The 57,671-nt window shown below is 54.0% G+C and carries 55 protein-coding genes, 1 tRNA gene and 2 pseudogenes (2 of these 58 cut by a window edge); 24 read left to right on the top strand and 34 right to left on the bottom strand.

All coding sequences use genetic code 11. The features are described from left to right. Positions 1–446: the 5' portion of a GTP cyclohydrolase I FolE gene (gene folE / locus LDB27_RS07575; RefSeq protein ID WP_001139611.1), read on the bottom strand. The gene continues 223 nt to the left of window position 1, outside the view; 446 of the gene's 669 nt are visible here — the first part of the coding sequence; it begins with the start codon at positions 444–446; the stop codon falls past the left edge of the window. A 329-nt stretch (positions 447–775) separates the two neighbouring features. Between folE and fghA the strand changes: the two genes are divergently transcribed. Then, positions 776–1,633 carry an S-formylglutathione hydrolase gene (fghA, locus tag LDB27_RS07570; RefSeq protein WP_023231107.1) on the top strand — a complete coding sequence of 286 codons (858 nt, stop codon included), beginning with the start codon at positions 776–778 and terminating at the stop codon, positions 1,631–1,633. On the opposite strand, the gene LDB27_RS07565 is transcribed toward fghA, so the two are convergent. Both LDB27_RS07565 and LDB27_RS07560 read right to left on the bottom strand, forming a co-directional pair. Next, a complete protein-coding gene (locus LDB27_RS07565) occupies positions 1,622–2,011 on the bottom strand; it encodes a helix-turn-helix domain-containing protein (RefSeq protein WP_000876817.1) in 390 nt (129 codons plus the stop codon). The genes fghA and LDB27_RS07565 overlap by 12 nt on opposite strands. A gap of 4 nt (positions 2,012–2,015) precedes the next feature. After that, the gene (locus LDB27_RS07560) at positions 2,016–3,383 is read right to left on the bottom strand and encodes an L-serine ammonia-lyase (RefSeq protein ID WP_000443207.1); all 1,368 of its coding nucleotides are present in this window, start codon (positions 3,381–3,383) and stop codon (positions 2,016–2,018) included. A gap of 216 nt (positions 3,384–3,599) precedes the next feature. On the opposite strand from LDB27_RS07560, the gene serB reads away from it, so the two are divergent. Together serB and LDB27_RS07550 are read left to right on the top strand one after the other, a co-directional pair. Beyond that, positions 3,600–4,487: a phosphoserine phosphatase SerB gene (serB, locus tag LDB27_RS07555; protein ID WP_000022917.1), complete on the top strand. Its 888-nt coding sequence runs from the start codon at positions 3,600–3,602 to the stop codon at positions 4,485–4,487. A gap of 32 nt (positions 4,488–4,519) precedes the next feature. Then, complete coding sequence (locus LDB27_RS07550; RefSeq protein WP_000023812.1) at positions 4,520–5,842, top strand: MFS transporter; 1,323 nt, start codon at positions 4,520–4,522, stop codon at positions 5,840–5,842. A gap of 43 nt (positions 5,843–5,885) precedes the next feature. Here LDB27_RS07550 and cirA read toward each other — a convergent pair. From cirA to yieE, 3 genes and pseudogenes are all read right to left on the bottom strand, one after another. Next, positions 5,886–7,842 (bottom strand): annotated as a pseudogene (gene cirA, locus LDB27_RS07545) (catecholate siderophore receptor CirA). 344 nt (positions 7,843–8,186) lie between these two features. Then, positions 8,187–9,656 carry a lysine-specific permease gene (gene lysP, locus LDB27_RS07540; protein WP_000534999.1) on the bottom strand — a complete coding sequence of 490 codons (1,470 nt, stop codon included), beginning with the start codon at positions 9,654–9,656 and terminating at the stop codon, positions 8,187–8,189. A gap of 189 nt (positions 9,657–9,845) precedes the next feature. Further along, positions 9,846–10,709: a DNA-binding transcriptional regulator YeiE gene (gene yieE / locus LDB27_RS07535; protein ID WP_000548316.1), complete on the bottom strand. Its 864-nt coding sequence runs from the start codon at positions 10,707–10,709 to the stop codon at positions 9,846–9,848. 120 nt (positions 10,710–10,829) lie between these two features. Between yieE and LDB27_RS07530 the strand changes: the two genes are divergently transcribed. Both LDB27_RS07530 and nfo read left to right on the top strand, forming a co-directional pair. Further along, complete coding sequence (locus tag LDB27_RS07530) at positions 10,830–11,879, top strand: YeiH family protein (RefSeq protein WP_000137966.1); 1,050 nt, start codon at positions 10,830–10,832, stop codon at positions 11,877–11,879. A gap of 78 nt (positions 11,880–11,957) precedes the next feature. Then, positions 11,958–12,815, top strand: coding sequence for a deoxyribonuclease IV (nfo, locus tag LDB27_RS07525; protein ID WP_000873912.1), 858 nt, complete (start codon positions 11,958–11,960; stop codon positions 12,813–12,815). A gap of 64 nt (positions 12,816–12,879) precedes the next feature. On the opposite strand, the gene fruA is transcribed toward nfo, so the two are convergent. From fruA to fruB, 3 genes are read right to left on the bottom strand one after another with little or no spacing between them, the layout of a single operon-like run. After that, positions 12,880–14,568, bottom strand: a complete 1,689-nt coding sequence (gene fruA / locus LDB27_RS07520) for a PTS fructose transporter subunit IIBC (RefSeq protein WP_000854488.1) — start codon at positions 14,566–14,568, stop codon at positions 12,880–12,882. Positions 14,569–14,584: 16 nt separating this feature from the next. After that, on the bottom strand, positions 14,585–15,523 hold the full coding sequence (gene fruK / locus LDB27_RS07515) for a 1-phosphofructokinase (RefSeq protein WP_000091249.1): 939 nt from the start codon (positions 15,521–15,523) through the stop codon (positions 14,585–14,587). Continuing rightward, entirely contained in the window at positions 15,523–16,653 is a 1,131-nt protein-coding gene (gene fruB / locus LDB27_RS07510; protein ID WP_225519935.1) for a fused PTS fructose transporter subunit IIA/HPr protein, read from the bottom strand. Before fruB ends, fruK begins: the two co-directional genes overlap by 1 nt. 369 nt (positions 16,654–17,022) lie before the next feature. Here fruB and setB point away from each other — a divergent pair, with 369 nt between their 5' ends. Further along, a complete protein-coding gene (gene setB / locus LDB27_RS07505; protein WP_000551934.1) occupies positions 17,023–18,204 on the top strand; it encodes a sugar efflux transporter SetB in 1,182 nt (393 codons plus the stop codon). A gap of 64 nt (positions 18,205–18,268) precedes the next feature. Here setB and LDB27_RS07500 read toward each other — a convergent pair whose 3' ends face one another. The 3 genes from LDB27_RS07500 to LDB27_RS07490 all read right to left on the bottom strand — a co-directional run bounded on the left by LDB27_RS07500 (position 18,269) and on the right by LDB27_RS07490 (position 19,700). After that, a complete protein-coding gene (locus tag LDB27_RS07500; protein ID WP_023231108.1) occupies positions 18,269–18,934 on the bottom strand; it encodes a GNVR domain-containing protein in 666 nt (221 codons plus the stop codon). Between the two features lies 1 nt (position 18,935). Further along, positions 18,936–19,058 (bottom strand): membrane protein, encoded by a 123-nt coding sequence (locus tag LDB27_RS07495; protein ID WP_001519564.1) that lies wholly within the window; start codon positions 19,056–19,058, stop codon positions 18,936–18,938. Positions 19,059–19,445: 387 nt separating this feature from the next. After that, positions 19,446–19,700 (bottom strand): YkgJ family cysteine cluster protein, encoded by a 255-nt coding sequence (locus LDB27_RS07490; protein WP_001523448.1) that lies wholly within the window; start codon positions 19,698–19,700, stop codon positions 19,446–19,448. Between the two features lie 323 nt (positions 19,701–20,023). On the opposite strand from LDB27_RS07490, the gene yeiP reads away from it, so the two are divergent. The 9 genes from yeiP (at position 20,024) to yejF (ending at position 31,043) form a co-directional block, all read left to right on the top strand. After that, positions 20,024–20,596 carry an elongation factor P-like protein YeiP gene (gene yeiP / locus LDB27_RS07485; RefSeq protein WP_001136822.1) on the top strand — a complete coding sequence of 191 codons (573 nt, stop codon included), beginning with the start codon at positions 20,024–20,026 and terminating at the stop codon, positions 20,594–20,596. Positions 20,597–20,807: 211 nt separating this feature from the next. Further along, the gene (locus LDB27_RS07480) at positions 20,808–21,794 is read left to right on the top strand and encodes a CobW family GTP-binding protein (RefSeq protein ID WP_000169350.1); all 987 of its coding nucleotides are present in this window, start codon (positions 20,808–20,810) and stop codon (positions 21,792–21,794) included. 29 nt (positions 21,795–21,823) lie between these two features. After that, a complete protein-coding gene (locus LDB27_RS07475) occupies positions 21,824–22,543 on the top strand; it encodes a phosphatase PAP2 family protein (protein ID WP_000178095.1) in 720 nt (239 codons plus the stop codon). A 413-nt stretch (positions 22,544–22,956) separates the two neighbouring features. After that, positions 22,957–23,529, top strand: a complete 573-nt coding sequence (gene mepS, locus LDB27_RS07470) for a bifunctional murein DD-endopeptidase/murein LD-carboxypeptidase (protein ID WP_000241015.1) — start codon at positions 22,957–22,959, stop codon at positions 23,527–23,529. 325 nt (positions 23,530–23,854) lie between these two features. Beyond that, positions 23,855–25,411, top strand: a complete 1,557-nt coding sequence (locus LDB27_RS07465) for a cyclic di-GMP phosphodiesterase (protein WP_000957765.1) — start codon at positions 23,855–23,857, stop codon at positions 25,409–25,411. A 106-nt stretch (positions 25,412–25,517) separates the two neighbouring features. Then, positions 25,518–27,323 carry an extracellular solute-binding protein gene (locus tag LDB27_RS07460; protein WP_023231109.1) on the top strand — a complete coding sequence of 602 codons (1,806 nt, stop codon included), beginning with the start codon at positions 25,518–25,520 and terminating at the stop codon, positions 27,321–27,323. Between the two features lie 9 nt (positions 27,324–27,332). Then, on the top strand, positions 27,333–28,427 hold the full coding sequence (locus LDB27_RS07455) for a microcin C ABC transporter permease YejB (protein WP_023231110.1): 1,095 nt from the start codon (positions 27,333–27,335) through the stop codon (positions 28,425–28,427). Then, positions 28,427–29,452, top strand: a complete 1,026-nt coding sequence (locus LDB27_RS07450; protein WP_001137748.1) for an ABC transporter permease — start codon at positions 28,427–28,429, stop codon at positions 29,450–29,452. Before LDB27_RS07455 ends, LDB27_RS07450 begins: the two co-directional genes overlap by 1 nt. Before the next feature lies 1 nt (position 29,453). After that, entirely contained in the window at positions 29,454–31,043 is a 1,590-nt protein-coding gene (yejF, locus tag LDB27_RS07445) for a microcin C ABC transporter ATP-binding protein YejF (RefSeq protein ID WP_000203619.1), read from the top strand. Between the two features lie 3 nt (positions 31,044–31,046). Here yejF and LDB27_RS07440 read toward each other — a convergent pair whose 3' ends face one another. From LDB27_RS07440 to rsuA, 3 genes are all read right to left on the bottom strand, one after another. Beyond that, positions 31,047–31,391, bottom strand: a complete 345-nt coding sequence (locus LDB27_RS07440; protein ID WP_001094639.1) for a YejG family protein — start codon at positions 31,389–31,391, stop codon at positions 31,047–31,049. Between the two features lie 390 nt (positions 31,392–31,781). Beyond that, a complete protein-coding gene (locus tag LDB27_RS07435) occupies positions 31,782–32,972 on the bottom strand; it encodes a Bcr/CflA family multidrug efflux MFS transporter (RefSeq protein ID WP_000213349.1) in 1,191 nt (396 codons plus the stop codon). A gap of 27 nt (positions 32,973–32,999) precedes the next feature. Next, positions 33,000–33,695, bottom strand: coding sequence for a 16S rRNA pseudouridine(516) synthase RsuA (rsuA, locus tag LDB27_RS07430; protein WP_001234844.1), 696 nt, complete (start codon positions 33,693–33,695; stop codon positions 33,000–33,002). A 152-nt stretch (positions 33,696–33,847) separates the two neighbouring features. On the opposite strand from rsuA, the gene LDB27_RS07425 reads away from it, so the two are divergent. Beyond that, complete coding sequence (locus LDB27_RS07425; RefSeq protein ID WP_023231111.1) at positions 33,848–35,608, top strand: DEAD/DEAH box helicase; 1,761 nt, start codon at positions 33,848–33,850, stop codon at positions 35,606–35,608. Positions 35,609–35,732: 124 nt separating this feature from the next. Continuing rightward, entirely contained in the window at positions 35,733–36,017 is a 285-nt protein-coding gene (gene rplY, locus LDB27_RS07420) for a 50S ribosomal protein L25 (protein ID WP_000494192.1), read from the top strand. A 120-nt stretch (positions 36,018–36,137) separates the two neighbouring features. Here rplY and yejK read toward each other — a convergent pair whose 3' ends face one another. Then, the gene (gene yejK, locus LDB27_RS07415; RefSeq protein ID WP_000050806.1) at positions 36,138–37,145 is read right to left on the bottom strand and encodes a nucleoid-associated protein YejK; all 1,008 of its coding nucleotides are present in this window, start codon (positions 37,143–37,145) and stop codon (positions 36,138–36,140) included. 179 nt (positions 37,146–37,324) lie between these two features. Here yejK and LDB27_RS07410 point away from each other — a divergent pair, with 179 nt between their 5' ends. From LDB27_RS07410 to LDB27_RS07390, 5 genes and pseudogenes are all read left to right on the top strand, one after another. After that, positions 37,325–37,552, top strand: coding sequence for a YejL family protein (locus LDB27_RS07410; protein ID WP_001135904.1), 228 nt, complete (start codon positions 37,325–37,327; stop codon positions 37,550–37,552). A 31-nt stretch (positions 37,553–37,583) separates the two neighbouring features. After that, positions 37,584–39,344: an LPS biosynthesis-modulating metalloenzyme YejM gene (yejM, locus tag LDB27_RS07405; RefSeq protein ID WP_001645270.1), complete on the top strand. Its 1,761-nt coding sequence runs from the start codon at positions 37,584–37,586 to the stop codon at positions 39,342–39,344. A gap of 73 nt (positions 39,345–39,417) precedes the next feature. After that, positions 39,418–39,494 (top strand) — tRNA-Pro (locus LDB27_RS07400). Next, a pseudogene (locus LDB27_RS07395) lies at positions 39,450–39,542 on the top strand (hypothetical protein); the annotation flags it as partial. The gene LDB27_RS07400 and the pseudogene LDB27_RS07395, both read left to right, overlap by 45 nt. Next, positions 39,536–39,739 (top strand): MsgA-like virulence protein, encoded by a 204-nt coding sequence (locus LDB27_RS07390; protein WP_023213884.1) that lies wholly within the window; start codon positions 39,536–39,538, stop codon positions 39,737–39,739. The pseudogene LDB27_RS07395 and the gene LDB27_RS07390, both read left to right, overlap by 7 nt. 192 nt (positions 39,740–39,931) lie before the next feature. Here the strand turns inward: LDB27_RS07390 and pagL are convergent, their stop codons facing one another. Continuing rightward, positions 39,932–40,495, bottom strand: a complete 564-nt coding sequence (gene pagL, locus LDB27_RS07385; protein ID WP_000281869.1) for a lipid A 3-O-deacylase PagL — start codon at positions 40,493–40,495, stop codon at positions 39,932–39,934. 818 nt (positions 40,496–41,313) lie between these two features. On the opposite strand from pagL, the gene narP reads away from it, so the two are divergent. Continuing rightward, positions 41,314–41,961 carry a nitrate/nitrite response regulator protein NarP gene (narP, locus tag LDB27_RS07380; protein WP_001115500.1) on the top strand — a complete coding sequence of 216 codons (648 nt, stop codon included), beginning with the start codon at positions 41,314–41,316 and terminating at the stop codon, positions 41,959–41,961. Positions 41,962–42,004: 43 nt separating this feature from the next. Here the strand turns inward: narP and LDB27_RS07375 are convergent, their stop codons facing one another. From LDB27_RS07375 to napF, 15 genes are all read right to left on the bottom strand, one after another. Next, the gene (locus LDB27_RS07375; RefSeq protein WP_023972132.1) at positions 42,005–43,048 is read right to left on the bottom strand and encodes a cytochrome c-type biogenesis protein CcmH; all 1,044 of its coding nucleotides are present in this window, start codon (positions 43,046–43,048) and stop codon (positions 42,005–42,007) included. Next, complete coding sequence (gene dsbE, locus LDB27_RS07370) at positions 43,045–43,602, bottom strand: thiol:disulfide interchange protein DsbE (protein ID WP_000828299.1); 558 nt, start codon at positions 43,600–43,602, stop codon at positions 43,045–43,047. Before dsbE ends, LDB27_RS07375 begins: the two co-directional genes overlap by 4 nt. Continuing rightward, on the bottom strand, positions 43,599–45,530 hold the full coding sequence (locus tag LDB27_RS07365; protein WP_225519901.1) for a heme lyase CcmF/NrfE family subunit: 1,932 nt from the start codon (positions 45,528–45,530) through the stop codon (positions 43,599–43,601). The genes dsbE and LDB27_RS07365 overlap by 4 nt, the downstream gene beginning before the upstream one ends. After that, positions 45,527–46,006 (bottom strand): cytochrome c maturation protein CcmE, encoded by a 480-nt coding sequence (gene ccmE / locus LDB27_RS07360; protein WP_001053615.1) that lies wholly within the window; start codon positions 46,004–46,006, stop codon positions 45,527–45,529. Before ccmE ends, LDB27_RS07365 begins: the two co-directional genes overlap by 4 nt. Continuing rightward, positions 46,003–46,215 (bottom strand): heme exporter protein CcmD, encoded by a 213-nt coding sequence (gene ccmD / locus LDB27_RS07355; protein WP_000074110.1) that lies wholly within the window; start codon positions 46,213–46,215, stop codon positions 46,003–46,005. Before ccmD ends, ccmE begins: the two co-directional genes overlap by 4 nt. Continuing rightward, on the bottom strand, positions 46,212–46,949 hold the full coding sequence (locus LDB27_RS07350; RefSeq protein WP_225519900.1) for a heme ABC transporter permease: 738 nt from the start codon (positions 46,947–46,949) through the stop codon (positions 46,212–46,214). Before LDB27_RS07350 ends, ccmD begins: the two co-directional genes overlap by 4 nt. A 51-nt stretch (positions 46,950–47,000) precedes the next feature. Next, positions 47,001–47,660 (bottom strand): heme exporter protein CcmB, encoded by a 660-nt coding sequence (ccmB, locus tag LDB27_RS07345; protein ID WP_000990028.1) that lies wholly within the window; start codon positions 47,658–47,660, stop codon positions 47,001–47,003. Then, positions 47,657–48,274, bottom strand: coding sequence for a cytochrome c biogenesis heme-transporting ATPase CcmA (gene ccmA, locus LDB27_RS07340; RefSeq protein ID WP_000888549.1), 618 nt, complete (start codon positions 48,272–48,274; stop codon positions 47,657–47,659). The genes ccmB and ccmA overlap by 4 nt, the downstream gene beginning before the upstream one ends. A gap of 20 nt (positions 48,275–48,294) precedes the next feature. Beyond that, entirely contained in the window at positions 48,295–48,897 is a 603-nt protein-coding gene (gene napC / locus LDB27_RS07335; RefSeq protein ID WP_000431778.1) for a cytochrome c-type protein NapC, read from the bottom strand. A 9-nt stretch (positions 48,898–48,906) separates the two neighbouring features. Then, positions 48,907–49,356: a nitrate reductase cytochrome c-type subunit gene (napB, locus tag LDB27_RS07330; RefSeq protein ID WP_000835182.1), complete on the bottom strand. Its 450-nt coding sequence runs from the start codon at positions 49,354–49,356 to the stop codon at positions 48,907–48,909. Between the two features lie 115 nt (positions 49,357–49,471). Next, on the bottom strand, positions 49,472–50,341 hold the full coding sequence (gene napH / locus LDB27_RS07325) for a quinol dehydrogenase ferredoxin subunit NapH (protein ID WP_000013536.1): 870 nt from the start codon (positions 50,339–50,341) through the stop codon (positions 49,472–49,474). Then, entirely contained in the window at positions 50,328–51,023 is a 696-nt protein-coding gene (gene napG / locus LDB27_RS07320) for a ferredoxin-type protein NapG (RefSeq protein ID WP_000091679.1), read from the bottom strand. Before napG ends, napH begins: the two co-directional genes overlap by 14 nt. A 6-nt stretch (positions 51,024–51,029) precedes the next feature. After that, positions 51,030–53,516 carry a nitrate reductase catalytic subunit NapA gene (gene napA, locus LDB27_RS07315; RefSeq protein WP_023213595.1) on the bottom strand — a complete coding sequence of 829 codons (2,487 nt, stop codon included), beginning with the start codon at positions 53,514–53,516 and terminating at the stop codon, positions 51,030–51,032. Next, positions 53,513–53,776, bottom strand: a complete 264-nt coding sequence (gene napD, locus LDB27_RS07310) for a chaperone NapD (protein WP_001260058.1) — start codon at positions 53,774–53,776, stop codon at positions 53,513–53,515. The genes napA and napD overlap by 4 nt, the downstream gene beginning before the upstream one ends. Beyond that, positions 53,766–54,257 carry a ferredoxin-type protein NapF gene (gene napF, locus LDB27_RS07305; protein WP_000228070.1) on the bottom strand — a complete coding sequence of 164 codons (492 nt, stop codon included), beginning with the start codon at positions 54,255–54,257 and terminating at the stop codon, positions 53,766–53,768. Before napF ends, napD begins: the two co-directional genes overlap by 11 nt. A gap of 413 nt (positions 54,258–54,670) precedes the next feature. On the opposite strand from napF, the gene eco reads away from it, so the two are divergent. Then, positions 54,671–55,165, top strand: a complete 495-nt coding sequence (gene eco / locus LDB27_RS07300; RefSeq protein ID WP_001550295.1) for a serine protease inhibitor ecotin — start codon at positions 54,671–54,673, stop codon at positions 55,163–55,165. Positions 55,166–55,356: 191 nt separating this feature from the next. On the opposite strand, the gene LDB27_RS07295 is transcribed toward eco, so the two are convergent. Further along, complete coding sequence (locus tag LDB27_RS07295) at positions 55,357–57,000, bottom strand: multidrug ABC transporter permease/ATP-binding protein (RefSeq protein WP_000421589.1); 1,644 nt, start codon at positions 56,998–57,000, stop codon at positions 55,357–55,359. A gap of 75 nt (positions 57,001–57,075) precedes the next feature. After that, on the bottom strand, positions 57,076–57,671 hold the 3' portion of the coding sequence (alkB, locus tag LDB27_RS07290; protein ID WP_000884989.1) for a DNA oxidative demethylase AlkB. The gene runs 55 nt beyond the window's last position; only the last 596 of its 651 coding nucleotides appear in the window; its start codon lies beyond the right edge, outside the window; its stop codon occupies positions 57,076–57,078.

Below are 57,671 nucleotides of genomic sequence, written 5' to 3'. Positions count from 1 at the left end.
GGACGCTGGGCGAAGAATTGCACGATACGGTTAATTTTCGACAGGCCGATCACGGAATCTTTGGGGATATACGCGACAGTCGCTTTGCCATCAATGGTCACGAAGTGATGTTCACAGGTGCTGGTCAGCGTGATATCGCGGACGGTGACCATTTCATCCACCTTCATTTTATTTTCAATGAGGGTAATTTTCGGGAAATTGGCGTAGTCGAGGCCGGCGAAAATCTCGTCAACGTACATCTTAGCGATACGATGCGGCGTTTCCATCAGACTGTCATCGCTCAAATCGAGATTCAGCAACTGCATAATCTCAGTCATATGCCCTGCGATAAGGCTTTTTCGCGTTTCATTATCCAGTTCATCCATAGGCGGGCGCAGCGGCGTTTCCAGCCCCCGGGCAACCAGCGCGTCATGAACCAGGGCCGCTTCTTTACTGAGTGATGGCATTAATCGTGTTCTCCTGCAGGTGTGGCGCCTCTGCCCTGCATGGGGCAAAGTTTGTCAATATTGTGACAGTGTGATTATTGTGCGTGAGGTAGCGCACATAATCCAGTATTCACGCCCATAATTGTTGAAATTGTCGCTGCCTTTCATGACATCTTTTCCGGTGCGGGAATGATGGCAGGACAAAGGGCATATTTGTTAACGCAACGTTATTTAAATGATGAAGCATGTTTATGTATTACGGAAGTGAAAGTTACTCACAACGCGGTGAATAATCTGTATTATGAAGAATCTGCATACCTTATCAGGTTCACTATAAAAGGAGCCCCCGCATGGAAATGCTCGAAGAGCACCGATGTTTTGGCGGCTGGCAGCAGCGCTGGCGTCATCATGCCGCCACGCTAAACTGCGCCATGACATTCAGCATTTTTCTTCCGCCGACTCAGGATAATGAACCGCCTCCGGTACTGTACTGGTTGTCCGGGTTGACCTGCAATGATGAGAACTTTACCACCAAAGCAGGCGCGCAGCGTATCGCAGCAGAACTGGGCATTGTATTGGTGATGCCGGATACCAGTCCACGCGGTGAACAGGTCGCCAACGATAGCGGATACGATTTAGGCCACGGCGCCGGGTTTTATCTCAATGCCACACAGCCGCCCTGGGCCAGCCATTATCGCATGTACGATTACCTGCGCGATGAGCTTCCGGCGCTCATCCAGACACAGTTTAACGTCAGCGACCGTTGCGCCATCAGCGGGCACTCGATGGGCGGCCACGGCGCATTAATCATGGCGCTGAAAAATCCGGGCAAATATACCAGCGTCTCTGCTTTTGCGCCCATCGTCAACCCCAGCCGCGTGCCGTGGGGAATCAAAGCGCTTACCGCTTATCTCGGCGAAGATGAATCAGCCTGGACTGAGTGGGATAGCTGCGAATTAATGCTGGCCAGCCAGCCGCAGGACGCCATTCCTGTGCTCATCGATCAGGGCGACAGCGATCAGTTCCTCGCCGATCAGCTTCAGCCCGCCGTACTGGCGGAAGCCGCGCGGCAAACCGCCTGGCCGATGACGCTACGAATCCAGCCCGGTTACGATCATAGCTATTATTTTATTGCGTCCTTCATCGAGGACCATCTGCGCTTTCATGCCCGGTATTTACGGGACGAGCGTGAGACGTCACCAGCATAATGAATTTTCCAGCGCCGCGCTGTAGTTCACCTCCTCCGACTGCGGCGCGGAAGATTTATTATTTAAATCCGCGGCCTGCTGGCGTACCTGAAGGCGGCCGCTGCCCTCTCCGCCTTCATAACTTTCGTGAAAATTACGCAGCTCGGATTCAAACAGCACCGCATCAAGATTATGCAACTTATCCAGCGCCCGCAGGAGAGAAATTAACGTATCAAGATTGAGCCCTCCCCCCTTCTCGATACGCTTGATGGTGGCGATGCCAACGTGCGCGCGATCGGCAAGCTGCTGCTGGGTCATCGAAAGAGACAGACGCGTCTCCTTTAAGCGGGCGCACAACGACAGAATAATCTCGTCGTTATTCATCGTATTGTATTTCACGCTGTTACCCTCTCTTGCGCGGCTGAATTTTCCCCAGCGAACCATGATACGTTTCACGGTATTTAGCGCTCATGTCTTTACCGGTCTCGTACATCGCAGCAATGATCTCATCGAGCGAAATACAGGGTTCGCTTACGCGACTCATCGCCATCGTCGCCGCGTTTATCGCTTTCACGGCAGAGATGGCATTTCTCTCTATGCAGGGAATTTGTACCTGCCCGCCCAGCGGATCGCAGGTCAATCCCAGATGATGTTCCATGGCAATTTCAGCGGCGCTCAGCGTTTGCTCCACGGATGCGCCCATCAGTTCAGCCAGGCCCGCCGCCGCCATTGAGCACGCCACGCCGATTTCCCCCTGACAGCCAACTTCAGATCCCAGAATAGAGGCGTTTTGTTTAAACAACATCGCGATAGCGGCGGCGGTCAGGAAGAAACGGGTCAGAGCACCGGGTTCCAGCGGCGTGACAAATTTATCATACCAGCAGAGCGCTGCCGGAATGATGCCGCACGCGCCATTGGTTGGTGCGGTAACAATCTGTCCGCCGCTGGCATTTTCTTCGCTTACCGCAATCGCGAAGGCATTGACCCAGTTCAGCGCGGTTAAAAAATCGCTGGCGGAGCGGTTAGCCTGTAACGTCTTATGTAACGCACAGGCGCGCCGCGGTACCTGATAGGGACCGGGTAATACCCCCTCAGTATGCAGGCCGCGATAAACCGCCTGCTGCATCACGTTCCATATTTGCGCCAGATAATTCTGCAACGTCTGTGGCGAGTGGCGGCACAGCTCATTTTTCATCATCAGCGCCGCCACGGACAGGCCGTTACGCCGACACAGCGCCAGCAACTGCGCGGCATGACTAAATTCAAAGGGCGACACTGTACGCAAAGGAAGCGATGGCGTCAGCGGCTCGCCATGTTTGCGGACCTGCCCGGCGCCGGTCGAAAACCAGGTCTCTTCATACACCGTGAAATAATCATCTCTGGCGCGAAACGTCATGGCATAAGGATGGCCTGGATGCGCCTGGTGATTGGCGATAATCTTGACTTTTATCGTGATTCCGCCCGCGTCGGAGAGCGGGAGTTCGATTTTGTTTTCATTTTCCGCACGCTTAATCACCGCCATATGCGAACGGAGATCGACATTCTCCGGCTGGCAACCCAGCAGCCCAAGATAAAGGGCGGTATCCACATTGTGGCACTTGCGGCTTAACGATAACGCGCCATACAGCTCGATTTCTATTTCCCGAATTAGCGGCAACGTCTCTTGTTCTCTGAGCAATGAAATAAAGTGACAGGCGGCGCGCATCGGCCCTACGGTACGTGAGCTGGATGGACCTATTACTATTTTGAATATATCAAGGCAACTCTCCATCGTTATATCAATCCTTTCAGTCTCATTCGCGTTCAGTAATAAATAACATCCTCGCACAGTTGGCATATCAAAAGTGATACCTTTTGTGTCTGAACTTTACCTGGTATCAAAAACAACGCTTTTTTAGCCCTTTTCTGGCTGTGATATCTGTGATAGCACGAGATTCCACGCCGCAAAAGAGCCATTATAATACCCGTAAATTAAGGGAGTTATCATATGAGCATTATTTATTTTATTACTACACAGGATATCGATACGTTTCAGAAAAAATTACAGGAAACGTTATTTAATGCCGTCACCATGCCGTTTCCGCTATTATTTGATAAACGTTATGCCGCGCTTATCAATACCGTTTATTTAAAGCTTACGCTGCCAGCGGAATGTCTGACGCCTGAATTTTATCGCTATTTACGCGAACTCTCATTGCAATGGCAGTTTGATTTTTTTATTAAGCCGCAGCCACTGCCTGCTAACGGTATTATCGTGTTTGATATGGACTCGACATTTATTGCGGAAGAAGGCGTGGATGAAATTGCCCGCGAGCTTGGCATGTCGACGCAAATCACCGCCATTACCCAACAGGCGATGGAGGGCAAGCTTGATTTTAACGCCAGTTTTACCCGACGTATCGGAATGTTGAAAGGCACACCGAAAGCAGTGCTGAACGCCGTATGCGATCGCATGACCCTTTCGCCAGGCCTGTTAACTATTCTACCAGTCATCAAGGCCAAAGGATTTAAAACCGCGATTATCTCCGGGGGACTGGATATATTCACCCAGCGTCTAAAAGCGCGATATCAACTGGATTATGCCTTTTCGAATACAGTTGAAATACGCGATAACGTTCTGACGGATAACATTACCTTACCGATTATGAACGCCGCAAACAAAAAACAGACGCTGGTTGACCTGGCTGCCCGGTTAAATATTGCCACAGAGAACATTATTGCCTGCGGTGATGGCGCCAACGATCTGCCGATGTTAGAACATGCCGGCACCGGTATTGCCTGGAAAGCGAAGCCGGTTGTACGGGAAAAAATCCACCATCAGATTAATTATCACGGTTTCGAATTGCTTCTTTTTCTTATTGAAGATGAATTATAACGCGACTCACCTCGCCGGAAGGGAATTTTAAAATGAGTATAAAAACATTTATTTTCAGCCAGCCCGATAAGCCGATTGTAAAAGAGAAAAAAGAGATAGACCAGACCTATAAAAAATTTCGTTTTGAGATTATCGCCTCGGTCTTTATCTCTTATGCCGTCTTTTATCTTACCCGTAAAAACTTCTCCGCCGCGATGCCGGCCATGCTGACGCAAACGTCGCTGACCGCAGAAGACTTCGCCATTATGTCTTCTATTTTTTACATTCTTTATGGCGCGATGAAGTTTGTCGGCGGGATGCTGGTCGATAAAATTAACCCGAAAGCCATGACCGGCCCGGTGCTGATTGGCGTGGGGATTGTAAATATTCTGTTCGGCTTTTCCGATAGCGTGGCGGCATTCTACGTACTGTACAGCCTCAACGCGATATTACAGGGCACCAGCTTTCCGCCGATGGCGAAAATTATGGCCTCGTGGTTTTCGAAAAACGAACGGGGACGCTGGTGGGCTATCGTTGAAGCGGCGCACAATATCGGCGGCAGCCTCGCGCCGCTGCTGACCAGTTTTGCTATCGCCTTTAGCGGTAGCTGGAAAATGGGGTTTTATGTTCCCGGCGCCATTTCGCTGCTGATGGGGATAGTGGCGCTATTTACCATTAAAGATCGTCCCGGTACGTTAGGTTTGCCCAACGTGGGGCAGTGGCGTAACGACCCGACGGAACTGGCCCAGGTCAAGGCCAGCCCGGTCAACCTGAGCTTCTGGCAGATTTTTGTGAAATATATCCTGACCAATCCACTGGTATGGATCATTATTATCGGTGATATGTCGGTTTATATTGCGCGCACCATCCTTAACGACTGGCCGCAGATTTACTATTCGCAGGTTCACGGCTGGAGCCTGATAAAAGCGAACTCGATTATTTCCTGGTTTGAGGCGGGCGGACTGGCAGGTGGGTTGCTGGCAGGCTACTTGTCTGACTTTATGTTCAAAAGTAACCGCTGGATGACAGGGTTAATCTTCGCGTTAGCGCTGTGCATATGCATCGTGCTGGTGCCGCTGGTTCAGGATACCTCTTACACCCTCACCGCGATTCTGTTCACCATCATGGGCTTCGCCTTATACGGACCGCATATGCTTTTTGCCGTCGGCTGTCTGGATGTGACCCATAAGGATGCGGCGGGATCGATTACCGGCTTTCGGGGATTGTTCAGCTATGTCGGCGCGGCAATGGCCGGTGTGCCGGTAATTATGGTGAAAAATAGCTGGGCGTGGTCGGGCGTTTATATCTATGCGTTAATCGCCATTCTGTTAACGACTCTGTCGCTGGCGCTGCTCTCCAGGCTGCATCGGTTATAACATTCTGGCGACAGCGGCAAAACGCGGCTGTCGCCAGTCTCTGTCAGAAACGGTAATCCACCGCCATAAAGTAACGACGTCCGTCTTCGGTGTAACCGTAGTCGTCGCGTTTGAGATCTTTATCGCCCACGTTCAGAACGCCCGCACGCAGTTTAACATTTTTCGTCGCCTGCCATGCCGCGCCGGTATCCCAGACCACGTACCCACCCGGCGTTTTCGCCGTTGCGCTGTCGGCCCGCTTACGCCCGGTATAATTCCCTGATACGTAGAATGACCAGTCTTCGAGCTGCACCGGTTTCCAGTCCAGCGTACCGTTCGCGGTGTGGAACGGCAGATCGGAAAGCGGCTTGTTCCCGCCATTACTGACGTCGCGTCCGTCGTTATAGGTGTAATTCAACGACAGTTTCCACGCCCTGAATACGCGCTTTATTCACGTTGTAATAACGGAAGACCGGAACGCGCTGTCCCCGACTATTGGTTTCGAAACCGACAAAGTTGGAATAGCCGGGCGCGGCGTTAACGTCAGCGGTACGGCTAATGCTGATGCGATTGTCCACATCGTTACGGAACGTGGTAACGCTCGCTTCCACGCCCTCCAGTATGCCTTCTTCGCCACGGTAGTAAAGGCCGAGCTCCCAGCTTTCACTGGTTTCAGGTTTCAGATCCGGGCTACCGATAATGCGGCATCCTCCACGGCAGGAGTTGGTCGCCCAGTCCGGACTTAATTGCAATAGCGACGGCGCTTTAAAGGCCGTGGCCCACCCACCTTTCACCGTCAGGGTATCCGTTGCGTTATAGACCAGATAAGCACGCGGGCTCCAGTGATCGCCATAGGTTTCATGGTCATCCATACGAATACCGGTGGTCAGCGCCAGCGGTTCGAAGATGCGCCACTCATCTTCAAGGAACAGAGCATACTGGCTGGCGGAGGTTTTAGTACTGGAACCGCCGGTCAGGTTGACCGCATCGCTCAGTTTATCGTGACGCCATTCGCCGCCGAAGGTGAGGAACTGGTTGACAGACGCTAACGGCAGAACGTATTTCCCGTCAATCGAATTGCTTTCTGACGTGATAGGGCTACTGTTGCCGGGGTTTTTGTTTTCCACTTTTTCGCCGTAGAACTTGAGCTCGCTGTTACCGAGATCCCAACGTCCGTTATGGCTCAACGCGTAGTTTTGCCGTTCCAGACGGTTTTTATCCAGCGAGTCGGAGTCCCGGTCCTGGCGATCAAAACCGTAGCCTGCGGTAACGTCATGATTTTCGTTTGGTGTCCAGGCAAACTCGACGTTTCCATCCCGGCTGGTAAATCCTTCAATGCGCGGCGTTTCACCCGTAGCGGTGGTGGCGGAACTCTGCTGCTCGTCTTTTCCGCGTTTCGCCAGGCTACCGTAGGCTTTCATTCCCAGCACGCCGTCGATCAGCGGACCGCTGGTAAAGAACTGGCCGTTATAGGTATCGCCACGGTCGCGATGTTCCTGAATAGTGGAGTCAACCGTGACGCTACCGTGCCATTTCTGACCAATTTTTTTGGTAATAATGTTGACCACGCCGCCCAGCGCATCGGAGCCATACAGCGAGGACATGGGGCCACGCACCACTTCAATGCGTTCGATAGCGTCAACCGGTATCCAGTTCAGATCAAAATCATTATGGCGGAAGACCGCGTTACGGGAGTTAACGCGCTTACCGTCGATCAGGATCAGCGTATAACTGCTGTCCAGACCACGAATACTCACGCCTTTACGGTTATCCCCTTCGTTAGTGAGCTGTACGCCCGGCACCTCTTTCAGGACATCTTTCAGGTTTTGCACGGGCCTGCGCTGTAAATCTTGCTGGGTAATGACGCTGATACTTGCTGGCGCATCTTTCAGATTTTGTTCAATAGCGGACGCGGTAACGACCATGGTTTCACCATCATCCGTTGCCGCGGCAACCGGCCAGGCCAACGTAACTGCGGACATACAAAGCCCTACCCGAACGAAAGGGTTAAACCTAAACATTCCATTTCTCCATGAGGTAAATACGACAAAAAAATCGGTTATCGCTCACAACGCATTACGTTTCGCCTGCGATAACAGTTATCACGGCGAACTCTTTTTATGCAGGCGAGTCGGGCTCATGAGTGACGGTCGCGCCCGAATCTTCATCCTTTCTGATTTCGAGCGTAACGATAAAGCAAACGATAATAATTATCAATTTAATTGTTAATAATTATGTCATTTGAACCAATCATGAAGAAAAAACAAAAAACCCTCTCGAATGAGAGGGTTAGAAGGGTCAGGTTCAGGCAGTCAGTGCCGGATAGCGGTATAAAGCCTTATCCGGCCATGACGAGAATACCGCGTTACTTTTTAACGCGTTCCGGGAAGTGCATTTCGCTATAGCGCACGAAATGCGTGCCTTTTATCAGCTTGTAGCCGAACCAGATAAGCAGGAACAGCGGAATACCGATATAGGTCGCCGCGACGCCGCCCCAGTCGATGGTATCTTTCAGGAACGCTTCATAGTTCTGCCCCAACGTAATAATCAGGCACAGTACAAAGGCGAAAATCGGCCCCAGCGGGAAGAACCCGGAACGGTACGGCAAATCATTCACATCATACCCTTGTATCACGTAACCGCGACGGAAGCGATAATGGCTAATGGCAATCCCCAGCCAGGCGATGAAGCCCGTCATACCGGAGGTGTTCAACAGCCACAGATAGACCGTCTGGTTGCCGAACATTGAGGTCAAAAAGCAAAGACCGGCAATCACGGTGGTGGCATAAAGCGCATTGCGCGGTACGCCGCCGCGGGACAATTTCGCAAAAATACGCGGGGCCTTACCGTCACAGGCCAGGGTGTAGAGCATACGGGTCGAGGCATACATTCCGGAGTTGCCCGCAGACAGTACCGCCGTCAGGATAACCGCATTCATTATCGCCGCCGCAGACAACAAGCCCGCATGCTGGAACACTAAGGTAAACGGACTGACGCTAATGTCTTTGACGTCGTTACGCAGCAGGTTTGGATCGGTATAAGGAATGATCAGGCTGATAATCAAAATCGCGAAAACATAAAACAGCAGAATACGCCAGAACACCTGACGCACCGCGCGCGGAATATTCTTCTCCGGGTTTTCAGATTCCCCGGCGGCAATACCAATCAGCTCAGTTCCCTGGAAAGAGAAGCCCACGATCATCGCGACGCCAATCATTGCCGCAAAACCGCCAGCAAAAGGCGCATCGCCCGTCGTCCAGTTGCTCCAGCCGACCGGCTCGACACCTTTAAAGATGCCGATAATCATCGCTACGCCAACGATGATGAAGATAATAACGGTCGCGACTTTAATTAACGAGAACCAGTACTCCGCCTCGCCAAAACCGCGTACGGAAATGTAGTTCAGCAAGAAAATGACGCAGAGGAATAGCGCGCTCCAGATCCAGCCCGGCGTATCCGGGAACCACCAGCCCATCACCAATTGTGCGGCAACTAGGTCAACAGCGATAGTCACCGCCCAGTTGTACCAGTAGTTCCAGCCCAGCGCGAAACCAAAGCCTTCTTCCACATAGTTCTGACCATATGTCGCAAACGAGCCAGATACCGGCATATAGGCCGCCAGCTCGCCAAGACTGGTCATCAGGAAGTAGACCATCAAACCAATCAGAATATAAGAAAACAGCGCGCCGCCTGGCCCCGCCTGAGAAATTGTCGCACCAGATGCAACGAAAAGACCTGTCCCGATGGAGCCGCCAATGGCAATCATCGTCAGGTGACGCGCCTTTAATTCGCGACGTAGCGCGGGCGCTTCTGTGGTTTTAGTTTTGGAACCCATGTGAAAATGCTATCCATCCAAAAAATGAGGCGCGATTGTAACAGACGAAATACTATCCTTCCGACACAAATGCGCGGTTATAAGAGACCTTCATGACCGGCCACGGATTATAAGTAAAGCAGAGAATAACGTATACGTAAGCGGATACTAAAAATGGCGATGCCGCCCGGGCAGCCCTCCTCTTCACCTTTATTCACAGTAACTCAAAAAACGCTGCAACGCGTTAGAAAGATGTTTCTGCCGATGATGAACACGCCACAACGTGCGCACCAGGCGCGGTAACGGCACCGCGACTTCGCCCAGGGTTCCCGCCTGGAGTTGTTCAGCAATCACCCGGCGCGATAAACAGCTTATCCCCAGTCCGTGACGCACCGCATGTTTGATCGCTTCTGAATTCCCCAACTCCATCGCCATATGAAAGCGCGGCAAGTGCGACAACAGTAAATAATCGACAATTTCCCGCGTACCGGAACCGCGCTCGCGTAAAATCCATGGGGATGCCGCAAGCTGTTCCAGCGTCACCGGCCCCTGCGTCAGCGGCGAGGACGGCGCGGCAAAGACCACCAGCTCATCTTCCAGCCACGGCTCAGAGATAATCTCTGTACTGTGACATGGTCCTTCAATCAGGCCGATATCAACCCGAAAATCCAGCACCGCGTTAATCACGTCCTGGCTGTTTCCCACGCTGAGTTCCAGCGGCAAGGCCGGATAATGCTGGCGATAGCGGGCAATCATGGCGGGTAAAATGTAATTGCCGATGGTGCTACTGGCATAAACCCGTATCGCGCCGTTATCTTCACGAAATAGCTGCTCAATTTCTACCGCTTGCTCCAGCAATGCCAGAGCGCGCGGGTATAACAAGCGCCCATGTTCGTTGACCACCAGCCGTTTCCCCACCCGATCAAACAACTGTACGCCGAGCTGACCTTCCAGATCGGTGAGCGCGGCGCTAACGGCGGACTGCGATAATGACAGCATGACCGACGCCTGGGTTGTTGAACCGCTTTTCAGTACTTCAGCAAACACTTCAAGTTGTCGTAGCGTAATATGCATAGTCGTATCCCACCGATAGCGTTTCACTTACCACTTATAAAGATTAATTATAAATATATAATCAATTTTATTTTTAAACCAGATCACCGTAACCTTATTGTCCATATACAGGAGAAGGTTATGACAGAACTCACCTTGCAGAATCATCGTCGTACAATGTGGCATTTTATACCGGGGCTCGCTCTGAGCGCCGTCATTACAGGAGTCGCCCTGTGGGGCGGCGCTATCCCTGCCGTTGCAGGCGCGGGGTTCAGCGCCCTGACCCTGGCTATCCTGCTGGGTATGGTTATCGGGAATACCGTCTATCCACAAATATGGAAACAATGCGACGGCGGCGTGCTGTTTGCAAAACAACATCTGCTGCGTTTAGGGATTATCCTTTACGGCTTCCGCCTTACCTTTTCACAAATCGCCGATGTGGGCATTAGCGGTATTGTGATTGACGTATTAACGCTTTCCAGCACGTTCATGCTGGCCTGCTTCTTAGGCCAAAAAGTCTTTGGTCTGGACAGGCACACCAGTTGGCTGATTGGCGCCGGTAGCAGTATCTGCGGCGCGGCGGCGGTACTGGCGACAGAACCGGTGGTAAAAGCGGAAGCCAGTAAGGTTACTGTAGCCGTCGCGACTGTCGTTATTTTCGGCACCATCGCTATTTTCCTTTACCCGGCAATGTATCCGCTGCTGGCGCACTGGTTCAGCCCGGAAACTTACGGCATCTATATCGGCTCAACCATGCATGAAGTCGCGCAAGTGGTCGCAGCGGGTCACGCCGTTAGCCCGGATGCGGAAAATGCGGCAGTTATCGCTAAGATGCTGCGTGTCATGATGCTGGCGCCGTTCCTGATCATTCTGGCAGCACGCGTTAAACAGCTTTCCCCGGCGACCGGCGCGGAAAAAAGCAAAATTACCATTCCGTGGTTTGCTATTTTCTTCATCGTAGTGGCGATCTTCAACTCTTTCCACCTGCTGCCGAAAGCCGTGGTGGATATGCTGGTGACGCTGGACACGGTACTGCTGGCGATGGCGATGGCGGCGTTGGGTCTGACCACTCACGTTAGCGCATTGAAAAAAGCGGGGGCGAAACCGCTGCTGATGGCGCTGGCATTATTCGCCTGGCTGATTATTGGCGGTGGCGCCATTAACGTCCTAATCCATAGCCTTATCGCATAAATTATTACGTTTCACGCCTGTTAACCCGTTATCATAGCGTTCGTAATGAACCGTTAGCGGGTTTAACAGGAGTCTTTTATGAAATACATCGGAGCGCACGTCAGCGCTGCTGGCGGTCTGGCTAACGCCCCTGCCCGCGCGGCTGAAATTGGCGCAACGGCCTTTGCGCTTTTCACAAAAAACCAGCGTCAGTGGCGTGCCGCCCCCCTTACTCCCCAGGTCATTGATGACTTTAAAATCGCCTGTGAAAAGTATCATTTCTCGGCGGCGCAAATTCTTCCCCACGATAGTTACCTGATTAATCTGGGCCATCCGGTCAGTGAAGCACTGGAAAAATCACGTGATGCCTTTCTCGATGAAATGCAACGCTGTGAACAACTCGGCTTAACCTTGCTTAATTTTCATCCCGGTAGCCATTTGATGCAGATTGCACAGGAGGATTGCCTGGCGCGGATCGCGGAATCCATCAATATTGCCCTCGCGCAGACCGAGGGCGTTACGGCGGTTATCGAAAATACAGCCGGTCAGGGCAGTAATCTGGGGTTTGAGTTTGAACAGTTAGCCGCCATCATCGACGGCGTGGAAGATAAGTCGCGCGTTGGCGTCTGTATCGATACCTGCCATGCCTTTGCCGCCGGATATGATCTGCGTACGCCAGAGGCGTGCGAAAAAACGTTCGCCGGATTCGGGAAAATTGTCGGATTTCAGTATTTGCGCGGAATGCACCTGAACGACGCCAAAAGCGCCTTCGGTAGCCGCGTTGACCGCCATCACAGTCTGGGTGAAGGCAATATCGGCCACGATGCGTTTCGTTGGATTATGCAGGATGCGCGTTTTGACGGTATTCCGCTGATACTGGAGACCATCAATCCTGATATCTGGGCGGAAGAGATTGCGTGGTTAAAAGCCCAGCAAATTGCCGAAGCGGTGGCCTGACGCGCAATGTTCTTCAGGCAATAAAAAAGGCAGAGCGCGCTCTGCCTTTTTTAGCGTGTTTCTCTTACGCCGCTTTTGCCGCGACTTCCGTCTCCGGACGTTTCAGGACGGCATAAGCCAGCCCTGCCACCAGCGTACCGGCCACAATTGCCAGCAGGTATCCCAATACCGGCGTAATTGCGCCTGGGATAAGCAGAACAAACAGACCGCCATGCGGCGCCATCAATTTTGCGCCTACCGCCATAGAAATAGCCCCGGTCAACGCGCCGCCAACGATACAGCACGGCAGTACACGCATCGGGTCGCGCGCCGCAAACGGAATAGCGCCTTCAGTGATAAAGCACAGCCCCAGCACCAACGCCGCTTTACCGCCTTCCTGCTGCGCTTTGTCGAACTTACGACGCGCCACCATCGTCGCCAGACCCAGCGCTAACGGCGGTACCATACCTGCGGCCATGATCGCCGCCATCGGCGCGTAAGTTTGCGTACTCAGCAGACCAACGCCAAACGCATACGCCGCTTTGTTCACCGGGCCGCCCATGTCGGTACACATCATCCCGCCGAGAATCGCGCCCAGCAGCACCGCATTTGCCGTCCCCATGGTTTGCAGCCAGTGGGTGAGCCCTTCCAGAATCCCGGCAACCGGTTTACCGATCAGGTAAATCATCGCCAGCCCCACCACCAGACTGGAAATTAACGGGATGATCAGGATTGGCTTCAGCGCTTCCATACTTTGCGGAAGTTTCAGTTTGGTACTGATAAGCTTCGCCATATACCCGGCAAGGAAGCCGGCAATGATCCCGCCGATAAAACCGGAACCGGTGCTAACCGCCAGCATACCGCCAATCAGACCTGGCGTAAGGCCTGGGCGATCCGCGATGGAGAAAGCGATATAACCCGCCAGTACCGGCACCATCAGCGCAAACGCCGAACCGCCGCCAATCTGCATCAGCGCCGCCGCCAGCGTGTCCGGCACCTTAAAGGCTTCAATACCAAAGGCGAAGGAAAGCGCGATACACAGTCCCCCGGCAACCACCATAGGCAGCATGTAAGAAACGCCCGTCAACAGATGCCGGTATGCGCCAGCGCTCTCTTTCTTCCCTTCGGTCGCCGCTTGCGATGCCTTACCCGCCGGTTGATACGGCGTTGCTTCCGCTACGGCTTTATCCAGCTCCTGCGCCGTCTTTTTCAGCGCCAGGCCGGTCGACGTGCGGTACATCGGGAGACCGGCAAACTTCGCCAGATCCACTTCGATATCCGCCGCCACAATCACTAAATCCGCTTCCGCCACCTCTTCCGGGGTGATGGCATTGCCGGCCCCCACGGAGCCGCGCGTTTCGACTTTTACCCACCAGCCGCGTTTTTTCGCTTCGGTTTCAATGGCTTCAGCCGCCATAAAAGTATGGGCGACGCCGGTCGGGCAGGCCGTTACCGCGACCACGCGTTTCGGACCGCCGCTCGCCGCAGGAGCAACCGCAGCAGGAGCGCTGTAAGGGGTCGCATGGCTTTTGGCTTCACTCAGAAACAGTTCCGGATGCGCGACGGCGCGACCAATATCCCCCAGCCAAACCTTTTTGCCGTTCAGAGCATTGTCGTTCGGCAGAGATTCGCCCAGCACGATCGCCAGCTCAGCATCATTCGGATTGTCGATAATTTCCAGATTTGCTTTATGCGCCGCCGATCCAAGCAGGGTTTTCGCCATGTAAGCGCGAGCCTGGCCGAGATTAGCGTCAATTATCAGCAGCGTTTTCATTATGCCTCTCCTGCTGTCAGTTAAACGGTTGTAAGTCGACACGCGCCATCATTGCGGCCAACTGAGGACGATCGGTAATACCCACATTGCTCTGGCTGACCGCCAGCGCGGCAACCGCCGTCGCCAGACGCAGCGTATGTTCGCTGGACTCGCGCATCAGCAGGCCGTAAATCAATCCGCCAACCATGGAATCGCCTGCGCCGACGGTACTTACCACGTCAACTGCCGGTGGTTTAGCGATCCATTCTCCTGAGGCGTTAACCCACAGCGCGCCTTCCGCCCCCAGCGAAATCACCACATGGGCGATACCCTGTTCGCGTAACGCGTGCGCCGCATCAATCACATCTTTCATTTCCGGGAGCTTACGACCCGCCCAAATTTCCAGTTCGCGGCGATTCGGTTTCACCAGCCACGGCGCAGCTTTAAGACCGGCGACTAACGCTTCACGGCTACTATCAAAGATAATGCATGGACACTGGCTGCGCAGACGCGTCATCCAGTCGGTGAACGCTTCCGGGCTCACGCCAGCCGGTAAGCTACCGCTGACGCAGACCATATCGAACTGACCCAGCCAGCTCAGGGAGTCGTTAACAAAGCGTTCCCAGTCTGCGGGGGTCACGTCAAAGCCGGAAAAGTTGAAGTCGGTCACTTCGCCATCTTTTTCCGTCAGCTTCACGTTGATGCGGGTCCGGCCCTGAACCACCTGAAAGCGGTTAGCGATGCCCAGTTCGCTGAACAATTGCTGAAAACCGTCCTGGTTATCTTTACCGAGAAAACCGCCGACGGTGACGTCGATGCCTAAGTCTTTCAGCACCTTGGCAACGTTAATGCCTTTGCCCGCCGCGTGCAGACCCGTGGTTTTCACCAGGTTCACTTCGCCGCGTTCGATTTCAGGGCAAAACCCAACCAGATCGTAAGCCGGATTAAGGGTAATGGTGGCAACACGCCTGCTCATTATGCGCCCTCCCCGAGACCGGCGGCGATCGCATCGCCAATCGCTTTCAGCGCCTGTTCAGCATCTTCACCCTGCGCGGTAAAGCGCAGACGATGGCCTTTCTTCACGCCTAATGCCACCACTTTCATCAGACTACGTCCGTTTGCCGGTTTGCCGGTTCCATCAAGGTTTGTCACGGTAATTTCACTGTTAAATTGTTTAATCGTATTCACCAGCATGGTGCCCGGACGGGCATGGAGACCATGCTCATTACGCACTACAAATTCCGCGCTCAGTACGTCATCCGTCAGCGCATCATCACTGGTCAGCAACGCCAGCAGCGTCGCGGCGTCGGCGCTCAGCAGACGATCGGCTTTATTGTTCAGCAACAGGTCGCCGAGGCGTTTTAGCACGGCAATCGGCTGCTCGTCGTTCATCGCGACAGTGACTAATAAGGCTGCTTTTTCACCCTCTACGTCAAACGCCTGGGTCGCACGGCTTACCGCAACAGCGCTGCGCAAATTGCCTTCCGCGCTGTCGTTCAGCCAGATACCTTGTCCCAAATTCATCGGACTGTCGTTAATCGTTTTTGCGACGAACGCCGAATCAACCGCTCCCGCCTCTTTCAGACGCGCCGCATTTAGCGCCTGCAATGTGATCAGCGAGCTGGCGATGACATCCAGCGTCATCGTCTCGTTATCAAGTTTTAATTGTTCACTTTGCTTCTCGCCCATCAGCAATGCGCGCAGCTCTTCTGCCGTTGTCGCGGATTTCAGCTGTTCAGCCACGGAGTCATCGCTCAGCACATGCGTCAGCTGACGCAGCAGGCCGAGGTGTTCGTCCGAACTGGCGGCAATACCAATCGCCACATAGGCGACCTGGCCTTCTCCCCAGGTAACGCCCTGCGGGAATTGAAAGACCTGGACGCCGGTTTTCAGCACCTGATCGCGCGTGTCTGTTGTGCCATGGGGAATCGCAATACCATTGCCAAGAAAGGTCGAGGTTTGCTGTTCGCGCGCCAGCATACCGTCAACATAGCCGCCCGCCACATTCCCCGCCTGCGCTAACGCGGCGGCGATTTGCCGAATGGCCTCTTCTTTATTTCCGGCCTGCTCGCCCGGATGAATGTCCTGAACCGATAACTGGAACATGTGTCTCCTCTCCTGCTGAATTGAAACGATTCAGCCACTATGAGAAAAAAAGCGCCAATCTGAGTTATCAAAAAAAACCAGATCGCGCTGAAACGTTTCAAGAAGTCTGGATCTTTCTGCTTCAGCACGCAAGAAAAGTTACCGGTTTTGTAGCAATTTTTTGAGGTGAAGCACATTTTTTCTCCAACAGCCCCTCAATAGCTGACGCATAAAAGGCTTCAGCTTTTTTCTTTCAGCTTGCGTCAGCACACCCTGGTAACAAATTGGAATGCTATTTTGATTTTTCGTGTCGATTTTGATTCAGACGCCTGTTTATTTTCTGACGGGCAGCGTAAACTCCGCCTCTCTTCACACCACTGATATAGAAACATGCACAACAGTCCCGCCGCCGCTGCGCCTAAATCATTTGACCTGACGTCTACCGCCTTTTTGATCGTCGCTTTTCTCACCGGTATTGCCGGTGCGTTACAGACGCCGACGCTCAGTATTTTTCTGACGGATGAGGTTCACGCCCGTCCCGGCATGGTGGGATTCTTTTTTACCGGCAGCGCGGTTATCGGCATTATCGTGAGCCAGTTTCTGGCCGGTCGCTCAGATAAAAAAGGCGATCGCAAAAAACTGATCGTTTTCTGTTGTGTGCTGGGCATGTTGGCCTGCGTGTTGTTTGCCTGGAACCGCAACTACTTTATTTTGCTGTTCATCGGCGTCTTTCTCAGTAGCTTCGGCTCTACCGCCAACCCGCAGATGTTTGCGCTGGCCCGTGAACATGCCGATCGTACAGGTCGTGAAGCGGTGATGTTCAGCTCAATCCTCCGCGCCCAGGTCTCATTGGCCTGGGTCATTGGGCCGCCGCTGGCCTATGCGCTGGCGATGGGTTTTAGCTTTACGGTGATGTATTTGAGCGCGGCGGTAGCTTTTATCGTCTGCGGCGTCATGGTGTGGTTCTTTTTACCGTCAATGCGCAAAGATGCGCCGCTGGCAACCGGCACGCTGGAAGCACCGCGTCGTAATCGCCGCGATACGCTGTTGCTGTTTGTCATCTGTACGTTAATGTGGGGAACTAACAGCCTGTATATCATTAATATGCCGCTGTTTATCATCAATGAGCTGCATCTTCCGGAAAAACTTGCAGGCGTGATGATGGGCACCGCCGCCGGGCTGGAGATTCCCACAATGCTGATTGCAGGTTACTTCGCCAAACGGTTGGGAAAACGCCTGTTAATGTGCATCGCCGTTGTCGCCGGACTGTGCTTTTATGCGGGTATGTTGCTGGCGCACGCACCGGCGACGTTGCTCGGCTTGCAGTTGCTGAACGCGATTTACATCGGCATTCTTGGCGGGATTGGCATGCTCTATTTTCAGGATCTCATGCCAGGCCAGGCGGGTTCAGCCACCACGCTGTATACCAATACCATTCGCGTCGGCTGGATCATTGCCGGTTCGCTGGCGGGAATCGCTGCAGAAATCTGGAATTATCATGCGGTCTTCTGGTTTGCGTTAGTTATGATTGTCGCCACCATGTTCTGCCTGGCGCGTATTAAAGATGTTTAACTTGCAAGCCTGATACTTTTACTCTTCGACACATTTCAGCGCAGAGTTTATCTCTGCGCAATGTTCATGCGCGGTCATTCATTGTCTTTTTCTCAATAAGATATTCTGTAAGCGCCCTCTTACATAAAAGACCGGTTATTGAGAAAATTACGCCCATCAGCCCGCAAAGGACCAACACCAGCCGCATCTTATATTTTGGTGTTACAGCAACATCTATCACTTCAATGTTAGCATTATTTTTAACCGCCTCCGACAACAATGATAGCTTTGCATATGTTTCCGTTTTTAACATATTTTTATGCACGCCATAACGTTTAATGTCACCATCATCGATATACCATGCTGCCATTTTATCGACACTATTTTTCAGGGTGGAAATAATATTATTGACGCTTTCTTCCCTCCCCTGCGCCTTAAAAAAGACAAGCTGATTTTTCGCGTCAAAACTTATTTTATTTTTATATTCCGCAGGCAAGAAACGGCTAAACTGGTTAAGGATAACCGTTGTTTTACATTGAATATCATTAGTATAGCCACATAACGCATAGGTAGCAGGCGTATCCAGATTAGGTTTGATTGTCATACTCACAACCTTTGTATCATGCTGCACGCTCACAAAAACATAGCCAATGGCAACAAAAATAAAGGTAGCGATCATGATACTTAGCCATTTTCTTATAAGGAATAAGGAAACGTCGACTAAATCAATTTCACTATTTTCTCCCCGCATTTCACATCCCTTTTAAAACGCTAATAGTCAACCCGAATACTGAAATAACAAAAAGCAACACCAGCGTAAAAATAAACGCCCTGGCTGCGAACGTATATTTCTTCATAAGATAAAACCCACACATAAGAATTCGAGTATTTTAAAGGAAAATAACAACACATTCACACTGGTTATATCGATCGGTAAATACATCAATGATAGATATAAACTATCAAATTCACGATATCGATCGTTATAAATAATTAAAATCGATCAAAATCCCTCTTTTTAATAGATAGAAACTATCATATAAATAAAATTGATCGTTTTTGTTTTGTGTGACGGTTTATTCGGTACACGCTCAGTCACCAACGGGGTTGAGCGGCGACATCTACCGCTTCAGAAGCCACGAAATAAGGGAAGCATGTATTACGCTATTTAATGGTAAAAGGAGGTAATTTGATGCGCAGCTTTTTCAGACTATTTCGGGATATAACATAAGCCCCTACGCATTTATCAAAAGCGGCTTAGCTCATGGTAAAGTTTTCTGTTCGAGTTCCAGCAAATAAATAATGGCCTCTTCCCGGGTCGTTAAACACATGTCCCCTGTCGGTTGCAAACCAGAGCACACTTTTGGGCGTAAAGGCGAGCCAAAGATAAGGCACAAGTTATCTTCCGAAAGCTGCACGCATCTGGTATTCATCGGCTTGCCATTCGGCATTCCGGGTATCGGCGACGAAATTGAAGGCGCAATACAGCAAGCGCCACAACCGCTACGACAGTCCATGCTCAGCCCCTCTATTTATAACCAAATGAAAGATAACAGAATTTGTCCAAAGAAAAATCCAGATTTAAAATGTGGACGTCATCATGATCAGGCCTGCCCTCAGACATTCCGAAGACAAGGCTGGAAACAGAAGGGACAACACAGCACACTTCCCCCTCCGGGCGACATGCCATCGCGTATTCTCGTTGAATGCGGGGCGGAAAGCGGGCGAACAGTATCACCTTTTTTGCACCAGCAAAAGTGACAATTCCACTTGCCTGGACGGCCCGGCGCGAGTAGTTTTACGCGATATTTTAGATAATCTCTACAACAGGATCTCCTCGATGCCAAGAGCGAACGAAATCAAAAAAGGTATGGTACTGAACTACAACGGCAAATTGCTGATTGTGAAAGATATCGACATTCAGTCGCCTACCGCCCGTGGCGCCGCCACACTGTATAAAATGCGTTTTTCCGATGTCCGCACCGGTCTGAAAGTGGAAGAACGTTTCAAAGGCGACGATATCGTTGATACCGTCACCCTGAGCCGTCGCGGCGTTGACTTTTCTTATGTCGATGGCAACGAATATGTGTTCATGGATAAAGAAGACTATACGCCGTATACCTTCACCAAAGATCAGATTGAAGAAGAGTTGCTGTTTATGCCTGAAGGCGGAATGCCGGATATGCAGGTTCTGACCTGGGACGGCCAACTGCTGGCGCTAGAGCTTCCGCAGACCGTGGATCTGGAAATCGTCGAAACCGCGCCGGGTATTAAAGGAGCGTCCGCCAGCGCACGTAACAAACCCGCGACATTAAGCACCGGTCTGGTGATTCAGGTTCCCGAATACCTGAGCGCAGGTGAGAAAATCCGCATTCATATCGAAGAGCGCCGTTATATGGGGCGCGCGGATTAAGTTTCGCATTTTTCGGCTGCGCCCCAGGGTGCAGCCTGACCCTTTTCTTTATTGACTGTTCTGCGCCAGGAAAGAGAAACGTTAAAAATTTAACATTTTCTGCTCTTAAGATGGCAGAAGCACGACTTCGTCAACTCAGCGCTTCTCTTTTTCACGTTTATTCGCCAGGATTATTAAAGTTGTTATGTTGTATCAATATTCTGGAGCTGACGTGACCAAAACCAATCTTATTACTGGATTTCTCGGTAGCGGAAAAACCACCTCTATCCTTCATTTATTAGCCCATAAAGATCCGGCTGAAAAGTGGGCCGTCCTGGTCAATGAATTTGGCGAAGTGGGTATTGACGGCGCGCTGCTTGCCGACAGCGGCGCACTGCTAAAAGAGATCCCCGGCGGCTGCATGTGCTGCGTCAACGGATTGCCTATGCAGGTGGGGCTCAACACGCTGCTACGCCAGGGCAAACCTGACCGGTTGCTGATTGAACCAACCGGACTGGGGCACCCAAAACAGATTCTGGATTTATTAACTGCGCCGGTTTATGAGCCGTGGATTGATTTACGCGCTACGCTCTGCATCCTTGACCCTCGCCTGCTACTGGACCAACAGAGCGTCGCCAATGAAAATTTCCGCGATCAGCTCGCCTCAGCCGATATTATCATCGCCAATAAAACCGATCGCGCCACGGCGCAGAGCGATGCCGCCCTGCAACAGTGGTGGCGACAGTACGGCGGCGATCGCCAACTGATTCATGCCGAACATGGACAGATAGACGGTAAGCTTCTGGATTTACCGCGACAAAATCTGGCGGAACTGCCAGCCAGCGCCGCGCATTCTCACACTCATGCCAGTAAAAAAGGACTCGCCGCGCTAAATCTGCCCGCACAGCAGCGCTGGCGACGCAGCCTCAATAGCGGACAAGGTCATCAGGCCTGCGGCTGGATTTTCGATGCCGATACCGTGTTTGACACCATTGGCCTCCTCGAATGGGCTCGTCTGGCGCCGGTGGGCCGGGTGAAAGGCGTTATGCGCATACAAGAGGGGCTGGTACGCATCAATCGCCAGGGCGATGACCTACACATCGAAACACAGAGTGTCGCGCCGCCGGATAGCCGGGTTGAACTTATCTCAAACACAGAAACCGACTGGAATACGTTACAGACGGCCTTGTTGAAGCTTCGTTTAGCGACGCACGCGTAAGGTTGCCACCGTTTAAAAACTATGGCGAAATGACGATGAAAACCCGCTATTCCTTGATAATTCTGCTTAATGCCGCCGGTCTGGCGCTGTTTTTGTCATGGTATCTCCCCGTCAATCACGGTTTCTGGTTCACCATTGATTCCGGCATATTCCACTTCTTTAACCAGAAACTGGTGGAAAGCCACGCGTTCCTCTGGTGGGTCGCTATTACCAATAATCGGGCGTTTGACGGCTGTTCGCTGCTGGCGATGGGCGGACTGATGCTCAGTTTCTGGCTAAAAGAAAACGCATCGGGTCGGCGACGCATTGTGATAATCGGATTGGTCATGCTGCTAACAGCGGTGGTGCTTAACCAACTCGGTCAGGCGCTGATCCCCGTCAAGCGCGCCAGCCCAACGCTCTCTTTTGAGCATATTTATCGCGTCAGCGAGTTGCTGCACATCCCGACAAAAGACGCGTCAAAAGACAGTTTCCCAGGCGATCACGGTATGATGCTGCTGATATTTTCCGCCTTTATGCTGCGTTATTTCGGCAAAACGGCGGGGATTATCGCCCTTATTATATTTGTGGTTTTCGCGTTTCCGCGCGTTATGATTGGCGCTCACTGGTTCACCGATATTGTGGTCGGGTCGCTCACGGTTATTTTGATTGGCCTCCCCTGGTGGCTGATGACCCCGCTCAGCGACCGGGCGATAGCGCTTTTTGAGAATTATCTCCCGGGCGGAAATAAACAAATTTTAAACAAATAACCCATGTAATTAACATTACCTTCAGCGATAGTTTTACATCGTTGAAGGTAATTTATGATGATATTCCCCCAGCCCATCATTTTTCGGTCATATTATTCCTCTGCAAAATGAACAGGTTGCACGATTTTTAAACGATCTGCGCTTAATTTGACCCGTGCTGATAGTTCACTTTTCGTATCATAAATTCTTATAAAAAATCACGCGAAATCGCTCGCAATGACAGCAACAATCGGGTAATCTCAAACTCGTTTTGCCTCGCCAGATAATTATTCTCATTGCGAATAAATTTGTGCGTTCCGCCACAGATTTGTGCACAAAGAATTGTCTCAAGCTGTGCAGGTAATTAGTCTCATCACGTTTGGCATTTTTATAACGATATTTATCGTTAAGGACTTCAAGGGAAAACAAACAACATGGTCAAATCTCAACCGATTTTGAGATATATTTTGCGCGGGATTCCTGCGATTGCAGTTGCGGTTCTGCTTTCTGCTTGTAGCACAACCACCAATACCGCAAAGAATATGCATTCTGAGACGCATGCTGTGGGCAATAGCGATAGCTCTTCACTGCAAGCCTCTCAGGATGAATTTGAAAATATGGTGCGTAACCTCGACGTTAAGTCGCGGATTATGGATCAGTATGCTGACTGGAAAGGCGTGCGTTACCGCCTGGGCGGCAGCACTAAGAAAGGCGTCGACTGTTCCAGCTTTGTACAGCGCACCTTCCGTGAACAGTTTGGTTTAGAGCTTCCGCGTTCAACCTATGAACAGCAGGAAATGGGCAAAGCAGTTTCACGCAATAACCTGCGTACGGGCGATCTGGTTCTGTTCCGCGCCGGTTCCACTGGTCGTCATGTCGGTATTTATATCGGCAATAACCAGTTTGTCCATGCGTCTACCAGTAGCGGCGTCATTATCTCCAGTATGAACGAACCGTACTGGAAAAAACGCTACAATGAAGCGCGTCGAGTTCTGAGCCGCAGTTAATCTTCATCAGGCAGCACCTCCCTTGGCTTACCTGATGAGACGACATAAAAAGCACTGCTTCGGCAGTGCTTTTGCTTATTATCCCTTCTGAACCCATTTTGCCGAATGGCGACGTGTCGCCTCTTATCCAGCCTACCACACACGAACGTAGGCCTGATAAACATAGTGCCATCAGGCATTCAGGTCGTTTCCCCCAACGGCTACTGCGACAATACGCTTTCCTGCGCATCACAGAAAAGCATGACTATCCGGGGTAATCCAGGCTATAGTCTTATAAATCAACCAGATTAACCGGCATCCGCCTTTTCAGGTCACACCAGGAATTATGCTTACACGCGACTCCTCTTCCGGTCGGAAAATCCTGCTTACCTGTATCATTACGGGGATGGCAGCAGCATTACTTATTGGTAGCCTGCAATTTTTCCTGTCGTGGCATAAACGGGATGTTAAATACAATACGCTCCTTTCTGATGTACAACATTACCTGGCCAGCTATTTCGCCGACTTGAAAGCCACCACCGATATTCTTCAGCCGTTGACGATCAACACCTGTCAGCAGGTTGGCGCAGAACTTACCTCAAGAGCCGCTTTTAGCCTTAATGTCCGCGCCTTCTTATTGATTAAAGATAAAAAAGTGTTCTGCTCTTCCGCCACTGGCGCCATGAATATGCCGCTTCAGCAACTGGTACCGGATATAGATATCCGCAAAGACGTTGCTATGGCGATTCTGCCCGGCACGCCAATGATGCCCAACAAACCGACAATGGTGATTTGGTATCGGAACCCATTATTAAATGACAGCGGCGTATTCACATCGCTGAATATTAACCTGACGCCCTACTTACTCTATACCACGCGCCAGGACGATTTTAACGGCATCGCGCTGATTGTCGGCAATACCGCGCTGTCGACTTTTTCTTCGCGTCTGCTGACCGTCGCGGAGCTGCCGGGTACGCCATCACGACAGACAACTATCAACGGCCTGCCGCTTAAAATACAGCTTTATGCCGATAGCTGGACCTACAATGATTTATGGTATGCGTTGATGCTGGGCTGCATTAGCGGCATCGTAGCGGGGTTTATCTGTTACTTTATCTATGCCCTCAGGACGCGACCGGGCAAAGAGATTTTAACGGCGATCAAACACGAGCAGTTTTATGTGGTTTATCAGCCCGTCGTCGATACTCGTACGCTGAGCGTCACCGGGCTTGAAGTCTTACTGCGCTGGCGTCACCCTACGGCAGGCGAGATTCCGCCGGATGCCTTTATCCACTATGCCGAAGCGCAGCAACTTATCGTACCGTTAACGCAGCATCTGTTCGAGCTGATCGCCCGCGACGCGCCCACGCTACAGAAGGTGATGCCCGTCGGTGCCAAATTTGGCATTAACATCGCGCCGGAACATCTGCACAGCGACAGTTTTAAAGAGGATATGCACCGGCTCAGGGACGCCCTGCCCGCGCACCATTTTCATATCGTGCTGGAAATCACTGAACGCGATATGCTTCAGCAGTATGAAGCGGCCAAACTGTTCGAATGGCTGCATTCCGCCGGGTTTGAAATCGCTATAGATGATTTCGGTACAGGCCATAGCGCCCTGATTTATCTGGAGCGATTTACTTTAGATTATCTGAAAATCGATCGCGGCTTTATCCAGGCGATCGGCACGGAAACCGTCACGTCTCCGGTTCTGGATACCGTGCTGACGCTCTCCAGACGCCTGAATATGCTGACGGTGGCCGAGGGCGTTGAAACGCCGGAGCAGGCCCGTTGGCTACGCGATCACGGTGTTAATTACTTGCAGGGGTACTGGATTAGCCGTCCTTTACCCCTAAAAGATTTCGTGCTGTGGATGTCGGCGCCTTCCGTGCCTGAATGGTAGTCCCCTTACGGTTTTAACGGATTCACATCAGACGCAACGTCACTTATTATTCAGCGAAACGCCTGCCGGTTTGCAGCGGGCAATACGATAAGGAAACCGCCTTCAGATGATTGCGCGCGTAATGCTTCTGCTTGTCGCACTGGTTAGCGCTGGCGCCCAGGCCCAGGAAATCAAAGAAAGCTACGCTTTCGCCGTACTCGGCGAACCTAAGTATGCTTTTAACTTTGATCACTTTGATTATGTGAATCCTGCTGCGCCGAAAGGCGGTCAGATGACGCTTTCCGCCATTGGTACGTTCGATAATTTCAATCGCTATTCGCTGCGCGGCAATCCCGGCGTACGTACCGAAGCCCTTTACGATACGCTTTTTACCACCTCAGATGATGAACCCGGAAGCTATTATCCGCTGATTGCCGACCATGCCCGCTATGCCGCCGACTATTCCTGGGTGGAAATCTCGATTAATCCCCGCGCTCGTTTTCACGATGGCACGCCCATTACCGCCCGCGATGTGGCCTTTACCTTTCATAAGTTTATGACCGAAGGCGTACCGCAGTTCCGTCTGGTCTATAAAGGTACTACCGTGAAGGCGATTGCGCCTTTAACCGTGCGAATTGAGCTGGCGAAGCCTGGTAAAGAAGACATGCTTAGTCTGTTTTCACTACCGATCATGCCCGAAAAATTCTGGAAAAATCACAAACTCAGCGATCCGCTTTCAACGCCGCCCTTAGCCAGCGGGCCATACCGGATTACTCAGTGGAAAATGGGCCAATACATTGTCTATTCACGCGTCAAAAACTACTGGGCGGCTAATCTGCCGGTCAATCGTGGACGTTTTAACCTCGACACTATCCGCTACGATTACTACCTTGATGACAATGTCGCTTTCGAGGCGTTTAAAGCGGGCGCATTTGATCTACGGCTGGAAAACGACGCTAAGAACTGGGCAACGCGCTACATCGGTAAAAATTTCGATAATCATTACATCATTAAAGAAGAGCAGAAAAACGAGTCGGCGCAGGACACACGCTGGCTGGCCTTTAATATTCAGCGCCCGGTATTTAAAGACCGGCGGGTACGTGAAGCTGTCACCCTGGCCTTCGATTTTGAGTGGATGAATAAAGCGCTGTTCTATAATGCCTGGAGCCGAACCAACAGTTACTTCCAGAATACCGAGTACGCTGCCAGAAATTACCCTGACGCCGATGAGCTGGTATTACTCGCGCCGATGAAAAAAGATCTTCCTCCTGAAGTCTTCACCCAGATCTATCAGCCGCCGGTCTCTAACGGCGACGGCTACGATCGCGAAAATCTTCTTAAAGCTGACGCCTTGTTGACGCTGGCCGGATGGGTGATCAACGGACAGCAACGGGTCAATAGCGTCACCGGTAAGCCTCTGACGTTTGAACTTCTCCTTCCTGCCAGCAGTAATAGCCAGTGGGTTCTGCCCTTCCAGCATAATCTTCAGCGTCTGGGCATTACGATGACTATCCGCCAGGTTGATAATTCTCAACTCACCAACCGGATGCGTAGCCGCGACTATGACATGATGCCGAGGCTATGGCGGGCGATGCCCTGGCCCAGCTCCGATCTACAAATCTCATGGGCGTCGGAATACATTGACTCCAGTTATAACGCTCCCGGCGTACAAAGCCCGGTGGTGGATAAACTGATCGCGCAAATTATCGCAGCGCAGGGTGATAAAGCGAAACTGGTGCCGCTGGGACGGGCGCTGGATCGCGTGCTGACCTGGAACTATTACATGCTGCCGATGTGGTATATGGCGCAAGACAGGCTCGCCTGGTGGGATAAATTCTCTCATCCGGCGATTCGCCCGGTATATACCATCGGGTTAGATACCTGGTGGTATGATGTCAACAAAGCCGCCAAACTACCGGCAGCCAGGAGGTAGTAAGAATCAATGGGCGCCTATCTTATCCGCCGTCTGTTACTGGTGATCCCCACGCTATGGGCCATTATTACCATTAACTTTTTTATCGTGCAGATTGCTCCCGGCGGCCCTGTCGATCAAGCGATTGCCGCGATTGAATTTGGCCAGGGCGGCGCGTTGCCCGGCACCAGCGGCGAAGGCGTTCGCGCCAGTCATGCGCAAACCGGCGTCGGCAATATCAGCGACAGCCATTATCGCGGCGGCCGGGGACTCGATCCGGAGGTGATCGCGGAGATCACCCATCGCTACGGCTTCGACAAACCGCTGCATGAGCGTTATTTCAAGATGCTACGGGACTATCTCTCTTTTGACTTCGGCGACAGTCTGTTTCGCAGCGCATCCGTACTAACGCTGATCAAAGATAGCCTTCCCGTCTCCATTACCCTGGGATTATGGAGCACGCTGATTATTTATCTGGTGTCTATCCCGCTGGGGATTCGCAAAGCCGTCCATAACGGCAGTCGCTTTGATGTGTGGAGCAGCGCGTTTATCATTATCGGTTATGCGATCCCCGCCTTTCTGTTTGCTATTTTATTAATCGTCTTTTTTGCCGGCGGCAGCTACTACGATATTTTTCCGCTACGTGGCCTGGTCTCCGCCAACTTTGACACATTACCGTGGTACCAGAAAATCACCGATTATTTGTGGCATATTACGCTGCCGGTGCTGGCGACCGTCATCGGCGGTTTTGCCGCCCTGACGATGCTGACGAAAAATTCGTTTCTCGACGAGGTGCGTAAACAGTATGTCGTTACCGCTCGCGCTAAAGGCGTGAGTGAAAAAAACATTCTCTGGAAACATGTTTTTCGTAACGCCATGCTACTGGTGATCGCCGGGTTTCCCGCCACTTTTATCAGTATGTTTTTCACCGGCTCGCTGCTAATTGAAGTCATGTTCTCACTCAACGGCCTGGGGCTGCTGGGTTATGAAGCAACTGTTTCGCGCGACTATCCGGTGATGTTCGGCACGCTTTATATCTTTACCCTGATTGGCTTATTACTGAATATCCTGAGCGATATCAGCTATACGCTGGTCGATCCACGCATTGATTTTGAGGGACGATAATGCCGCGATTAAGCCCGGTCAATCAGGCCCGCTGGGCGCGTTTCCGCCATAATCGCCGGGGCTACTGGTCACTATGGATTTTTCTGATCGTGTTCAGCCTGAGCTTATGCGCGGAACTGATTGCTAACGATAAGCCATTGCTGGTGCGCTATGAAGGCCAGTGGTATTTTCCGCTGGTAAAAAATTACAGCGAGCGCGATTTCGGCGGCCCGCTGGCGACAACGGCAGATTATCAGGACCCCTGGCTACAACGGCAGCTTGAGAATCGGGGCTGGGTGTTGTGGGCCCCCGTACGCTTTGGCGCCAATACCATTAATTTTGCCACCACGCAGCCTTTCCCCTCCCCGCCTTCGGCGAAAAACTGGCTGGGCACCGATGCGAATGGCGGCGACGTTTTCGCCCGCATCCTGTACGGCACCCGCATTTCTATTTTATTCGGTCTGATGTTAACGATTTGCTCCAGCGTCATGGGCGTACTGGCGGGCGCGCTACAGGGCTATTATGGCGGCAAAGTCGATTTATGGGGACAACGTCTCATCGAAGTCTGGTCGGGGATGCCGACCCTGTTTCTGATTATTTTACTTTCCAGCGTAGTGCAGCCTAACTTCTGGTGGCTGCTGGCCATAACCGTACTGTTTGGCTGGATGAGTCTAGTGGGCGTGGTGCGCGCCGAGTTTTTACGGACCCGCAATTTTGACTATATCCGCGCCGCGCAGGCGCTTGGCGTCAGCGATCGTGACATTATCCTGCGCCATATGTTGCCTAATGCGATGGTCGCTACCCTGACATTTTTACCGTTCATTTTATGTAGCTCCATCACCACCCTGACGTCGCTGGATTTTCTGGGATTTGGTCTGCCGCTTGGCTCCCCTTCTCTCGGCGAACTTCTTTTACAGGGGAAAAACAACTTACAGGCTCCCTGGCTGGGGATCGCCGCCTTTCTGTCTGTCGCTATTCTGCTATCGCTGCTGATTTTTATCGGCGAAGCGGTACGCGACGCCTTTGATCCTGCTAAGGCGGTATAAGATGACATCTCCATTGCTTGCGATTGAAAATTTATCGGTAGGTTTCCGTCAGCAACAGCACGTACGTCCTGTCGTTAACGCCATTTCGTTACAGGTGAACGCCGGGGAAACGCTGGCGCTGGTCGGCGAGTCCGGGTCAGGAAAAAGCGTGACGGCGCTTTCCATTCTGCGTCTTTTGCCTACCCCTCCCGCCGTCTACCTCTCCGGCGATATTCGCTTTCACGGCGAATCATTGCTCCATGCCAGCGAGCAGACGCTACGCGGCGTGCGCGGCAATAAAATCGCCATGATTTTTCAGGAACCGATGGTTTCACTTAACCCGCTGCATACGCTGGAAAAACAGCTCTATGAAGTGCTGTCGCTCCATCGGGGAATGCGTCGGGAGGCGGCAAGGGCGGAGATGATCGGTTGTCTGGATCGGGTCGGTATCCGCCAGGCGAGCCAGCGTCTGCGCGATTATCCGCATCAGCTTTCCGGCGGCGAACGCCAGCGCGTCATGATAGCCATGGCGCTGTTAACACGGCCGGAATTACTGATCGCCGATGAGCCGACCACCGCCCTCGACGTCTCCGTACAGGCGCAGATTTTATCTCTACTGCGGGAACTCCAGCGCGAGCTCAATATGGGATTGCTGTTTATCACCCATAACCTCAGCATTGTAAAAAAACTGGCGGATTCAGTGGCGGTAATGCAACACGGCAAGTGCGTAGAGAACCAACGCGCCGACACGCTGCTCTCCGCGCCGACCCATCCGTACACGCAAAAACTACTCAACAGCGAACCCACAGGCGATCCGGTTCCGCTCCCCGCCGGGCAGACGCCGTTGCTGGAAGTGGACAGGCTGCGCGTCGCCTTCCCGATCCGCAAAGGCATTCTGAAGCGCGTCGTGGATCATAATGTGGTGGTTAACAATATCAGTTTCACCCTGCATCCAGGCGAAACGCTGGGTCTGGTCGGCGAGTCAGGATCGGGAAAAAGCACCACCGGTCTGGCGCTGTTACGGCTTATCCGTTCCGAAGGCCGCATCGTGTTTGACGGTCAATCGCTGGATACGTTAAACCGCCGCCAGCTTTTACCTGTTCGCCACCGTATCCAGGTCGTATTCCAGGACCCGAACTCATCGCTAAACCCGCGTTTAAACGTGTTGCAAATTATCGAAGAAGGCCTGCGCGTCCACCAGCCTACGCTTTCAGGCGCGCAGCGCGAACAGCAGGTAAAAGCGGTCATGATGGAAGTCGGCCTGGACCCGGAAACGCGGCATCGTTACCCCGCTGAGTTTTCCGGCGGCCAGCGTCAACGTATCGCAGTCGCCAGGGCGCTGATTTTAAAACCGTCGCTTATTATTCTGGATGAACCGACCTCATCGCTGGATAAAACCGTTCAGGCGCAGATTCTTGCCCTCCTGAAATCGCTCCAGCAAAAGCACCGTCTGGCCTATATCTTCATTAGCCACGATCTGCATGTAGTACGCGCGCTGTGCCATCAGGTTATCGTGCTGCGACAGGGGGAGGTGGTTGAACAGGGGCAATGCGAGCGCGTGTTTACCGCACCGCAACAGGCCTATACGCGTCAGCTACTCGCGTTAAGCTGACGCCTAAAAAGGATTATTGTTAGAAAAAGGTTCCGCTATCGCCACGCCGAAATTTTTCAGCCGACAGGTGGCGGCAAACTCATCCTGACGATTAACGAACAGGCACGGTTCCCCTTCGCACTCCAGCACGGAGCAAGGAACTTCAATATCGCTTAGCGCCTGGCTGAGCTTATGCATCACTGACCACGCGCTATCGCCTGCCGGACTCAACAGTTTAAGCGCCACCAGACTATTCTCGGTGCTCTGCCCGTTTTGCGGAATCGGTTCAACCTTTGACCCCGCAAAACCCGCCGACCAGCGATAGTTTTGCGGCAGACGGTGAACAATTGAGAGCTGTAATGTATTCACTTTCTTTCCCCGGAAGCACAATTACTTCACAATTTGCTTACATTTATATTAACACATCATTGACAACCCGTCCTTAAACAGATTGCTAACGCCCTTCTCTCCGTCAGTGGCTCTACAGCAAGCGGGAGTTAAAATAGTTTTACCGACGCGGAGATAGCGGCGGGCTATATGTACCCGTTTCTGCGATCTAACTCAACCTTTTTAACTACAATGATGTGACTTTTTACATAAATGGATTTTACATAAAATAAACATAAATGAGGAAAATGATGAATTGGTAATTGATATGCATCAACTATGAAAGCCGTTTGGCTTTGCCATCGTGTAGCGGATAGCGTCCCCCAACGCCGCCTGCGCATTCTTCGGCGCCATTGAGGGACAGCGCGCCCGTCACCGTTTTTTGGGACGGCTGGCGTAGAGATAAAACAGAATGGAACAGGCGGCGCAAAGCGCAATCGACCAGATCATCGGCCACGCACTGGTAAAGGTAGCCAGCGACAGCAACGCGCCGACGATAGCGCCAATACCAAAGCGGAAAGTGCCCGCCAACGAAGACGCCGTTCCGGCCATATGCGGAAACTCATCCAAAATGACCGCCATCGCATTGGACGAAACCATCGACACACAGCCGACAAACGCCGCAACGCCGACCACCAGCGCCCAGAATCCAATGCCCATCAGCGCGCTGAAAACCATCCACACCGCCATCGCAAACTGAATCCATAGCCCGGCCCGAAACATGTTTAGCGCCCCTACCCGTCTGACAAAACGGCTGTTGATAATCGTCATCACAAACAGAAATACGATGTTCAACGCGAAGTAGTAGCCGAAATCCTGGGGCGGAACATGATTAATTTCGATATAAACAAACGGCCCCGCGCTCAAAAAAGAGAACATACCGGCAAAACTAAACCCGCTCGCCAGCATATAGCTCAGTACGCGTTTGTGGCGAAACAACGCGGCAAAGTTACCTATTGTGGTACGAATATGAAAAGGCTGACGCCGCTCAACGGGCAGCGTCTCTTTAATCAAAGCAAAGATCATGACTGACGCCAGAATCGCCGCAATGGCCAGTATCCAGAAGATATAGTGCCAGCTTAACCATACCAACACCCAGCCGCCGACAATGGGCGCCATTAACGGCGCTATCGTAGTGACCAGCATGACAAATGACATCATGCGCGAAAACTCTTCCTTTGGATAAATATCCCGCATCAGCGCATTGATGACGACGCTTGCCGCTGCGGCCGCCAAACCGTGAAAGAAACGCATCACGATCAGTTGATCGATAGTCTGCGCCAACGCACAGGCGACCGCCGCAGCGGCAAATACCAGCGTCCCGCCCAGGATGACCGGCTTACGCCCGAGGCTATCTGCCATCGGTCCATAGATAAGCTGACCCAGCGCAAACCCCAGAATATAGGTGCTGAGTGTCATCTGCGCGCTACCGGCAGGTACGCCGAATTGCGCAGAAATCACCGGCAGCGCTGGAAGATACATATCAATCGACAGCGGCATTAACATGGCCAACAGGCCAAGAATAAAGACAATGGCAAAGGAAGAGTGCTGCCGGGTGGTCACATCGAACTCCTGAATTTAACGAGATAGTTAGCCGACGCTGGCGATTTCTTCTTCAGTCAACGGGCGGTACTCGCCGGGAGCCAGATTCTCATCCAGCGTAATGGCGCCAATCCGTTCGCGGTGCAGTTCCACAACGCGATTGCCTACTGCGGCAAACATCCGCTTCACCTGATGATAACGGCCTTCGCTGATGGTCAGACGGACCTGCACAGGCGTTATCACCTCCAGCGTAGCGGGTTTAGTGAGATCTTTTTCATTATGCAACTGCACGCCTTTCGCAAATTGCGCTGCCGTATCGTCGGCCACCGGCGACTCCAGGGTCACCAGATAGGTTTTTTCACAGTGATGGCGCGGCGACGTAATACGGTGCGACCACTGACCGTCATCTGTCATTAACACCAGACCGGTAGTATCGATATCCAGACGTCCTGCGGCATGCAGCCTATACGCCACCGGCTCATCCAGGAAATACAGCACCGTTGGATGATCAGGATCATCGGTTGAACAAACGTATCCCTGCGGCTTGTTAAGCATAAAATAGCGTGGCCCGTGTTGCTGCGCTAAGGGATTGCCGTCATACGCAACCGCATGTTCCGGGAGCAGTTTGAAGGCCGCATTTTTAATGATGTCGCCATCGACGGTAACGCGGTTACCACGAATTTCACGCCCGGCAATAGCGCGGCTGACGCCAAGCTGCTGAGCGATAAATTTATCAAGTCGCATGTGTGTGATTTAGCCTGTAATAATACGGAAATCGGGCATTCTACCCGAAAAAAGGGAATTGCTATCCGCTCAGTATAGCGGGCTAACTATATCCCTCAAGGGAAAATGATTCATGGCATACTATTCCCGGAACCGTTTAACGTAGTGAGACCATGATTTTTACACTCCGCCCCTACCAGCAAGAAGCCGTAGACGCCACGCTCAGCCACTTTCGCCACCACCGTACGCCCGCCGTGATTGTTCTGCCGACCGGCGCAGGTAAAAGCCTGGTGATCGCCGAACTGGCGCGCGTCGCCCGCGGACGGGTACTGGTGCTGGCGCATGTGAAAGAGCTGGTCGCGCAGAACCACGCCAAATATTGCGCGCTGGGGCTGGAAGCGGATATTTTCGCCGCCGGACTCAAACGTAAAGAGAGTCAGGGCAAAGTCGTGTTCGGCAGCGTACAGTCGGTGGCGCGTAATCTTGACGCCTTCCAGGAGGAGTTTTCGCTGTTGATTGTCGATGAATGCCACCGCATCGGTGACGATGAAGACAGTCAGTATCAGCAAATCCTCACTCACCTGAGTAAAGTTAATCCTCACTTACGTCTGCTTGGGCTCACCGCCACGCCTTTCCGCCTCGGAAAAGGCTGGATTTATCAATTTCATTACCACGGTATGGTGCGCGGCAACGACAACGCGCTGTTTCGCGACTGTATTTATGAACTGCCGCTGCGCTATATGATTAAACACGGCTATCTGACGCCGCCTGAGCGGCTTGATATGCCAGTGGTCCAATACGATTTCAGCCGCCTGCAGGCCCAAAGCAATGGGCTGTTCAGCGAAGCCGACCTGAACCGCGAGCTGAAAAAGCAGCAGCGGATTACGCCGCACATCATCAGCCAGATTATGGAATTTGCGCAAACGCGCAAAGGCGTGATGATTTTCGCCGCTACGGTCGAACATGCGAAAGAGATTGTCGGTCTGCTTCCGGCGGACGACGCGGCGCTGATTACCGGCGATACGCCAGGGCCCGAGCGCGACGCGCTGATTGATAATTTCAAGGCGCAGCGTTTTCGCTATCTGGTTAACGTCTCGGTGCTGACCACCGGCTTTGACGCCCCACACGTTGATCTCATCGCGATTCTACGTCCCACCGAGTCAGTTAGTCTTTACCAACAAATTGTCGGGCGTGGTCTGCGCCTTGCGCCGGGAAAGACCGATTGCCTGATTCTTGATTACGCAGGCAACCCGCACGACCTGTATGCCCCGGAGGTCGGTAGCCCGAAGGGAAAAAGCGATAACGTCCCTGTCCAGGTATTTTGCCCGGCCTGCGGCTTTGCCAACACCTTCTGGGGGAAAACCACTGCCGACGGCACGCTGATTGAACACTTTGGCCGTCGCTGCCAGGGCTGGTTTGAGGATGACGACGGCCATCGCGAGCAGTGCGATTTTCGCTTTCGCTTCAAAAACTGCCCGCAGTGTAATGCCGAAAACGATATTGCCGCCCGACGCTGCCGGGAATGTGACGCCATTCTGGTCGACCCGGACGATATGTTAAAAGCGGCGCTCAGGCTCAAGGATGCGTTAGTCCTGCGCTGTAGCGGAATGACGATGCAGCATGGGCAGGATGAGAAAGGCGAATGGCTGAAAATAACTTACTATGACGAGGACGGCGCGGATGTCAGTGAGCGCTTCCGCTTGCACACGTCCGCCCAGCGTACCGCTTTCGAACAGCTATTTATTCGCCCGCATACCCGCACGCCCGGCGTTCCTTTACGCTGGATCACGGCGGCGGATATTGTCGCGCAGCAGGCGCTGTTGCGGCATCCCGATTTTGTGGTCGCGCGGATGAAAGGCCAGTACTGGCAGGTGCGTGAAAAAGTGTTCGACTATGAAGGCCGCTTCCGCCGGGCGCACGAATTACGTGGTTAATTGTACTTTTCATTGATGTAACGGCGATTTGAGTATAGAATCCCGCCCGCCTTTGCATACGCAAAGCAGATCACTTACCTGTTGCTGGGTCGCCTGTAGCAGGAATTATTAAAGAGAGATTTAAATGTTTACTATCAACGCAGAAGTACGTAAAGAGCAGGGTAAGGGTGCGAGCCGCCGCCTGCGCGCCGCTAACAAGTTCCCGGCAATCATCTACGGCGGTTCTGAAGCCCCGATTGCTATCGAACTGGACCACGACCAGGTGATGAACATGCAAGCTAAAGCTGAATTCTACAGCGAAGTTCTGACCCTCGTTGTTGACGGTAAAGAAGTAAAAGTTAAAGCTCAGGCTGTACAGCGTCACGCTTACAAACCGAAGCTGACTCACATCGACTTCGTTCGCGCGTAATCGCCTGGAAGTTGAAGAAAAACCCCGCCCCGGCGGGGTTTTTTTATGGAATTTAGTTCGCGGTAAAGATGAATCACACTTGCCGGATAAGGCGTTTCCTCCCCCATCCGGCAAGCGACTTTATTTCCCGCCCGACGTGCGTCGCTGCAACTGATCGCGCAAATTCGGCGGCGTCCCTTTGATAGTCAGGGTATCGGTCGCCGGGTCCCAGAAAATCCGCTCGCCCAGCAGCATCGCATCAAAGTTAATCGTTAACCCGCCGCCGCTGCCGGCATATTTGGTTAACTGGCGTAGCGTACTGCGATCTGCCGGGAAGCTCTCTTCCAGCTCATAGCCTTTTTCGGCGGTAAATTCGCTGAAGCTGACTTCACTGACGCCGGAAAGCTCTTTAGACAGCGATTCCAGCTCAATCTCTTCCCCGGCTTGTAACTGCTCGTTGCAGTAGCTGTACACCTGCTGACGCACGTTCTGACGTTCTGCTTTATCCAACTGCGCTTCTGCGGTGAAATCATCCACTGCCTGCAACAGGCCGCGATTCTGCGCTTTGGCGTTCAACCCTTCGCTGGCGCCGAGGAAATCCATAAAGAAGTCAGCGACCTTGCGCCCTACCCGACCTTTCAGGAACGTCAGATAGCGGGTCGATTGCGGATTAGTTTCCCACTCGGTAAGATCGATACGCGCCACGATATCCGCATGGTTAATATCAAGATAATGCGTCGGGTTAATGTCCAGATTTTCATTGACCCGCATACTGCTCAGGTTGTTCAGTACCGTAACCAGCAGATACTCCACCGCCAGGTAACGATAATGGCAGAACAATACAATGCCGCCGTCCGCAAAGGGATATTTCGCCAGTTCGTCACGCAGGCGTCCGGTCGCCGCCCGGCTAAAGGCAAGAAAATCTTCTTCCCCCTGACGTTGCAACCGCAGCGCTTGCGCCAGTTCACTCTCTTCATTAAACAGGCCATACGCCTTATTCTTGGCGCTATAGACCCGATGCAGTTCAGCCACCATCTCGACAACGGTGGTTGTCGGCTCCAGCAATGAATCGCGCAAGACCAGCTCAAGATTTTGCTCATCGCGCTTGATAAGCTGGTGCAGGGCAATCTGGTTGATATCCAGACTCATGATAAACTCTCCTTTAAGACCGGGCGGTATTCAACCACCGCCTGCCGGAAGACGCAAGCAATCGCCCTGCCATTTCAGGCGTTATCCGTAACGCGAATGATTTAGGGGATAAAAATGCAGAAAAAAAACTGTTGCTACGGTAATATGTTGCCCTTTCATGAACAAACAGATTTTGATTTATGCCACAACTCTCCCGCTATAGTGATGAACATGTTGAACAACTGCTGAGCGAACTGCTCAGTGTACTGGAAAAACATAAGGCGCCGACCGATCTTTCCCTGATGGTGCTGGGAAATATGGTCACCAACCTTATCAACACCAGCGTTGCGCCGGCTCAGCGCCAGGCGATTGCGAACTCTTTTGCCCGCGCCTTGCAGTCTTCGATTAGCGAAGACAACGCGCACTAAAAAGCCGACTCCGGAGAAACAAGCGACAGGTATGGTAACTCATCGTCAGCGCTACCGTGAAAAAGTCTCCCAGATGGTTAGCTGGGGGCACTGGTTCGCTCTGTTCAATATACTGTTGGCTACGTTGCTCGGCAGCCGTTACCTGTTTGTCGCCGACTGGCCGACAACGCTTGCGGGTCGCATATACTCCTACCTGAGCATTGTCGGGCACTTTAGCTTTCTGGTGTTCGCCACCTATTTGCTTATTCTTTTTCCGCTCACGTTTATCGTGATGTCCCAGCGGCTGATGCGGTTTTTATCAGCCATTCTGGCGACCGCGGGTATGACGTTGTTGCTTATCGACAGCGAAGTCTTTACCCGTTTTCACCTGCATCTTAACCCCATTGTCTGGGAGCTGGTCATCAACCCTGACCAGAACGAAACGGCGCGCGACTGGCAGCTTATGTTTATTAGCGTGCCGGTTATCTTATTGATTGAGATGCTATTTGCGACATGGAGTTGGCAAAAGCTGCGCAGTCTCACGCGCCGCCGCCATTTCGCAAGGCCGCTTGCGGCATTCTTTTTCGTCTCCTTTATCGCATCGCATCTTATCTACATCTGGGCAGACGCTAATTTTTACCGGCCGATTACCATGCAGCGGGCAAACCTGCCGCTCTCTTATCCGATGACGGCGCGACGTTTTCTTGAAAAACACGGTCTGCTGGATGCGCAGGAATATCAGCGCCGTCTGGTAGAGCAAGGCAATCCGGAAGCGGTCTCCGTTCAGTACCCGCTCAGCAATTTGCACTATCGCGATATGGGCACCGGTCAGAATGTGCTGCTCATTACCGTAGACGGCCTGAACTATTCTCGCTTTGAGAAGCAGATGCCGGAGCTGGCTAAATTTGCCGAACAAAACATCGACTTCACCCGTCATATGAGTTCAGGGAATACCACTGATAACGGTATTTTCGGCCTGTTCTATGGCATATCGCCAGGCTATATGGATGGCGTGTTATCCACCAGAACCCCTGCGGCGCTCATTACCGCGTTGAATCAGCAAGGCTACCAACTGGGACTGTTTTCTTCGGATGGTTTCGCCAGCCCGCTTTACCGTCAGGCATTACTGTCCGATTTCTCGATGCCGGCAGCGCAGACGCAGTCTGATGCGCAAACGGCCAGCCAGTGGATAGACTGGCTTGGACGCTACGCACAGGAAGATAACCGCTGGTTCTCATGGGTATCGTTTAACGGTACTAACATTGATGACAGTAATCAGAAGAATTTTGTTAAGCGTTACGCCAGCGCCGCCAGCGACGTGGATGCGCAAATCAATCGGGTTCTGAACGCGCTGCGAGAGGCCGGTAAATTCGACAATACCGTCGTGATCATTACCGCAGGACGCGGCATACCGTTGACGCCGGAAGAAAATCGCTTCGACTGGTCGCAAGGTCATCTGCAAGTACCGCTGGTGATCCACTGGCCGGGGACGCCTGCGCAGCGTATTAATGTGCTTACCGATCATACCGATGTGATGACCACGTTGATGCAACGCCTGTTACATGTCAGCACGCCAGCGAACGAATATTCACAGGGCCAGGACATCTTTACCGTTCCACGTCGTCATAACTGGGTAACGGCGGCAGACGGCAGTACGCTGGCAATCACGACGCCGCAAATGACCCTGGTGCTCAATAATAACGGTCATTATCAGACCTATGACTTACACGGCGAGAAGATCAAAGATCAGAAGCCGCAGCTCAGTCTGCTGCTGCAAGTGCTAACAGAAGAGAAACGTTTTATCGCTAACTGATTAATTATAAATCAGTTAGCACCGTTTCCCCTTGCATTCGCGTTGGAAAGAGGTAGTATTAGCACCCACAAGTCGGCACGTAGCGCAGCCTGGTAGCGCACCGTCATGGGGTGTCGGGGGTCGGAGGTTCAAATCCTCTCGTGCCGACCAAAATTCCCCTTAAAAACCAGCCTCTCAGGGCTGGTTTTTTTATGCCTGCAATTAAAAAGTTAGCTGATGCCAGAGACGTTATTTTGCATGAACTGATTTTGCATGAACTGATCGGACATCTTTCCTGTGCAGTGGTCACAGTAAAGTCAGTGCAGGCAAATAACGTAAACCATGTTTGTACTAAAACAGAAAAAGCGCATCTACACCCTATGCTGGAAGAAATGTTTGCAGTGGCAGGTAAATGAGTAAGCAATCTGTCGCAGCAATAATAAAACGTTCTGGTAACGTAAATGGCTTACCACTTCTTTGTCACTAACAATTAACCTCCCTGTCGCCATAGGGTCGATAACGATCGGCTAGTCACAACACGTTTTTGTAGACAACGTACGGCGATTAACTACTCCTTCAGCCAGCAACTCGCTAATTGTTATTCAACTTCAGAAATTATAACTAATTGAGGCACCTACAAAATTATGCCCTGAATTTTTATCCGTGAGTGATCCATTCGAGAAATGCCGGATATAAGCTTCTGTAGAAAAAGCCCCAAAGTTCCAACCAAGAAACGCTTTTTCTCCAAAGGTAAATGCAGAATTGACGCGCATATCATCTCGCGACTTAGATTTTATATAAGCCCCCAGACCAATACCGGTATAGATACCAGCGAAATGAACCAGCGCCACATCCTTCGAGATACCCAATACGCCCTGGTTATATTTATTGCAGGGAACGCTGCCAGAATGTTTACTGCAATCATCGTTCCCCTTAGCCTTAAATCCTCCTAACTCCAGATTATTTCTTGCCTGTAAAAAGAAAAAATCGCTGGGTTCACTGTATGTCAGAAAAGCCGTATATAAGTGCTCAACCCCTCCTCTCCTTATACTTTCTCCCCCAGCAAAAGAGATCTGATGTTTGTTTCCCTTACCAAAAAAAACATTATCATTAGCAGAACATGCGAATGCACAAAGTAATAATATATATATAAATATTCTCTTCATATACACTCCATCACCATTTCAATGTCAATAGCTATTTTTAACCGACTAATATATTTAAAATTTTCTACGCCACGCTTACGCTCACAGAAACGGCTGATATAGCATCCAGTATTAATATTATTTTCATAATTACTCCAACCAGCATTTTTGATGCAAACAGGCTGGACATGGACTGTGTGCAGACATCAAAACATACTCACTACGCTTTCCCCTTGAGTCGCCCCAATGGGTGCTCAAAACGCCGCGAGTGTTGTTCAGGCACATCCAGGATAAGTTATAAGTGAACGACTCTCATTCCTGACCACATTTTCATTTATGATAAGAATATCGTCAGAATCTCTTTATCGCATAAAAATATCTCTACTATTGACTTGATATTTAATTTAACAGATGTCGCGGTTTATTCGTTCTGCTCAGATGTATTTCATTGACATTAATAAAACAATAAATAAATTCAATTAAAATAATTTGTTAATAATGACAAGCTTTAGACGCCATGACTTTTAATAAGGAATTTCATACCAGTAAAGATAGTCTGGACTTACGGGTGCAAGGGCGCAGCAACATATGCCACACTTCTGTTATGTCACATTGTCCGAAAAAAGCGTCCAGACCAGTATTCAACCTCAGGGAGTATTCTGTTTTCTCTCACAACGGGTTGTTTTATCCTTTCTATCGTTCAGCTAATTACTCGCCTGTCACAGGTTTTACTACTTACCCATGCACTAATTAGGGTAAAATTTACACGCTTGACAATGTGGCAAATCTGGACGATTTCCGCGCTGAAAACAATAATCATTCTAATAAAACTCAGGAGATATAGCATGCCTGAAGTAACACCTTTTCAGGTGCTTATTGTGGACGACCATCCACTTATGCGGCGAGGTATTCGTCAATTACTGGAACTGGATCCGGCTTTTTATGTCGTTGCCGAAGCGGGTGACGGGGCGAGTGCGATCGATCTGGCGAATCGCATTGAGCCCGATCTGATCCTGCTGGATCTGAATATGAAAGGTCTGAGCGGGTTAGATACCCTGAACGCGCTACGCCGGGATGGTGTGACGGCGCAAATTATTATTCTTACCGTCTCGGATTCCGCCAGCGACATCTACGCGCTGATCGACGCCGGTGCCGACGGTTATCTGCTCAAAGATAGCGATCCAGAAGTGCTGCTGGAGGCCATTCGCAAAGGCGCTAACGGCGGTAAAGTCTTTAGCGATCGGGTCAATGAATATCTGCGTGAGCGCGAACGGTTTGGCGCGCAGGAAGATCCCTTTAGTATCCTGACCGAACGAGAGTTAGATGTCTTGCATGAGCTGGCGCAGGGGCTTTCTAACAAACAGATTGCGTCAGTACTGAATATTTCTGAGCAGACGGTTAAGGTGCACATTCGTAATCTGCTTCGCAAGCTAAACGTGCGCTCGCGCGTCGCGGCGACCATTCTATTTTTACAAACACGCGGAATGCAGTAACAAGTCAGGCCCGATGGCGCCACGCCACCGGGCCGTCAGGGCATTATTTCTCCTGCGCCAGCCGGATACTGCGCTCTATCACCGCCCGCCGGGCGTCACCCGCCGGCAGTAACTTCAGCATCATCTCCCAGGCCGCCACCGCCTCATCAAAGCGCTGCTGCTCAAAGGCGCTGAACGCATACAGGCTTAACACCCGGATATCCGTGTGGTCACGGCTCACCAGCCGGCGCAGCAGCTCCCCGCCGCGGCGGTTATCCTCCGGGTCGGACGAGCGCGTCAGCGCCTCCGCGTAGCCCAGCGCCGCATCGCTGTTTTTCGGGTCCAGGCGGTAGGCGTTCGCATACGCCCCGGTGGCGGTACCGGCATTACCCAGTACCATACCGGTGCGCCCCAGCATGAGCCAGCCCTCAACATTGCCGGCATCATTCTGCAGGCGGGTGCGCAGCCCCAGCGCCAGCCGCGCCATCTCCTCCTCATTCAGCGGCTGCGCCTGCGGGTCCAGCGCCCGCGCCAGCAGCCCGGGCGTCTGCGCCGTCGCCTGCTGCCAGGCCCTCACCTGCGGATAGCTGCCGGTCTGTGAGTAACTGATGGCGGCCACGACCAGCGCCATAACCACGCCCGGAAGATACACCCCCACCCCTGCGCGTGGTCCCGCCGCCGGAATGGCGTCAGCCAGGACGTCCTGTCTGATACGCACCCGCCGGCGCGTGCGGGCGACGATTATCCACCCGCCCGCCACGATGGCGGCCAGCGGCAGCACCCACAGCAGCACCGTCAGCGGGGTCAGCGGCGGGTCGTAGGTGACGAAGTTGCCGTAGCGCGCCACCATGTAATCGATGATTTCCTGGCGGCTCTTCCCCTCCTGCATCAGGTCATACACCCTGCGGCGCATGTCGGTGGCTATCATCGCGTTCGAGTCCGCAATGCTGTTGTTCTGGCATTTCGGGCAGCGCAGCTGCTCCGTGAGCTGGCGGAACTGCTGCTCCTGCGCTTCATCTTTAAACGGCATCACGTCGGTGGTTGCCCGCGCTGACCCGGCGATAACCAGCACCAGCATCAGCATCACCATGCCCGGTAACAGTCTCATTGCGCCGCCTCCCGGCTGTATCTGTCCCACAGCGGTTTCAGTTCACTTTCCCATACCCGGGCATTCAAATCGCCCGCATGGCGGTAGCGGATAATCCCCCTGCCGTCGATGAGGAAGGTTTCCGGCGCGCCGTACACGCCCAGGTCCAGCCCCAGCATCCCGTCGCTGTCCGATAAACTCAGCGCATACGGGTTACCCAGTTCTTTTAACCAGGCCACCGCCTTCGCCCGGTCGTCCTTATAGTTCAGCCCGACCACCCGGATACCCTGCGCGGCCAGCCGGTTCAGGTACTGATGCTCGGCGCGGCAGGTCGGGCACCAGGTGGCCCAGACGTTAAGCAGCACCGGTTTCCCCTGCGTCAGCACCTCCGCCTGGTAGTACTGACCCGGCGTCTCCAGCGATTCCAGGCGGAACGCCGGCACCGGCTTTCCGGTCAGCGCCGATTCGAGATTCGTCGGGTCATCCCCCTGCGCGTTGCGCGCCAGCTGCCACAGCAGCGCCGCGGCAATCAGCAGAAAAATCAGCAGCGGTAATAACAGTACGTTGCGTTTCATCCGGCCTCCGGCAATGGTTTACGGCGGCGGTAGCGCGGGTCCGCCAGGCACAGCAGCCCGCCCAGCGCCATCAGCAGCCCCCCGGCCCATATCCAGCGGACAAACGGTTTGTAGTACAGGCGCACGGCCCACGCGCCGTTGTCCAGCTCCTCCCCGAGCGCGGCGTACAGGTCGCGGGTCAGCCCGCCGTCAATCGCCGCCTCGGTCATCACCATCCGGCTGGTGTTGTAGAGCCGTTTCTCCGCGTGCAGCACCGCCTCCGGCTCGCCGTGGCGCGTCACCCCGATGAGGGCCACCCCGCCACGGTAGTTGGGGCCGGTGATGTCCCGCACCTCCCGGAAGGTGAAGCGGTAGTCGTGAATGGTCACGCTGTCGCCCGCCCGCATCCGCACGTCACGCTCCACGCTGTAATTCTGGCTGAAGGCGATGCCGGTAATCGTCACCGCCAGCCCGAGGTGCGCCGCCACCATTCCCAGGTAGCTGAGGGAAATCCTGGCGCCGCGGGACACGCGCTGTACGGCTTCGGCCACCGCCAGCACCGCAATCCAGCAGGCCATCGCCATCCCCACCGCCGTCATGGCGATGATTTTATCTTCCAGCAGCCATGGCAAAAGTACCGACAGCACCAGGGTGGAGACCAGGGCGGTGAGCAGCAGTTTCCTGATGTTACGCGGCCGGTCCCGGCCCCAGCGCACCAGCGGCCCCACCCCCAGCAGCAGGGCAAAGGGGACCATCAGCCAGGTGAACATGGTGTTAAAGAACGGCTCCCCCACCGAAATGCTGCCCAGCCCCAGCTGTTTGTGCACCAGCGGCAGCAGGGTGCCCAGCAGCACCACCAGCATGGCGGCCATCAGCAGGACATTATTGCCGAGCAGCAGCGACTCGCGCGACCACAGCGTGTTGTTCACCCGCGAACGCACCCGGTGCCCGCGCACGGCGAACAGCAGCAGCGAGCCGCCGGTGACCAGCACCATAAAGGCGAGGATAAACATCCCGCGTGCCGGGTCGGAGGCGAAGGCGTGCACCGACACCAGCACCCCGGAGCGCACCAGGAAGGTGCCCAGCAGGCACAGCGAGAAGGCGCAGATGGACAGCAGCAGCGTCCACGCCCTGAAGCCGGCGCGCTGTTCCGTGACCGCCAGCGAGTGCAGCAGGGCGGTGCCCGCCAGCCACGGCATAAAGGAGGCGTTCTCCACCGGGTCCCAGAACCACCAGCCGCCCCAGCCCAGCTCGTAGTAGGCCCACGCCGAGCCGAGCACGATGCCCAGCGTCAGGAACACCCACGCCGCCAGCGTCCACGGGCGGGCAAAACGGGTGAACGCGCTGTCCAGACGCCCGCTCAGCAGCGCGGCGATGGCGAAGGCGAAGGCCACCGAGAAGCCGACATAGCCCATGTACAGCAGCGGCGGGTGGAAAATCAGCCCCGGGTCCTGCAGCAGCGGGTTCAGGTCGCGCCCCTCCACCGGAAAGGCCGGCAGCGTGCGGGCGAACGGGCTGGAAGTGAACAGGATGAACGCCAGAAAACCGGCGCAGACCATTCCCATCACCGCCAGCACCCGGGCGACGATATCCGCCGGCACCGGCCGGCTGAACACCGCCACCGCCAGGGTCCAGCCGCTCATCAGCAGCACCCACAGCAGCAGCGAGCCCTCGTGCGCTCCCCAGGTGGCGGCCACCCGGTACCACACCGGCAGCTGCGTGTTCGAGTTGCCGGCGACATAGGCCACGGTGAAGTCGTTAACCACAAAGGCGTGCACCAGCACGAAAAACGCGCCCGCCACGCAGATAAACAGCAGCCAGGCGAACACCCCGGCCGACGCCATCATCCGCGCGTCGCCGCGCGCCACGCCCCACAGCGGGTAAACGGACAGCAGCAGCGCCACGCCGAGCGCCAGGCACAGCAGCGCGTGGCCGTATTCAGGCATCATGATGAGGTGTCCTTATCAGCGCGTTGCGGGCGGCGGTGGTTTTCCTGCATCGCCTTTTCCACTTCCGGCGGGGTGTAGTTCTCGTCATGCTTGGCCAGCACCTCCTGCGCCAGGACGTGGTTGCCCTTCTCCAGGGTGCCCTGCACCACCACCCCCTGCCCCTCGCGGAACAGGTCCGGCAGTATCCCCTCATAGCTCACCGTCACCGCCCCTTCGGCGTCGTAGAGGCTGAAGTTCACCTTCAGCGAGTCCGGGGCGCGCCTGACGCTGCCGGGCATCACCATCCCGCCGACGCGCAGGCGCTGGCCCGCCGCCGGCAGCTGCTGCGTCTCGCGCTTGCCGTAGAGAATTTCGCCGGGGGTATAGAACAGGTCGATATTCGCGCGCAGCGCGTACAGGACCAGGGCGGTGGTCAGCCCCAGGCCCGCCAGCACCGCGCAGACCACCCATAGCCGGTTTTTACGTCGCAGGTTCACGCCGCCTCCTGTTGCGCCTGTGCGGCACGCATCCGCGCCTCGCGCGCCCGCTGCTGCGCCACGCCGCGCAGAATGGCCCGGCGCTGCAGCACCGTGTGCAGCGCCAGCAGCGCCAGCGGCGCCACGGTCATCGCCACCGCCAGCCAGACAAAAAAGGCGTACCCGCCCATGGCGAAAAAATCGCTCCACGATGAAAATGCCGGACTCACCGGTGCCCCCTTTTCAGTATCAGTTCGCTCACCCACGGGCGGCGTTTTTCCATCAGTAAAATCAGGTTGCGCATCCGCATCAGCGCCAGCGTCATAAAGAGCAGCAGGTAGCCGGCGATGGCCCAGCGCAGCGGCGAGCGCATCGCCGGGTCGATACTCTGCTGCATCTGCGTCGAGCCCTGGTGCAGGGTGTTCCACCACTCGACGGAATAGTGGATAACCGGCAGGTTCACCACGCCGACCAGCACCAGAATGCCCGCCGCGCGCCCGGCCATTTTACGGTCGTCAAAGGCGTGCCACAGGGCGATGACCCCGGCGTAGAGAAACAGCAGCACCAGCTCCGAGGTCAGGCGCGCGTCCCACACCCACCAGGTGCCCCACATCGGTTTGCCCCACGCCGCGCCGGTGACCAGCGCGATGAAGGTGTACACCGCCCCCACCGGCGCCATCGCCGCGACGGCAAGGCTGGCCATTTTCATCTGCCAGACCAGCCCGGTAAACGCCGCCACCGCCATCGCCGCATAGATACCCATTGACCAGATGGCCGCCGGGACATGCAGGTACATAATGCGGTAGCCCTCCCCCTGCTGGTAGTCCGCCGGGGCGAAACCAAAGCCCCGGGCCCAGCCGGTGGCCAGCACGATGATGCCGGCCGCCGCCAGCCACGGCACGAGCCTGCCGCAAATCTGATACAGCCGGGGCGGCGCCGCCAGCTGATGAAGGGTTTTCCACATAGTCGTCACCTGACCTCCTGAAACCAGTAAAATGTCCGTCGCGCCGGAGCGCTACTGCACGCTGAGGCGCAGCGCCGCCGCGGTGGCGAACGGGCTTAACGTCGCGCTGCCCGCCAGCAGCGCCCCCAGCACCGCCAGATAGCCGTCAGCGGGTAAATGCATCGATGCCGCGTCCATCGCCGCGGCGGCGAAAATCAGCACCGGGACACTCAGCGGCAGCACCAGAATGCCCAGCAGGACGCCGCCGCGCCGCAGGCCGGCCGTCAGCGCAACGCCCGGCGCGGCGAGAAACCCCAGCGCCGGCGTGCCGAGCAGCAGCGTCAGCGCCATGATTTTCCAGCCGTACACGTCCATCCCCAGCAGCAGCGCCACCAGCGGGGAGAGCATAATCAGCGGCAGGCCGGTCACCGCCCAGTGGGCCAGCACCTTCGCCAGCACCACCGCCGGCAGCGGCACCGGCAGCAGCATCAGCTGCTCCAGGCTGCCGTCCTGCAGGTCGTCGCGAAACAGCCGCTCCAGCGCCAGCAGCGAGGCCAGCAGCGCCGCCACCTGGATGATGCCCGGCGCGATACGCGCCAGCAGCTGCGGCTGCGGCCCGACGCTTAACGGAAACAGGGTGATGACCATCAGGAAGAACCACAGCGGGCCGGCGATGTCCGCGCCGTGGCGGAACGCCACGCGCAGTTCGAGACAGAAGACACGCCACATCACAGCCCAGCCTCCCCGCCGGTCAGCGCCAGGCGGCGGACGGTGTCCGCGGCCCCCGGCAACGGCTGGTGGGTGGTGAGAATGACCATCCCGCCCTGCGCCGTGTGCGCCGCCATCCGCCGGGTGAGGCGCGCCACGCCGTTAACGTCAATGGCGGTGAACGGCTCGTCGAGCACCCACAGCGCGGCGCGGGTCAGCCACAGGCGGGCCAGCGCCACCCGGCGCTGCTGCCCGGCCGAAAGCCGGGCGACCGGCACGTCCTCAAATCCCGCCAGCCCGGCCTGCGCCAGCGCCTCCGGGAGACGCGCGCCGTCGCCGGGGTGGAAGAAATGCAGGTTCTCCCGCGCCGTCAGGCGGGTTTTTATCCCCGGCTGGTGCCCTATCCACAGCAGGCCGGAATGGAAGCTGTCGCGCACGCGGCGCAGGGGTTCGCCCTGCCAGTACACCTCCCCGCCGTCCGGGCGCGCCAGCCCGGTCAGTAGGCGCAGCAGGGTGGTTTTTCCGGCGCCGTTGCCGCCGGTGACCTGCACCCACTCCCCGGCGTCCACGGTGAACGACAGCCCGCTGAACAGCGTCCTCTCGTCCCGCTCGCAGTACAGATCTCTGGCTTCAAGCATTCCCACTCATCAACGTCCTGTCAGAAACCTGGTTTAACATCACGCATATCCGGCAGTTTATGCGCGATCCCTTTGTGGCAATCGATACAGGTCTGTCCATCTTTTACCGCCTGATCGTGCATTTTCGCCGCGACGCCTTTTTGCGCGGTCAGATCCATAAAGTCGAAATTGTGGCAGTTACGGCATTCCTGCGAGTTGTTGTCTTTCATGCGCCGCCACTCATTTTGTGCCATTGTCAGGCGATGAGCTTCAAATTTCTGCGGTGTATCTATCAGCCCAAATACCTTCGCGTACAGCTCTTTACTAGCTTTGATCTTACGGATCATCTTCGGCCCCCACTCATGCGGCACATGGCAGTCAGGACAGGTGGCACGAACGCCGCTACGGTTGTTGTAGTGGACGGTTTCCATATATTCTTCATACACCGTGTTGCGCATTTCATGGCAGCTAATACAAAACTCTTCGGTGTTAGCCTTTTCCATTCCGGTATTGAAGCCGCCCCAGAAGATGATGCCGCCGATAAAACCGATTAACAGCAGCGTCCCCAGCGCCAGGCGGCTGGGGCTGCGCCACCATCGCCAGACGCGCTTTATCCAGCCAGGTTTACGGTTAGAATTTTCCATAATGACCTCTTATTTCCCGTAACCTTGCGAGGGGGTAAAGGTATTGTCGATAATCGGCGCGGTATCAGACTGCGGTACGTGGCACTGCAGGCAGAAATAACGACGCGGCGCGACGTTGCCCGACACTTTACCGTCGCTGTCCATAAAGTGCGTCGGACTAATACGCGGCGCGCCCGTCGTACGATAACTTTCCACGCCGTGGCATTGCAGACAGCGGTTGGTATTGGTCGTCACCTGGTAGCCCTCGACACTGTGCGGGATCATCGGCGGCTGGTTGACGTAATTTAGCGGCATACGTTCCTGCTCTTTCGGCATACGAATCGCCCCTTCCTGCGTCCCGGATACTTCCGGCGACTGGCTCAGATCCACTCCGTTTGCCGCCCAAACCGCACCACTTACCACCAGGGCAAGCGTGGCCATCCATTGACACAGCGCTTTCATCAGGTCATGGCTTTTCATTGTTTCGCTCCCGAACTCCATCGCATTTACACTTCATCCTTCGAGCTGCCTCTTTGTTGGCTGCGCTCGAAAATCCCAGTCACATCGTTATCTATGCTCCTGGGGATTTCCTCGCTTACCGCCGCGATGCATCCCGAATGATGTTGTGTATCGTTATTGTAAAAACATCCTCAGAACAGACATCCACACAGCGACCGCAGGTCATGCAGTCGCGGTGAGTGACCTGCGCCGGGCTTTGCTCATCCAGCACCGGCGCACGTAGCACATGCGGTTCCGGGCAAACATGAAAACAATCCATACAGCGATTACATTTCTCACGTTTTTTGGCCGTCACGGTCACTACGCCTTTACTGCCCAGCACGCCATACAGCGCGCCCATCGGGCAAATATGACCGCACCAACCGTGCTCAACGACTAATAAATCAAATAAAAACAAAGCAATAATCAGCAACGCGCCGCTACTAAATCCCATAACCAGACTACGGCCTAACAGCGACACGGGATTAATCCATTCCCACAGCAGCGTGCCGGTCAACGCCGAACCGATTAACACCACCACCAGAAGGACGTACCGTATATGGCGTGGAATCGTCGCAGACTGGTTCAGGTCAAATTTCCTGCGCATCCAGTTAGCCAAATCGGTAACGGGGTTTAGCGGGCAAACCCAACTGCAAAATAATCGCTTTCCCGCCAGCGCATACAGCACAGTGATAATCACTGCTCCCGTCAGCGCCACGGTAGCGGGAAGATGTCCACTGGCGAGACTTTCCAGGGTAATCAGCGGATCGGTCAACGGGAGGGTATCGAACAGCAAACTACTGCTGTAGTTGCCATGCAAAACCCAAAAGCCCAGCCACGGGCCGCTGAGAAACATCCCCAGCACCATAAACTGGCTGATACGACGTAACACCAGCCAGCGGTGGCTACGCCACCAGCCTTTTTTCGCCCGCGCTTCTCGCCCGGCGTCGCGTTTACGATTTGCCATCTTTCCCCTCCAGCCAGCCGAAGCGGTAATGGTGTCCTAACTCCCCTTTCGCCAATGACAACGGCAACACTTTTATCGCTGGTTGCTCCAGTACGCAGACTTTTTCGCATTTGCCGCAGCCGGTACAGGCGTCGCTGTGTACGGTGGGCAGAAAGCGCGCATGTTTGCCGGTGCGCATGTTGCGATCCAGCTCCAGCGTGATGGCCTCATCGATTTTCGGGCATTCGCGGTAGCAAACGTCGCAGCGCAGCCCCTGAAAGTTGAGGCAGTTTTCCTGATCCAGCAGCACCGCCAGCCCCATGCGCGAGTCATCAATGGAGGCGATATCTTTATTCAGCGCCCCGCTGGGGCAGACTTTGGCGCACGGAATGTCTTCACACATTTCGCAGGGGATGTCGCGAGCGACGAAATAGGGCGTGCCTGCCGATAGCCCGGAGGCCAGCGTCGCCAGTTTTAGCGTGTCGTATGGACACGCCTGAACGCACTGCCCGCAGCGCACACAGGCGCTGGCGAAGACATTTTCATTCAGCGCGCCAGGCGGACGCAGCCGCACGCCCGTTGCGCGCGCGGTTTGCTGTTGCAAGCCCAGCGCCACGCCAACCGCCGCCAGCCCGCCCGCAGTGCGCACAACATCACGCAGGAAGCGGCGGCGGCCATTTTGGGGTTTCGCTGTACGGGACATAACGCGTTACACCTTCGCCAGTTTAACGGCGCACTTCTTGAAGTCCGTCTCTTTAGAGAGCGGGTCCGTCGCATCCAGCGTCAGGTTGTTCACTAGCTGAGCGGCATCGAAGAACGGCATATACACCAGTCCCTGCGGCGGACGGTTACGTCCACGCGTTTCGACAATCGAAATCACTTCGCCGCGGCGGGACGACACTTTAACCTTATCCCCACGACGCAGATCGCGCGCTTTCGCATCCAGCGGGTGAATAAAGACCACCGCTTCCGGGAAGGCGCGATGCAATTCAGGCACGCGGCGCGTCATACTGCCGGTATGCCAGTGTTCCAGCACGCGACCGGTGGAAAGCCACAGATCGTACTCGTTGTCCGGCGACTCCGCCGCGGGTTCAAATGGCAGCGCGAAGATCACCGCTTTGCCATCCGGTTTACCGTAGAATTTGTACCCTTCCCCCGCTTTTACATACGGGTCGTTGCCTTCGCTGTAACGCCATTGCGTCTCTTTGCCTTCGACGACCGGCCAGCGCAGACCGCGCGCGTTGTGGTAATCGTCGAACGGCGCCAGATCGTGCCCGTGGCCACGTCCAAACCAGGCGTATTCTTCAAACAACCCTTTTTGCAGATAGAAGCCCAGTTCACGAGACTCATCGTTTAACTGATCCTCTTTCAGCTCGCTCAGCGGGAATTTGCTGACCGCCGGCGTGGCGAACAGAACGTCATACAGCGTTTTACCGCGCAGCTCCGGCTTCTGGGCCAGCAACGCCTCCGGCCAGACCTCCTCGGTTTTAAAACGACGGGAGAACTGCACCAGTTGCCAGAGGTCGGATTTAGCTTCGCCCGGCGCTTTAATTTGCTGACGCCAGAACTGCGTGCGGCGTTCGGCGTTGCCGTAAGCGCCTTCTTTCTCAACCCACATGGCGGTCGGCAGGATCAGATCCGCAGACAGCGCGCTCACCGTCGGGTAAGGATCGGAGACAATGATAAAGTTACGCGGATCGCGCCAGCCCGGCATCCGATCTTCATTGATGTTCGGCCCGGCCTGCATATTGTTATTACACATTACCCAGTAGACGTTCAGCTTGCCGTCTTTCAACGCGCGATCCTGCGCCACCGCGTGTAAACCCACTTTTGCCGGGATAGTGCCAGCAGGGATCTGCCAGTGTTTTTCGCAGATATCACGGTGTTTTTCGTTCGTCACGACCATGTCTGCGGGCAGACGGTGTGAGAAGGTTCCCACTTCACGCGCCGTACCGCAGGCGGAAGGCTGGCCGGTCAGCGAGAAAGGACCGCAGCCAGGCTGGGAGATTTTTCCGGTCAGCAGATGGAGGTTGTAAACCAGGTTATTCGCCCACACGCCGCGGGTATGCTGGTTAAAACCCATCGTCCAGTAAGAGATCACGCGCTTATTCGGATCGGCGTAGAGCTGCGCCAACTGTTCCAGCTGATCTTTCGGCACGCCGGTCATTTCAGCAGTCTTGTCCAGCGTATATTCCGCCACGAAGGCTTTATACTCGTCGAAGCTCATCGATTCGGAAGCGTCGGAGCCCGGATTCTTCGCCGCTTTTTCCAGCGGGTGCGTCGGGCGTAAGCCGTAGCCGATATCCGTCGCCCCTTTACGCAGATTCACATGCTTTGTGAAGAAATCCTGATTTACCGCGTTGTTCTGAATAATGTAATTCGCGATATAGTTAAGGATCACCAGATCGCTTTGCGGGGTAAAGACAATACCGTTGTCCGCCAGCTCAAAGCTACGGTGCTGGAAGGTGGAGAGGACAGCGACTTTCACATTCGGGTCGGACAAACGGCGGTTAGTGATGCGCGACCATAAAATCGGGTGCATCTCCGCCATGTTGGAACCCCACAGCACAAACGCATCGGCCTGCTCGATATCGTCGTAGCAGCCCATCGGTTCATCCATGCCAAAGGTGCGCATAAAGCCCACCACCGCCGAGGCCATGCAGTGACGCGCGTTCGGGTCGATGTTGTTAGAGCGGAAACCAGCCTTGAACAGTTTCGCGGCGGCATAGCCTTCCCAGATGGTCCATTGACCCGACCCAAACATGCCGATCGCTTCTGGTCCTTTCTCTTTCAGGGAGGTTTTAAACTTCTCTTCCATCACATCGAAGGCCTGTTCCCAGCTCACCGGCGTAAACTCGCCGTCTTTGTGATAGCTGCCGTCTTTCATGCGCAGCATCGGCTGCGTCAGACGATCTTTGCCGTACATGATTTTGGGCAGGAAGTAGCCTTTAATGCAGTTCAGACCACGGTTGACCGGCGCGTCGGGGTCGCCCTGGCAGGCGACCACACGGCCCTGCTGCGTTCCCACCAACACACCGCAACCCGTTCCGCAAAAACGGCACGGCGCTTTATCCCATTTGATGGCTTCCTGCTGCCCGACAACGGCGCGGGCGACGCCCGGCACGCTCAGACCGGCAGCCGCCGCAGCGGCCGCAACGGCGTTAGCTTTCATAAAGCTACGACGACTGAGTTTCATGGTGTTTCCTCACCTTGCTCATCCTGCTGGTGATAAACCAGCGACACCGCCAGTACGCCCTCAACATTGCGTACTGACTCAATTGTTTGCATCAGCGTTTCACTCTGATCTGCTTCCGCCACCACGATCAGTTGCCCGCTTTCAACGTCGCTTAACGCGACTTCGCAACCCGGCAACGTGTTCAACTGTGTGCCAATGGCGGCGATGTTCTGACTTTTGGCCTGCACGACCAGGCTACAGACCTGCCAGTTAGTGCGCATGGTGGTTCTCCGCTTTGATGGCTGACACGGGGCAGATAGCCACACACGCCCCGCATCCGTTACAGGCCTGCGAGTCAAGCTGCGGCTGGTAAATACCGGATAACGTGGGACGAAAGGTAATGGCCATAGGTTCACAACTGTCCTGGCAACGATGGCATTCAACCGATTGCCTGGCGAGGCAGTTTTCCGTGAGCGTAAAAACCAGATCCCAGGCCCTGGTGTGGCGCGGAAGAAAAAGCGATTCGGTACAGGCCTGCGCACAGGCATAACAAAAGCTGCACTCGCCCCGTTTGAAATCTACGCTCGGATATCCCCCCGCCCCTCGCTGCAGGATGTCGGCCTCACACGCCTGGATGCAGGCGTCGCAACGCAGACAATGTGCGAGAAAATAGGTCGTTTCTCTGGCCCACGGCGGAAGAATCCCATTGCTGGCGTTGCGCCAACTGCCGGTCAACATGCTTCGACGGGATAAATCAACCATGATATCGCCCTTCCATAACGACACGCTTCCATAGGGAGTGAATGCCAATAAAAACCGTACAATTTATGAGTAGTTATTTTTGTAAATAAGATATTTCAGGATGTGTAAGAGATGCATACCCCGATAGAGGTAAATGCTGTTGCCGGATCAAAAGAGTGCCGGGTAAAGACCCGTAAACGTGCTTTTTCTCACATTTCAATGAGTTATATAGATATTTATATAACGAAAACTACTAATAGCTGATAATTCCATTTACATTATCAATATCGGAATATTCCACTATATAAAAAGACGTTATTTTATTAATAATCTTGAAAATATGAGTAAATACAGATTAATAGATAATATGAATGTGTTAATCTGTTGTCCGTGCATACCGAAAACAGCAGAAAGGAAATACTGTGAACAATCAAATGAAGATGTTTGTCCCTGCCGTCGTCTTCGCCGCCCTCGCCAGCGCCTCTGCCTGGGCTAACAATAGCGATACCGCCCAGCCGCTGGAGAAAATCGCCCCCTATCCGCAGGCGGAAAAAGGAATGAAGCGGCAAGTGATAACCCTTACCCCTCAGCAGGATGAATCTACCCTCAAAGTGGAACTGTTGATTGGCCAAACGCTGAATGTGGACTGTAACCAGCATCGCCTCGGCGGCACGCTGGAAACAAAAACGCTGGAAGGCTGGGGCTATGACTATTATGTCTTTGATAACGTTACCTCTCCGGTATCAACCATGATGGCTTGCCCTGAAGGTAAGAAAGAGCAAAAATTCGTCACCGCCTGGCTGGGTGAAGACGGGATGCTGCGCTACAACAGCAAGCTGCCGATCGTGGTGTATACCCCAGCGAATGTGGACGTGAAATACCGCATCTGGAAAGCGGACGCTAACGTACAGAACGCCGTCGCGCGATAATGTTACGCTGCCCGGTCACACTTACCGGGCATCTGAACACGCCGGCTCACGCAGCGCTCCGGGGTTCTTTTTAAAACACGTCTGGACACCCGCTCGCCCGATGCCTGGTGGCGACGCGTAGCATCTTATCAGGCCTACCCGCGTGCGGACGTAGGGTTGCCATCAGGTGGTTCATCCGGCGCCATAGTCCATTACGCAGTACGCGCAACCGCATCACGCGAGGCGGCGTCACGTTCGTCGCCGGTGAGTTCGGTTAGCTGTCCGTTACGCATTTCAAGCAGACGATCGGCGTGAATAAAATAGTGATCATCATGGCTGATGGCGAAAATGGTTTTGCCCATTTCCTGCATTAACGGCAACAGTACCTGATAAAATTCCCGGCGGAAATGCGGGTCCTGATCGGCGGCCCACTCATCCAGCAAAATAATATCGCGCTCTTCCGCCAGCGCCAGCAGCAGCGCAATGCGCTTTTTTTGCCCTTTCGACAGTTTAAGATTCAAAATGCGCCCGTCGTTTAGCTCCAGCTTGTGCGTCATTTTCAGGTGCTCAAGCCACTTTTCGACCAGAGCGGGATTGGCGGGTTTCCCCTGCGGCCCCAGCAGGCGGTCGAATAACCACACATCGGTGAACACCGCAGAAAACAGTTTGCGATAATCTTCCGGCTGTCCGGCGGCAATAGGTTGACCATCAAGTAAAATCGTTCCCGATTGCGGCTGGTATAAACCGGTCAATAACATGGCCAGCGTCGATTTCCCGCTACCGTTGCCGCCAATTAAAAACAGCAGTTCGCCGCGGTGAATCGTCAGGTTGATGGGCCCCACGGAAAACGCGTTATCCTGATAGTGGAAAACCACGTTGCGCAGCTCCAGCGTCTTCCAGTCGGGAAAGGCTTTCGGCTGCGGAAAATCAGGCTTATACGGGGCGAGCGCGAATTTATTCAGTTTATTAAACGCCACCTGGGCGGTCAGTAGCGTTGGCAACGCCCCCACCGCAGACAGTAGCGGCGTGCGCAGGAACAGCAACGTCAGTGAATAGGTCGCCGCGACGTTGGTATCCGCCCAGCCGAGACTATTCGCCATCCAGAAGACCAGGCCTATCGCCCCCAGCATCATGATATTCGACCAGTTGACGGCGCTCAGGTGAAAAGTATCGGCACGGATAATGTGATGACGGTACTCTTTGGCGTCCGGGGTATAGCATTGCTGAAAAATCTGCTCCGCACGCTCGCGGTTTAGCGTCAGCTCTTTGCGTCCTTCCAGCACCGTCTGATAGTCGTTGTACAGCTTATCTTCGGTCTCGCGCAGGGTCGCCATATGCTGGTAAACCCGCGCCACCAGCACAAATCCGCCCCAGATAGTGACCGCCATCCAGATAGCCGTAACCAGCAGCATTTTTGTCGATAGCATCGCCAGATACGCCGCCGAGCCGACGGTGAGGATAATGCCCTGTACCAGCTCAGGCAGACGCACAAAGGCGATAGTAATATTGCGAATATCGCTGGTCAGACCGGCCAGTAAAGAGGCGCTGCCCAGTTGCTCAATACGTTCAACGTGCGTATCCAGAATGCGCTTGATAAATTCGCTGCGCAGGCGGTAAACGAAATGGTGTCCCAGAGTGGTAAGCGCCAGTTGGGAACCTAATGTGACAACCATTAGCAACAGGAGCAGACCGAGAAATTCCGGCAGCACCATGACGGTGGTGTCCACCGTTTCAATCAGGCGCTGATTGATAAACGCGATCAGGCCAATCCCCAGCGCCGCGCTGGCGAGGCTCAGCGCCATCACGCTAATAAATGGCCAGCGGTACTGCCGCCAGACAAGAATAAGAAGTTCCATGCATACAACCCGGACCGATAATAACAGCCCGCAGTTTAACTAACTCCACCTGCACAGCAATAATAATTCTTATTTTTATTCTTTTTCAGCCGCCTGACGGAAGGTGAGATTGTAACGAAATTCACCGGTCATGGGATGAAAGCCCGCTTTAAGCGGCTGGATACCATGATAAAACAGCCGGGACTCGCCGCCCCAGACCACGATATCGCCATGCTCCAGTAAGATCCGCTGGAGCGGATCGCTGCGACGCAGGCCGCCAAACTGAAAAATCGCCGGCACCCCCAACGAAACTGAGACGATAGGCGCGCGCAGATCCGGCTCGTCTTTATCCTGATGCAGCGACAGTTTTGCGCCGGGCGCGTAGCGATTGATCAGGCAGGCGTCCGGTTGGAAGCTCGCATACCCTGCCGCGATTGCCGCCTGACGACATACGCTGGCAAACGATAACGGCAGCGCAGGCCAGGGTTTATCGGTCAACGGATCGCGCACGGCATAACAATAACCGTGACGATCGGTGGTCCACCCTAACGCGCCGCAGTTGGTCATCGCCACCGACATGGTGTAGCCGCCCGGCGTCACCATCTGACGAAACGGAGACTGACTGGCGACAAACCCGATATCGTCTAATAGCGACTGCGCCGCGCGAAACGCAAAGCGGCGCAACACCACCG

Source organism: Salmonella sp. JXY0409-18, from assembly GCF_020268625.1.
Lineage (GTDB): Bacteria > Pseudomonadota > Gammaproteobacteria > Enterobacterales > Enterobacteriaceae > Salmonella > Salmonella enterica.
The sequence above is the reverse complement of the archived record's forward strand: the minus strand, read 5'-3'. Positions and strand labels throughout refer to the sequence as shown.

Excerpts from the sequence above, each read along its gene's own strand:
- LDB27_RS07450 (WP_001137748.1), top strand. The coding sequence starts at position 28,427 with ATGCCGCGATTAAGCCCGGTCAATCAGGCCCGCTGGGCGCGTTTCCGC.
- nfo (WP_000873912.1), top strand. The coding sequence starts at position 11,958 with ATGAAATACATCGGAGCGCACGTCAGCGCTGCTGGCGGTCTGGCTAAC.
- serB (WP_000022917.1), top strand. The coding sequence starts at position 3,600 with ATGAGCATTATTTATTTTATTACTACACAGGATATCGATACGTTTCAG.
- mepS (WP_000241015.1), top strand. The coding sequence starts at position 22,957 with ATGGTCAAATCTCAACCGATTTTGAGATATATTTTGCGCGGGATTCCT.
- LDB27_RS07295 (WP_000421589.1), bottom strand. The coding sequence starts at position 57,000 with ATGGAACTTCTTATTCTTGTCTGGCGGCAGTACCGCTGGCCATTTATT.
- napD (WP_001260058.1), bottom strand. The coding sequence starts at position 53,776 with ATGCGCACTAACTGGCAGGTCTGTAGCCTGGTCGTGCAGGCCAAAAGT.
- napH (WP_000013536.1), bottom strand. The coding sequence starts at position 50,341 with ATGGCAAATCGTAAACGCGACGCCGGGCGAGAAGCGCGGGCGAAAAAA.
- LDB27_RS07500 (WP_023231108.1), bottom strand. The coding sequence starts at position 18,934 with ATGCGGGGAGAAAATAGTGAAATTGATTTAGTCGACGTTTCCTTATTC.
- napB (WP_000835182.1), bottom strand. The coding sequence starts at position 49,356 with ATGAAAAGCCATGACCTGATGAAAGCGCTGTGTCAATGGATGGCCACG.
- lysP (WP_000534999.1), bottom strand. The coding sequence starts at position 9,656 with ATGGGTTCCAAAACTAAAACCACAGAAGCGCCCGCGCTACGTCGCGAA.
- LDB27_RS07475 (WP_000178095.1), top strand. The coding sequence starts at position 21,824 with ATGACGATGAAAACCCGCTATTCCTTGATAATTCTGCTTAATGCCGCC.
- napC (WP_000431778.1), bottom strand. The coding sequence starts at position 48,897 with ATGGAAAATTCTAACCGTAAACCTGGCTGGATAAAGCGCGTCTGGCGA.
- LDB27_RS07460 (WP_023231109.1), top strand. The coding sequence starts at position 25,518 with ATGATTGCGCGCGTAATGCTTCTGCTTGTCGCACTGGTTAGCGCTGGC.
- LDB27_RS07530 (WP_000137966.1), top strand. The coding sequence starts at position 10,830 with ATGACAGAACTCACCTTGCAGAATCATCGTCGTACAATGTGGCATTTT.
- LDB27_RS07390 (WP_023213884.1), top strand. The coding sequence starts at position 39,536 with ATGCCTGCAATTAAAAAGTTAGCTGATGCCAGAGACGTTATTTTGCAT.
- dsbE (WP_000828299.1), bottom strand. The coding sequence starts at position 43,602 with ATGAAACGCAACGTACTGTTATTACCGCTGCTGATTTTTCTGCTGATT.
- narP (WP_001115500.1), top strand. The coding sequence starts at position 41,314 with ATGCCTGAAGTAACACCTTTTCAGGTGCTTATTGTGGACGACCATCCA.
- LDB27_RS07560 (WP_000443207.1), bottom strand. The coding sequence starts at position 3,383 with ATGGAGAGTTGCCTTGATATATTCAAAATAGTAATAGGTCCATCCAGC.
- LDB27_RS07490 (WP_001523448.1), bottom strand. The coding sequence starts at position 19,700 with ATGGACTGTCGTAGCGGTTGTGGCGCTTGCTGTATTGCGCCTTCAATT.
- ccmA (WP_000888549.1), bottom strand. The coding sequence starts at position 48,274 with ATGCTTGAAGCCAGAGATCTGTACTGCGAGCGGGACGAGAGGACGCTG.
- fruA (WP_000854488.1), bottom strand. The coding sequence starts at position 14,568 with ATGAAAACGCTGCTGATAATTGACGCTAATCTCGGCCAGGCTCGCGCT.
- fruK (WP_000091249.1), bottom strand. The coding sequence starts at position 15,523 with ATGAGCAGGCGTGTTGCCACCATTACCCTTAATCCGGCTTACGATCTG.
- LDB27_RS07495 (WP_001519564.1), bottom strand. The coding sequence starts at position 19,058 with ATGTGTGGGTTTTATCTTATGAAGAAATATACGTTCGCAGCCAGGGCG.
- yejK (WP_000050806.1), bottom strand. The coding sequence starts at position 37,145 with ATGAGTCTGGATATCAACCAGATTGCCCTGCACCAGCTTATCAAGCGC.
- rplY (WP_000494192.1), top strand. The coding sequence starts at position 35,733 with ATGTTTACTATCAACGCAGAAGTACGTAAAGAGCAGGGTAAGGGTGCG.
- rsuA (WP_001234844.1), bottom strand. The coding sequence starts at position 33,695 with ATGCGACTTGATAAATTTATCGCTCAGCAGCTTGGCGTCAGCCGCGCT.
- fghA (WP_023231107.1), top strand. The coding sequence starts at position 776 with ATGGAAATGCTCGAAGAGCACCGATGTTTTGGCGGCTGGCAGCAGCGC.
- LDB27_RS07375 (WP_023972132.1), bottom strand. The coding sequence starts at position 43,048 with ATGAGACTGTTACCGGGCATGGTGATGCTGATGCTGGTGCTGGTTATC.
- LDB27_RS07410 (WP_001135904.1), top strand. The coding sequence starts at position 37,325 with ATGCCACAACTCTCCCGCTATAGTGATGAACATGTTGAACAACTGCTG.
- yejF (WP_000203619.1), top strand. The coding sequence starts at position 29,454 with ATGACATCTCCATTGCTTGCGATTGAAAATTTATCGGTAGGTTTCCGT.
- LDB27_RS07365 (WP_225519901.1), bottom strand. The coding sequence starts at position 45,530 with ATGATGCCTGAATACGGCCACGCGCTGCTGTGCCTGGCGCTCGGCGTG.
- fruB (WP_225519935.1), bottom strand. The coding sequence starts at position 16,653 with ATGTTCCAGTTATCGGTTCAGGACATTCATCCGGGCGAGCAGGCCGGA.
- LDB27_RS07465 (WP_000957765.1), top strand. The coding sequence starts at position 23,855 with ATGCTTACACGCGACTCCTCTTCCGGTCGGAAAATCCTGCTTACCTGT.
- LDB27_RS07455 (WP_023231110.1), top strand. The coding sequence starts at position 27,333 with ATGGGCGCCTATCTTATCCGCCGTCTGTTACTGGTGATCCCCACGCTA.
- LDB27_RS07550 (WP_000023812.1), top strand. The coding sequence starts at position 4,520 with ATGAGTATAAAAACATTTATTTTCAGCCAGCCCGATAAGCCGATTGTA.
- setB (WP_000551934.1), top strand. The coding sequence starts at position 17,023 with ATGCACAACAGTCCCGCCGCCGCTGCGCCTAAATCATTTGACCTGACG.
- napA (WP_023213595.1), bottom strand. The coding sequence starts at position 53,516 with ATGAAACTCAGTCGTCGTAGCTTTATGAAAGCTAACGCCGTTGCGGCC.
- yejM (WP_001645270.1), top strand. The coding sequence starts at position 37,584 with ATGGTAACTCATCGTCAGCGCTACCGTGAAAAAGTCTCCCAGATGGTT.
- eco (WP_001550295.1), top strand. The coding sequence starts at position 54,671 with ATGAAGATGTTTGTCCCTGCCGTCGTCTTCGCCGCCCTCGCCAGCGCC.
- napF (WP_000228070.1), bottom strand. The coding sequence starts at position 54,257 with ATGGTTGATTTATCCCGTCGAAGCATGTTGACCGGCAGTTGGCGCAAC.
- yieE (WP_000548316.1), bottom strand. The coding sequence starts at position 10,709 with ATGCATATTACGCTACGACAACTTGAAGTGTTTGCTGAAGTACTGAAA.
- napG (WP_000091679.1), bottom strand. The coding sequence starts at position 51,023 with ATGTCCCGTACAGCGAAACCCCAAAATGGCCGCCGCCGCTTCCTGCGT.
- LDB27_RS07425 (WP_023231111.1), top strand. The coding sequence starts at position 33,848 with ATGATTTTTACACTCCGCCCCTACCAGCAAGAAGCCGTAGACGCCACG.
- yeiP (WP_001136822.1), top strand. The coding sequence starts at position 20,024 with ATGCCAAGAGCGAACGAAATCAAAAAAGGTATGGTACTGAACTACAAC.
- LDB27_RS07350 (WP_225519900.1), bottom strand. The coding sequence starts at position 46,949 with ATGTGGAAAACCCTTCATCAGCTGGCGGCGCCGCCCCGGCTGTATCAG.